This is a genomic window from Gluconobacter sp. ESL1110 (assembly GCF_058107395.1).
In genome coordinates this window covers 57,192-113,640 of record NZ_JBYLUK010000001.1, presented here as the reverse complement: position 1 = coordinate 113,640, position 56,449 = coordinate 57,192, and the positions used below count along the sequence as shown (strand labels likewise).

Below are 56,449 nucleotides of genomic sequence, written 5' to 3'. Positions count from 1 at the left end.
CCTGCACGGACCTCTTTGCCTACGATCTGGCAATCTGTCTGAACGCCTGGTGTTTCCGGGACGAAAAGGTTTTCGAGCCGTCTTTCGCTCAGGCCATGATTGAGGGCTATGAGACGGTCCGTTCTCTCGAAGCTGCGGAAAAAGCTGCTCTGCCCATTCTTTGTCAGGGCGCTTCGATCCGCTTTTTGCTGACGCGGCTCTATGACTGGATCAATACGCCCGCTGATGCGCTGGTAACCCGCAAGGACCCCCTCGCTTATCTTGGACGTCTTCGGCATTTCGCAGGGCAAGCTGATGTCTGAGACGGAAAGCCTGCTGGTTGAAATCTGGACGGATGGTGGCTGTAAGCCCAATCCCGGTCCGGGAGGGTGGGGCGTTCTTCTGTGCTGCAAAGGCAAGGAGAAGGAAATGTGGGGCGGTCATCCGGAAACGACCAATAACCGGATGGAACTGACCGCCGCCGCTGAGGCTCTGGAAGCGCTCAAGCGTCCCTGTCAGGTCAAACTCCACACAGATAGCGAATACCTGAAGAATGGCATTACCCGTTGGCATACGGGATGGGTTCGTCGGAACTGGCGTAATGCGGCCGGAGATCCGGTGGCCAACATGGATCTGTGGCAGCGCATTCTGGACGCAGCCAAACCGCATGAGATCGAATGGCTCTGGGTTCGGGGCCATTCCGGCGACGTGAACAACGAACGGGTGGATGTTCTGGCCACGCGGGGGCGGGAAGAGCTCTGAATAAAGTCATGTTTTCTGCATCTTACTGAGGAAAGTTCAGAAAAATGCAGAAAGTTGAAAAAAGGGGCTTTACCGACCCCGTCGGTTGGACTACATACCTCCTCACCGGTCCCGAATAGCTCAGTTGGTAGAGCAAGCGACTGTTAATCGCTGGGTCGTAGGTTCGAGTCCTACTTCGGGAGCCACTTTTCTTCTTGAAAAACTGGCCACGGTACAAAGAAAAAGCCCCTCACGGGGCTTTTTTCATTTGTGCTGTATTTGTCGTTGACCACCAGTCCTTTCGGATGCTGGTGGCCTGCACGGCGTTCAGAGAATTTCTGGCCTTACATCCTCAAGGCGGTCCAGAGACCATAATTTCGGAAAAAGACGGATCCAGACAAGGGCGACCAGAATGGTGCCTACGCCGCCTGCAATGACCGCAGCTTCCGGTCCAATGGCCGCGCCTAGTGTGCCGCTCTCAAATTCTCCTAATTGATTGCTGGAGCCGATAAACAGGGAGTTTACGGCTGAAACGCGCCCTCGCATGGAATCGGGGGTGGCAAGCTGGATCAGAGATGACCGGATGACGACGCTGATCACGTCTGCGGCGCCCAGAATCATGAGCGCAAGAACGGAAATCCATGTGATGTGAGAAGCGCCGAAAACAATGGTCGCGACACCGAAGACGACAACTGAAATGAACATGGTCACGCCTGCGCGCCTGCCCAGAGGATGTCTGGACAGCCAGACAGATGTGACCAGCGCGCCTATGGCAGGAGCAGCGCGGAGGAAGCCGAGACCAATCGGCCCAACATGCAGGATGCTATCCGCGTAGACCGGCAAAAGTGCGGTGGCTCCCCCAAGAAGAACCGCAAAAAGATCCAGAGAGATAGCTCCGAGAAGATCCCGGCGTCTGTTCAGAAAGCCAAGCCCCGCAAAAACGGAGGCAAATGTTACAGGTTCTTTTGCCGGAACCGTATGGTGAAGGCGCAGAGCCAGCGTCCCGGAAAAGGCGAGTGCGAATCCAAGGGTGGCAAGGCTGTAGCAGGTTACGGCACCCAGCCCGTACAGCAGGCCACCCAGACTTGGTCCGACAATGGATGCGGTCATGAACAGGGACGATAGAAGCGCTTGAGCACGTGGAAGCAATTCAGGCGGTGCGATGGCCGGCAGAAAGGCCTGCTGGCAGGGCATCTCAAAGCTGCGAAGCGTGCCATAAAAAGCTGCGAACGTATAAACGAGGGCAGGTGTCAAAATCTGCATTGCTGCCGCTGCTGCGAGAGCGCCAGTACTGAGAATCTCCAAAATCTGACAGGTCAGAACAATGTTCCGGCGATTGAACCGGTCTGCCACATGCCCAGAAATGAATGTCAGCGGCACCATGGGCAGGAACTGCGCCAATCCCAGATAGCCAAGCGACGCTACACTGTGAGTCAGGGCATAGATCTGCCAGCCTATGGCGATGGTCATGGTGGTGGCGGAGAGCTGCGAACAGATTCGGCTTATAATCAGGGGGCGAAGGCCGGGAAGGGCCCGCAATGCTGGGTCAATCATCCTGCCACCTTAGGCATTTCCGCTCCTCAAGTTTATTGCAAAATTCCGAGACGGAAGGCAGATGAAGAACATGACTGCCACACAGACACCCAAACCCATAACGTATGCGACCGTCACCTGGGACCAACTCCACCGTGACGCCCGTACCCTCGCCACAACGCTCATGGAAAAGCACGGACCGTTTCGCGGTATCGTTGCGATCACGCGTGGCGGCCTCATTCCTGCCGCCATTCTGGGCCGCGAGATGGGCTGTCGCCTGATCGAAAGCGTTTCTGTCATCAGCTATGCTGGTGAAGAAGGCACCCAGCATGAGCCAAAGGTCGTGAAAGCTCCGACCGCCGCAGGTGATGGGGAAGGCTTCCTGATCGTCGATGATCTGGTCGATTCCGGCGTTACGGCGAAGTACGTTCGTGAAATGCTGCCCAAGGCTGTTTTCGCGTGCCTCTATGCAAAACCCGACGGCAAACCGCACACCGATCACTACGTGACGGAAGTCGCACAGGACACATGGGTGCTGTTTCCGTGGGATACGGCACCGCTTTTCGTGCCGCCGCTCGTAAGAAATGAAAAAGAGTGAAAAAACCCTATTGCTTCTGAAACTTACTGCCCCTATGTTCCGCTTCGGTTCGGGGCGTGGCGCAGCCTGGTAGCGCGCCTGTTTTGGGTACAGGAGGCCCCCGGTTCGAGTCCGGGCGCCCCGACCAGTTTCAAGATTTCTCTACTGCGCCCTTAGCTCAGTTGGATAGAGCAACAGCCTTCTAAGCTGTGGGTCGCTGGTTCGAATCCAGCAGGGCGCGCCACCCAGCGCGCCTGTCCCCCTTCTTTTAAATATTTCAGAATAGGGGCAGAGGAAACGCTAAACACCGTTTCCTAAGAGTTTCCTTTAGCTGCGACAATTTTTCGTAAAGCCGCAGCTTCGAAACTACTTTTTCTCACAATCTACAATTTTAATCTGAGCGTACCGAATCGATAAGGTTGCTGGTCAGCTTAGCGACACGCCGATTCTTTTTGGCGTTAATGCAGCCTCAAATATCCGGATACTCTCTGGCGGCCAGATCTTCACCATACCGTTTCAAAACAAAGCTCTCATGCTGCGGCTCTGTTTTGAAACACTTCACGGCTGCGATTCTCTCAAGTGAGTGTTGCAAGGCCTTCCAAGAGGCGTGCTATGGCTTCGGCGCCCGGATCCGGAATGTCTTTTAACTGCGCTTGCGGCACATACGCTGCGCGACCGGCTCGAGCAGGCATCGAACGTGTCGAATCTGCGCCTTTCCGAGCAGCAATTGCCGCATCATGCAGGGGGCCTGTCTGGAGTGCTGCTATGGCGGGGAAGAGGGCATCCAGCATGGTCCGATCGCCGGGCGAGGCTCCTCCATAGCTCTGCATGCGCTGCAAGCCGGCTTCCAACCCGGATACCCAGTTGTCCTGCTGTCCGGCTGTCGAGAACATGATCGAAAGCAGAACACCGCTCGAACCTCCTGCATTTCTGGCCAGAAGTCGCCCGATTGTCGCACAGAGCTTCTGTGGAGACGCGAGGGGGAGCCGCTCAATATCCTTCACGATCACACGCCCAGCTTCCGCAAAAGTTGACCCGGCGTCTCCGTCACCAATCAGGGCATCCAGTGCGTTGAGATCCTTCTCGTTGGCGATAAGGATTTTCGCCCCTTCCCGGATAAGCTTTTCGAGCAGGTTATGAGGCGATGCTTCAAACGCAAATGTCTCCGGCAACGTCGGCGTGGGTTTTGTCTGAACATTCTTAAAGGCGGCAATCCCTGGCCACGCCCACGGCTCTACGGGAGCGGACAGGGCATCAATGAAAGCATCTTTTGCAGGAATGGCGGACAAGGAAAATCCGTACATATCCAGAGACGTCATTAACGGGGCCGGCCCGATGATAAATGCGGTACGTTCGGCCAGAGATGTCCGGGCCAGAGCGTCCACAATGGCCTGTGCTTCCAGAACGGGTACGGCTCCCAGCATATTCACCATGACGGCCTGTTTTTCATCCGTCAGATGGTTGATCAGTGTGTCTGCGGCCCGAGCCACCAAAGCATCCAGTTTCTCTACAGCGATACGCTCCGCTCCCGGCTCTCCGTGAATACCAAGGCCCAGTTCGGCTTCATGGTCGTCAAGCCGCGTTTCATGTTGCGGGTCGTAGACATTCACATCCGTCAGAGCCAGACCAATGGAGGCCGTAGACTTGATGGCGTTTAGAGCCGCCTGTTTGACGTCTGCCAGACTGGCGCCCGACTCTGCTGCATATCCTGCGATTTTCTGAACAAGCACTGTTCCGGCAATGCCACGGGCATTGGTTCCCTGACCAAGCGCAATGTCATCTGCCACAATGACCAGTTCAACATGTTTTCCCAAGGCCCGGGCCTGTTCTGCTGCCAGCCCGAAATTCAGACGGTCGCCAGTGTAATTCTTGACGATCAGAAGGCAGCCAGCTTCACCGGTTACTTCCAGAATTGCGGCGAGAATGGCATCGACATTCGGGGAGGCAAAAAGAGCGCCACATACAGCGGCTGTCAGCATGCCTTGGCCGACAAACCCGGCATGGGCTGGCTCGTGTCCGGAACCGCCACCCGAAACGATAGCAACTTTTGCTTTGTCCCAGTCGCGCCTTAGAACAACATGGATATTCTCATGTCCTGATAGGCGGCAGAGATGGCGCCCAGCAGAGGATCTCAGAAGTCCGTCAATGCCTTCAGTAACAAGAGTATCGCGGTGATTGTAAAAGCGCTTCATCGTATTCTGGATCCTCTACGGATTGATACCGAAGAGAACACCTCAACCTGACGAATGGACCAATCACCTTCCCGCGACCCTTGGTGGGCGATAATCAGTCTGGCGGATTATTTTTGTTATAGGCGTCTCTCAGAGCTTTCTCGATTTCAGGAGATGGTGATCCAAGAATGGTCTGTTTCAGGGCATTGTTTGCCTTGATGGAGAGAAGCCCCCAGGAGCCTGAGTGGTCAGTGGCCAGAACCAGTTCCAACTGTTGAGCGGCACAGTCATGGGGTTTGCACATGTGACCGAGTGCATATTTTTTCCCATTTTGCGTAAAGTATTCTACCGGTGTGGACGTGCCTTTACCGGAAACAACCCAGGCCGGAAGCGTAATCATAGCTTTATAAGCTTCTTTGAATCCTGATGTCTCCAACAGATCCTGCGTCGTAGGAGGCGCGGCTGTCGCAGTGCCACAGAGCAGGGAAGAGGCGAGCGTCAAAATTGTAAGGCGCTGTTTCATAAAGCGTCCTTCTTTCGGATCAGATGTTTTTTATCAGACCGACACCCTGTGTTTGCAGGTCATGAAGGAGTGGAGCCTGATCGCTCGTAATTCCTCGGCACGCCTCAAGAGCAATGTCGGTCCTGAAGCCACAGCGCATGGCGTCCCGGGTGGTTGCAGCAACACAGAAATCGAGTGCCAGTCCGCAGACAACAACGTGTGAGACCTTTAGTCCGTGGAGCAAATGGTCCAATCCGGTGGACGTCTCATGATCATTGTCAAAGAAAGCGGAGTAGCTGTCGCGATCCTGAGCCATGCCTTTATGAATAATATGACTTACCGGGCGCAGGTGCAGGGCTGATGGAAAATCAGCACCCGTCGAAGCTGCAATGCAGTGGACCGGCCAGGGACCGTCCTGTGTAGTGAAGGAACAATGATCCGCCGGGTGCCAATCCTGCGTTGCAATAACAGCAGCAAATCCCATTCCAGAGAGGATATTAACGGGGGCGATGACCTCATTTCCGTCCGGAACAGCAAGAGCGCCGCCCGGCAGGAAATCATTTTGGACGTCCACAATAATCAGTGCGGACTGCTGAAAATCTGGCACGGAGCGGTCTTTCGGGGCTGAGTGAGAACACAATGCTGGTGATCTTAATCAGTCCCGGGCCACCTAAGAAAGGCAGCTTTTCAGAGACGGGTGACGAGAAGCTGGTTGATACGGAAGCCCTCAACGTCCACGACTTCAAAACGAAAGCCAGACGACTCAACGCTGTCAGCTTTTCGGGCCATGCGGCGAAGTCTGTTCATCACGAAACCGCCGACCGTATCGAAGTTCTGCGCATCGTCGAACAGTGGAATATCCAGTTCCCGGATAACATCCCCAATGGGCGCTGCGCCGTCGATAAGCCAGGAATTTGCATCTCGCCGAACAATAGCCTGTTCTTCAAACGGGCTGACCAATCCATCCATCAAAGCACCCATGATGTCTTTGTAGGTAATCAGACCGACGACCAGGCCATATTCATTCACAATCAATGCAAAGCCTGCGGAGTGGGCATCGAATTGAGCCAGTGTTTCCCAGAGATTCAGGGTATCAGGCAGGGAAAGAACATCCCGGCGCATTTTGAAAATCTGGCTGGCAACCGGTGTCAGACTTTCTTTTGGCTGCGGCTCGTCAACGACGGCGACCAGCACGTCTTCTGCGCGAATGGACCCAATGACGCGATCCAGACCGCCATCGCACAGCGGGTATCGGGAGTAGGGACGGACACGAACCTTGTCCCGCTGGCTTTCGGGTGTTTCCTGAACGTCCAGAAACACGATTTCATCACGCGGTGTCATGGCCGACGTAACGGAACGATCCTGCAGGCCCAGAACATTCTGGATCATCTGATGTTCCTGCTCCAGCAGGATACCCGAAGCCGTACCGGCTGCGAGAATGGCGCGAAGATCTTCGGGCGTGACAGGTTCGACCGTTGCGGCTGCCGGGATTTTCATGACGCGTAGGAGGACATCCGAAATGCGTGAAAAAACCCAGACCGCAGGATAAAGCACCTTGAGGGCGAGGGCCGGGAACCAGCCGACCTTGAGCGCGATCCGATCCGGCGCATTCATGGCAATCCGCTTGGGAAGCAGATCGGCAAACAGAACGAACAGGCCGGTAATCAGGATGAAGGAGCAGGTAGAACCTGTATTCGAGGCCAGAACAGGCGAGAAGCCGATCCACTCGAGACCTGCCGCTATTGGCTCACTCAGCATTGATTCGCTGATGATGCCACCAAGAACGCCAACAGCGTTCAGGCAGATCTGCAGGACGGTAATGACCTGTCCGCTATTGCGCCGCAACTTGAGGAAAGCGACAGCCCGAGGGTCGCCAGCTTCTGCTTTTGAGCGAAGTCGGACGTCCCGGGCAGCGGCAAAGGAGATCTCGGAGAGGGAGATCAATACGGAGACCGCGATCAGAACGATGGTCGCGACGAGCCCCAGCAGGAGAAGAATAATCATGTGCTGGGTAGGAGATGATACTGACATGCGGGCCACATCATACCCCGAAGAACAGAAACAATGCCAATTATCTTCGGATGGCAGCCATGCAGACCAATAATGTCATGGAACTGTCAAAGACCGGCCAATGTTCTCCAGCCGGCCTCATCAACAGTTTCAAGTCCAAGATCAGCAGCTTTCTTTGCTTTCGAACCTGCCTTTTCTCCAAGAACAACCAGAGACGTTTTTTTGGAAACGCTGTCCGTCACCTGCGCGCCCAAACGCTCGGCGATGGCTTTGGCTTCAGGGCGTGTCATGGTTGTCAGTGTGCCGGTAAATACAATGGTCTTGCCGGAGAGGTGCCCATCTGAAGGCGCGGCTTCTGTCTCGATCGTGTGCAGTTCGGAGCGCAGGTCATTCAGCGTGGCGACGTTGTGCTCTTCGGAGAAGAAGGCCACCAGCTCATCCGCAATAGCGCCTCCAACCCCCATGATGGACCCAAGAGCTTCTCGTTCTTCTGTGCCGCTCTGGGCGGCAACCATGGCATCACGCCAGTTTTCGAAAGTGCCGTAATGGCGAGCCAGAAGTTGTGCGTTGCGTTCTCCGATACGTCGGATACCCAGGCCGAAAATGAGGCGGGCGAGAGAAATGGTTCGGCGCTCTTCAGTGGCACGAAGCAGGTTCTCGACCGAAAGCTGACCCCAGCCATCCCGCTTCAACAGCGCATCCTGATGGTTTTTTAGGCGGAAAATATCCCCAGGCTTGAGGATGTAACCCGCAGCATGAAATTCCCGAATGCTCCGTTCGCCTAGTCCATCAATATCGAAAGCCGCACGCGATACCATATGGATCAGGCGTTCAACGACCTGCGCTTCACAGGTCAGGCCACCTGTGCACCGGCGTACGGCTTCTCCATGCACGCGTTCCGCCAGAGATCCGCAGACAGGACAATGATCCGGGAAAACATAGCGCGGACCGCGAGGCTCATCACTCTCGACCACCCCTAGTATCTGTGGAATCACATCTCCGGCGCGTTGCAGCCGCACCAGATCGCCGTCACGTACGTCTTTGCGTTCGATCTCGTCTTCATTGTGTAGAGTTGCACGCGAGACGATCACGCCGCCCACATTGACCGGCTCCAGATGTGCGACAGGTGTAAGCGCTCCCGTTCGGCCCACCTGAATTTCAATCTTAAGCAAACGTGTCATCGCCTGCTCGGCCGGAAATTTCCAGGCAATCGCCCAACGGGGCGCGCGGCCTGCAAATCCTAAGCGATCTTGAAGGGAAAGATCGTTTAATTTGAAAACGATACCGTCGATATCGTAATCTAGACCTGAACGCTCCCGCGCGATCTTTTCCACATAGGCCGGAATGTCCCGGGCGTGTTCGATGCGTTCAGACAGTGGGTTAACAGTGAAGCCCCAACGCCGAAGGGTCTCCAGATATTCCCAGTGTGTCTCGCTGACAGAGGAAGACGAGTATCCCTGCGCATAGGCGAAGAGCGAGAGTGGCCGATTGCGCGTGATTTCAGGATCGAGTTGGCGAAGGGAGCCAGCAGCGGCGTTGCGTGGATTGGCGAAGGGTTTGATGCCGCGTTTTTCCTGCTGTTCATTCAGCTCAAGGAAGTTCTTTTTTGACAGAAAAACTTCTCCGCGGATTTCCAGAATATCCGGGGCATCATTCGGGAGCGTGGCAGGAACATCCTTCAATGTCAGAAGGTTGGCAGTGACATCTTCTCCTTCAATCCCATTCCCGCGCGTGGTGCCACGAACAAATTTACGGTCTTCGTAGGTCAGGCTGATGGAAAGCCCGTCAATCTTCGGCTCGGCAACAAACTGAAGGGCCTGAAGACCATCTTCCGTCAACCCGAGAAACCGGCCAACGCGAGATACAAAACCATCAAACCCTTCGGCACCAAAAACATTATCCAACGACAGCATGGGCACGAGGTGGCGGTGTTTGCCGAACGCGGAATCCGGCATGGTACCCACACGATCGCTGGCGCCGCCTTCTCGTTTTAGTTCCGGGTGAGCCTCTTCAAGTTGTAACAGTTCTTGACGGGCCGCATCATATTCCGCATCGGAAACTTCCGGATCATCCTTGCCATGATAAGCCTCGTCCCAGCGGGCAAGAAGGGCTTCAAGTTCGGCGTGACGATCGGCAGGAATCATGCGGTCTGTCCTAAAAGGCTGTCAGCGGCGCCGCGAGCCGCATCGGTAATAACGTCACCCGCGAGCATACGCGCGATTTCTTCGCGTCGGGCTTCGCGGGAAAGAGGCTCGGCGAGCGTTTCAGTGCGCTCATTGCGAATACGTTTGGCGATACGAAGATGCTGATCGCCGCGTGCCGCAACCTGGGGGCTATGTGTGACCACCAGGACCTGAACATCCTGCGCCACTTTGTGAAGGCGGTCGCCGATGGAGGACGCCGTTGCGCCCCCGACACCAGAATCTACTTCATCAAAGACAAGAGTGCCAATGTCGGAACGCTGTGCCAGCACAACTTTGAGGGCCAGCATCAGGCGAGACAATTCGCCGCCGGACGCAACCTTGGCCAGTGGCCCAGGAGGCTGACCAGGATTAGCAGCGATCAGAAAGGAAGACTGCTCCATGCCTCTGCTGTTCCACTGATCCGGCGATAAAGGGAGCAGAGAGACAATGAAGCGGGCCCGTTCCAGCTTGACGGGCTTCAACTCGCGCGTGACAGCCTGTTCCAGCTTTTGAGCAGACTGTTTGCGGGCCTCAGAAAGTTGTCTTGCGGCATCTTCATAGGCAAGCCGGGCTTCCGTCAAAGCCGTTTCCAGCCGTGCCAGTTCTGCGTTTCCTGAATCAAGGGCTGTGAGGCGCGCTTTTAGGGAGGCGAGGAAAGAGGGAAGCTCCGCAACCGCAACATTATGTTTTCTTGCTTCTGCCCGAAGCGCGAAAAGGCGTTCTTCCGTTTCTTCCAGAAGGCGAGGGTCACCCTCTGTATCGGCAGCAAGGCGGGTGAGAAGCATTTCTGCGTCTGCCAAAGCTTCTTCGGCCTTTTCCAAAGCATCCAAAGCTTCCTGGGCCTGTCCCTGATGCGCGGAAGATCCGTTTTCACCTTCCGTACTGGAAGGCAGGAGGCGCACCAGCGCCCGGCTGGCTGAGCGTAATGCTGCGGCGGGGCTGGAGGAGCGCCGGTCACGCGGTGTTAGTTCTGCAAGAGCGGCCGCGACAGCTTCACCGCGCTTTTCATCCTGTTGCAGACTGACGCGCAGGGCGGCCAGTGAGTCTTCCTCACCCTCCTGAGGGGCGAGGGTTGAAAGATCGTCAACCGTTGCACGGAGCCATTCTTCTTCCCGGGCTGCGGCTTCCATATCGCTACGGGCCGTTTCGAGGGCGGTGCGTGCGTTGGCCCATTGGCGAAAGGCTATGGAGGTCTGTGTCAGCAGCGCCGGCTTCACGCCAAACGCATCGAGAAGATCCAGATGTGTACTTTGATCTGCCAGCCCCATCTGTTCGTGCTGGCCCTGAATTTCAACAAGCTGGGACGCAATGCGCCGTAGTAATGTGATCCCGACTGGCTGATCGGACACATAAGCGCGTGACCGTCCATCCTGCGTGACGATGCGACGTAGCACCAGAGGCTCTGACGGATCCTCCAGAGCGATGCCCTGTTCGCTGAGAAGAGCAAAAACAGGGTGTTTGAGTGGAACTTCGAAAATGGCGGCAACACTGGCTTGCGTCGCCCCGGATCGAATCAGACCTGCATTGGCGCGGTCGCCAAGAGCAAGCCCCAGACTATCCAGCAGAATGGATTTACCGGCTCCGGTCTCACCGGTCAGAACGGTGAGACCTGAAGCCAGGGCCAGATCGAGTTTTTCGATCAGAACTACGTCACGGATCGAGAGATGGGTCAGCATGACGGGAATGTTGTGTGTAGGGAGGCGTGTTTCAAACGCCTCACATCAGAAGACGCTGTGCCAGGCGCGCGAGAAGAAGCCGCGCGGCTTGCTGGTTGGCTTCTGGGTTGCGGGCTGCTTGAAATCTTCAGACAGAAGCTTGTTGTCCCGCAGGTTTGCGTAAGCATAGCGGTACCACTGGCTGTCCGGATAGTTGTAACCAAGAACAGACGCCGTTTGCCGTGCTTCATTTTTCAGGCCCAGAGCCAGATAGACTTCGACCAGACGTTCCAGCGCCTCAGCAACATGGTTGGTTGTCTGATAGTCCTGAACCACACGCTGATAGCGTGTCATGGCGGCTTCATAATTGCGCTGCTGTTGATACCAGCGACCAACAAGCATTTCCTTACCGGCCAGATGGTCACGGCAAAGATCAATCTTCAGCTGAGCGTCACGAGCATAAGACGTCTGGGGAAAGCGCGTAATGACTTCTTCCAAAGCATTCAGCGCTTCAACAGTGCCCTGCTGATCGCGCTGAACATCGGCAATTTGCTCATAATAGCAGAGGGCACGCAGATAGAAGGCGTAAGCTGCATCAGGGCTGGTCGGGTGAAGCTGCAGGTAACGCTCAAGCTGCTGCACGGACAAGGCATATTCGCCCTGCAGATAATACGAGTATCCTTCCATCAGCTCCGCGTTTCCGGTGAAACCGGAATACGGGTAATTCTGCTGAAGAAGCTCGAACTCGCCCCCCGCCAGCTCATAACGACCGGAGCGCAGGGCGTCGATGCCGTAATTATAAAGAGTCTCTGCATCCGCTGTCTTGGGAATAACAGGCTTCTCATGCTTGTGAGAAAACAGAGAACACCCTGACAGAAGCAGAAGCCCGCTGACGGCCGTAGCCTTCAGAATCAGACTCCGCCCGTTGGAGGACACTTCAAGATGACGTTGTGTGCTGCTTGGCATACCTGCTCTTCCCGTGATGCCCGTCTTATATCACGGGAATGCGGCGGCGAAAGACCCGCCAGTCATCCTCATGCCGCCACGCGCGTGCGTCGGTTGTTTCGAACGGGTGTGACGTCCGCGTCCGGCTCAAAACGCCAGTTGCGCCGATCCGAAAAAACGGCGTGAAGAAGCTCGTTGTTGATCTTGTGCCCGGACTTATGACCAATAAAACCGGCCTTCAGGCGGTGACCACAGCAATAAAGGTCTCCGATGGCGTCCAGAAGCTTGTGGCGGGCAAATTCCCGCTCAATTTTCAGACCCGCAGGATTAAGGATATTTTCTCCGTCCACAACAACGGCGTTATCCAGAGAGCCGCCGCGGGCAAGGCCAATGCTCTGGAGATATTCAATATCCCTGCGGTTTACAAAGGTTCTGCAGAACGAGACTTCTTCAAGGAAACGCTGCGGATCAAGCTGCATGGCATAACGCTGGTTACCGATTGCCGTAGCTTCGAAACTTAATGAAATAGCAAGGGAAAGACCACGTTGTGCAGGGCGGAGTTCGGCAAAAGCACCGTTGTCGCCTTCCGCACGAATATTGCGGAGAATTTCGATGACGCGCCGCGGCTTTTCGAGAATCTTTATTCCAGCGCACTGGATAAGAAAGGCAAAGGCATCCGCCGAGCCATCCAGAACCGGCAGTTCCGGCCCGCTGACACGGATCAGGGCGTTATCAATCTCCAGAGCATGCAGGGCAGCCATAAGATGCTCGATGGTTGCAACCCGAAGAGATGGCTCGTCTTCACAGGCAACGACAGTCGAAAGCTTCGTATCAACAATCCGGTCGTAACGAGCCGGAAAAGACGGTGAACCTGGATAGTCGCTTCTCTGGAAGCGAATGCCTGTGTCGGCTTTGGCCGGAAGCATCTCAAGATCAACGTTCACTCCGCTATGGAGCGCAATTCCGCGACAGGAAATAGGTGAGGAAAGGGTAGTTTGCAGGGTCTTCAAATCGGGGCGCCCGGAAGAGGAGTGTAGCTGACTGGTGTCAGATACGCTGGAAAGGATCTGCCGGATCTGACGATCCGTTGATGCAGACTTTCCGTGTTGCGCTGGCTTGGCCTGCATGAAACCCCCGATGATTTGGACTGCTTTAATAAAACCCAGTCATCGGGGGAGTTCCACTCAATGATTGTTGCCGGATATTACCCGGCTGCTTCCGCGAAGCAGGAGATCGCGGAAGGACTGAGCCGCTGTTAGCGACGCAGATAGGTTGGAATATCTAGCGTCGAATCGTCAGATCCGTCAGTCGGTGCCTGATGATGACGTTGATCCTGCGTTCCATGCTGGTCGGAAGGGTAGTCACGCGCGTGCGGCTCCGACCGCGGCGCCGATTGCGTAGGCTGCTGAGGTGCCGGGCGGTTACGGAAAGCTCCTGTCATTAGACCAAAGAGGCTGCGAGGCGCTTCAGGAGCAGGATTCCGGGGTGGTTCAGAGAAGAGGCCTGCCCGCGGAGAACGCTGGGACATATCGTCCTGCGGAGCCTGAACGTGCTGTTGCGGCGCAACATGGGCGGGCGGTGCTACAGGGCTCTCTGCTGCAGGGGCTGGCTGGGACTGCTGGGGCTGAGCGTTGGGGTCCAGACTGAAATTCGGACGTGCAGGGCCACCGGCGTAGGTTGAGCCGGGTTGGAAATTCTGCGGAGCCGAACGAGGCTGGGACGTATTGTCACGTGGTGCAGAGGACGGTGAAGAAGCCTGTGGCTGAACTGGCGGCTGAGCAGAAATGGTCTCTGGACCCTGCGGGCCATTCTTGGATTGTGTATCAATGCCCGTTGCAACAACGGAGACACGGATCCGACCGTTCATGTTTTCATCAATGAGCGCACCGAAGATGATGTTGGCTTCTTCAGCCACTTCCTCACGGATACGATCTGCAGCCGCATTCACTTCGTAGAGTGTAAGATCTTCACCACCAGTGATGTTGATCAGCAGGCCACGAGCCCCTGCCATGGAGGCATCTTCCAGCAGCGGATTGGAAATGGCGCGTTCGGCAGCAGCAACCGCACGGTCTTCGCCATCTTCTTCGCTGCTGGCTTCGCCGGTGCCCATCATGGCCTTGCCCATCTCTTCCATCACGGCCTTGACGTCCGCAAAGTCGAGATTGATGAGACCTGGAGAAACCATCAGGTCCGTGATGCCCCGAACGCCCATGTTCAGGACGTTGTCAGCCATCTTGAAGGCTTCACGGAAGGTCGTGTTCTGATTGGCCGAATTGAACAGGTTCTGGTTCGGGATGACGATGAGAGTATCGACGTGCTTCTGAAGCTCGGCAATGCCGGACTCGGCAGCCAGCGTACGGCGACGTCCTTCAAAGTTGAACGGCTTGGAAACAACGCCGACTGTCAGAACGCCACGTTCACGCGCCATGCGTGCAATGACAGGAGCCGCGCCTGTACCGGTACCACCGCCCATGCCAGCCGTGATGAAAACCAGATTTGCCCCTTCGAGTTGACGCTCGATTTCCTGTGCCGCTTCTTCAGCAGCTTCCCGGCCGATTTCCGGCTTGGCACCGGCGCCAAGGCCGCGCGTCAGATGGGGGCCAAGCTGGACGCGGCGTTCTGCCTTGGAATGGGCAAGCTGCTGCGCATCCGTGTTGGCCACAACGAACTCAACACCCTTGAGCTCCGAATCGATCATGTTGTTGACGGCATTGGTGCCGCCGCCGCCAACGCCTACGACGGTAATGCGTGGCGCGAGTTCAACGTGAGAGTTCGGGGTCGGGGTAAGGTTCAAAGTCATGATCAGGTCCGGAACTGCGAGAAGGCAAAGTAAAAAAGAGCGTTGATTCTATGTAGCTCATCCACGATCGCGGATGAAGCCTACGAAACGCTTCAGAAGGCCACCAGATCGAGGTTCAGGAGCAGAAATGTCTCCAAAATCGCGATCGGCACCCGCTGCCCAGGCCAGAAGCCCCGCAGCGGTGGAGAAACCGGCCGAAGCTGCTGCAGTCTCCGGCAGGCCATGAACGTTCAGCGGTTTGCCCATGCGAACCGGCCGAGCGAGAATACGTGTTGCGACAGGCACAATCCCTTCCATCAGGGATGCGCCACCCGTCAGAACGACGCGCCCGTTGGCGAGCCGTCCCAGGCCAGCATTGTCGAGAGCATGACGCACAAGTTCAAGCGTCTCTTCAACGCGAGGCTGAATAACGGAAATCACTTTTGAGCGCGGAATACGGGCCAGACGGTCACGCCCTTCACCGATCAGGGGAACTGACAAAATCTCACGCTGGTCGTCAGAGCCAAGTTGTGCCGCGCCATACATGGTTTTCAGGCGCTCGGCTGTTTCCAGAGACGTGGAAAGTACGCCAGCAATATCGCGCGTAACATGCAGACCGCCGACAGGAATTTGTGCTGTGTGGATCAGTTTGCCTTCACAGAACACGGCCAGAGACGTTGTTCCGCCGCCCATTTCAACAACTGTAACGCCCAGATCCCGCTCTTCGTCGGCCAGTACAGCAACACCGGACGCAAACGGACTTGAAACCAGACCATCCAGTTTCAGTTCGGAATGCTGAAGAACTGTGTCTAGCGTACGCAAGGCACTGGAGTTCATATCCACGACATGCAGCTTGGTGGCGAGTTGCTCGCACTGATGTCCCCGCGGATCAACAATGCCTGACATGGAGTCCACGACATACCCGATCGGTAAGGTATGAATGACATCCCGCCCTTCCGACCAGGCGCGTGCCTGCCCGTCTGCAATCAGCCGCTGAACGTCTCCATCTGTAACTTCCCGGCCACCAATTGGCAGTTGTGCGTCAATCAGGCGACTGCGGGGATGCCCGCAGGAAAGATTGACAACCAGCGAGTCCATACGACGTTCAGCGGCTTCTTCTGCCTGCCCAACGGTTGCACGGATCGCAGCTTCGGCTTCACGGATGTCGACAATTGACCCCGATCGGATACCGTGCGAGCGACGCCAGCCATAGCCCAGCACCTGAATAGAGCCGTCAGGCTCACCTTTTCCAATCAGGCACGTCATTTTGGTCGTGCCGATATCAAGCGCACCGAAAACTCCATTGCGCCAGACGCGCGGTTTGGACGTTTCTTCCGGCGGAAGTGGCAGAATCTCTCGTGGTGTTCGGTTCAGCGCAACATCACGCTCCCCACCCACGGGAATCAGGGACCGGCCCCGCAGACCGCGCCGGCGACGGAAAGCCGGAAGATCGGACGTTGGTGTGAGATCGGTCATGGCTGTTGTGTCGTCTGCTTACTGTCAGAAGGAGGGGCGGAGGGAACAGCGTTGGATTTTGCTGGATCAGACTTGGCTGTGTCAGCCGTTGCGGTATCAGGCGGGGGAGAAGGGGCCGGAACCTGATGAATCACCATTCTGTCAGGCAAGCGCATGTCAATCGAGACAACGGGCCGGTCCAGGAGTTGCATGGATCCCTGATAGCGGGCGAGGCGGGCGAATGCTGCGGCTTCCTCACCTTCTGGCAGGAAGACGGTCGTTCCGTCTTTCAGTGTGACGTTCCAGCGGCGGTCCCCGACACGGATCAGTGCTGTAACACGGGATTTGACATCCGGCTGTTTGGCCAGAGCATCAATCACATTTGCTGCGGCCTTGTTGGCGCCTTCACCAACAACCAATGGAAGCTGAAGAAAAGCCTGAGCATTTTTCCCTGTCAGGCCCTGATCCGGAACTTCCTCGCCCGCACGGTTGATCAGGGTGAAGTGACCATGGGTCTGCCAGACGGCAATCGGGGTCCGTTCCGTCAGATTGATGACGATCGTATCGGGCATCCGACGTTCGACTGTGGCGTGATCGACAAAAGGCAGGTCGTCAATCCGTTTGCGAGCAGCTTCCACGGAAAAGCCGAAAATGGGTCGGCCGAGATTTGTACCCAGTGCGTCATAAAGTGCCTCTTCACTGGTCATGCCACGGCCATTGATGATGACGTGCCTGATGGGCAAAGGCTCCATGGCGACAAGTTTCTCGCGCAAGGGACCGAAACGCTCCTCGGAGGCCGCATCGTAAAGAAGACGGGCACCCACAACGCCTATTCCCATGACCACCAGCAGCACAATTCCTGGCCGGATCAGACGCCTCTGACGACGCCAGAAGAGCTTTGCGCGTGATGGCCTGTCCTCGTAAGGGGGCATAACCGCCGGGCGGTTACCCCGAAAAGAGGGATCACGGTGGAAATCGGGTTCCTGAGGGCGGCCGTCCCTGCGCATCAGCGGTTCAGTGCCTCCTGAACCATCCAGTCACACAGGTCCGGATAAGAAATGCCACAATAAGCAGCCTGTTCCGGCAACAGGGATGTTGGGGTCATACCGGGCTGTGTGTTGACTTCAAGAATGATGAGCGTGTCAGTCTCGTCGTCGTAGCGGAAGTCCGTCCGGCTGGCCCCGGCGCAGCCGAGTGTCTGATGGGCGCGCAGAGCGTAATCAAGCGCGCGTTCTGTGACATCCGCAGGCAGGTCAGCGGGCACGACATGACGGGAGCCCCCAGCCTTGTACTTAGCCTCGAAATCGTAAAATGCAGCAGTTTCGGCTGGTAGGATATCGGTTACCGCAAGTGCCCGATCCCCCATGACACCCGCCGTCAGTTCACGTCCGGGGATAAAGCTTTCCGCAAGGGCTTCTTTTCCGAAACGCCATGTCCGCGCAATTTCGGCACGACGGTTATCGCCCGCACGGATGATCTCAACGCCAACGGAAGACCCTTCCGCAACAGGCTTGATGACATACGGGACGGGAAGGGGATCAGCCTCTGCCAGTTCGGCAACCGTGATGACGCGACCTTCCGCAACAGGCAGGCCCGCTGCGGCAAGAAGGATACGTGTTGCCCCCTTGTCCATGGCGACGGCGGACGCCCGGATGCCAGAATGCGTATAGGGCAGGTTCAGCCATTCCAGAACGCCCTGAATGGCCCCGTCTTCACCTTTGGGGCCATGCAACGCGTTGAACACGACATCTGGAGCAACAGCCCTCAGGGCTTGAATTGTAATAGCAAGATCGGGTCCGACGTCCACAGGCGTAACATCATGGCCTTTCTCGCGCAGGGCCGAGATGGCGGCCTCGCCGCTGACAAGGCTGACAGGTCGCTCGCTGGACGTACCGCCATAAAGAACTGCGACCTTCATACCGTCTTCTCTCCTGTCGTTCTGCGACCAATGCGTCTGATTTCCCAGTGCAGGTCAATACCACTCTGCTCCAGAACTTTTTGGCGAACGGTCTCACCGAGTGTTTCAAGCTGTTCGCTTGTCGCTTCACCGAGGTTAAGCAGGAAATTGCAGTGCTTCTCACTGACCTGCGCCCCACCGAGCATCATCCCGCGACAGCCTGCTTCATCAACCAGCGCCCAGGCCTTGTGACCTTCTGGATTGCGGAATGTTGATCCACCCGTACGAGCACGAACGGGCTGAGAAGCTTCACGAGAGGCCCGGATTTCTGCAAGGCGTTCACGAATGCCCTCTGGCTTATCAGGTGTACCACGCAGGCGGGCGCGGACAACAATAGCCCCATCAGGCAATTCGGAATGGCGATAGTCGAAGCCGAGTTTTTCGCAGGACAGGCGACGCAGCTCACCCTCAGATGTCAGGATTTCCGCCCAGTCGAGAACGGCCTTGATATCGGAGCCATAGGCGCCAGCATTCATGCGAACCGCACCGCCGATAGACCCCGGAATACCAACCAGAAATTCCAGCCCCGCCAGTCCTGCCGCAGCGCTATGTTCTGCCACTGTGACATCCAAAGCGGCCGCGCCTGCGATAATGCCGTCTGCCTCAACCTGAATATCTGAAAACCCACGGGCAAGACGCACGACGACGCCCTCAATACCACCATCACGGATAATGACGTTCGAGCACGCTCCAAGAACGGTGAGTGGCAGATCGGTCGGGCGGTTACGCAGAAGATCGGCCAGATCTTCCACATCTTCCGGAACGAACAGCCAGTCCGCAGGGCCGCCGGTGCGGAACCAGGCCCGCGCACCCAGAGGCGCATTGGCCGTCAGACGTCCGCGCAGTCCTTTAACGGGGAAAGCCTCGGTCATACTGCGCTTTCCGTTGTCGGCTTCTTGGCGTTCAGGGCTTCGAGATCATGTGGGAGTGTCTGAGCCCATTGTGTGATCGTTCCCGCGCCGAGGCAGACAACATAATCGCCCGGCTTGGCGATGGCGTTGATCATTTCAGGCAGAAGTTCAGGTGAAGGCAGCGGCACAACTGAGCGATGGCCACGATCACGCAGTCCCTCAACCAGAGCGTCCCGGTCGGCCCCTTCAATCGGGCTTTCGCCGGCCGCATAGACGTCTGCCACGATCACGGTATCTGCATCATTCATGCAGGTGCAGAATTCGCCAAATAGCCCCTTAAGACGGGAATAACGGTGAGGCTGCACAACGGCGATGACGTTCTTCGCACCAGCCTGACGGGCCGCTTTCAGAACGGCCGCGATTTCAACCGGATGATGGCCGTAGTCATCAATGATCGCCACGCCATTATATTCGCCCGTGCGGGTAAAGCGGCGCTTCACACCCTTGAACGATGCAAGGCCAGACGCGATCACGGAATCACTGATTTCCATTTCCAGCGCCACGGCAATGGCAGCCAGCGAGTTCAGGACGTTATGGTGCCCCAGCATCGGCAGGCGGAAAGGCCCAGCCCGGCGTGTCCGGTTATGGGCACGATTTGTAACCACAACCTCGAATGTCGCACCGCGCTTGTCCATCATAACCTTTTCGGCGCGAACATCGGCTTGCGGGCTGAAGCCATAGGTAATGATGCGATGATCGGACAGGCGTGGGATCATCTGCTGAACCTGCGGATGGTCGACGCAAAGCACAGCAAATCCATAGAACGGAATGTTGGATACGAACTGGTCATAGCCCGCCTGCATGGCTTCTTCTGTTCCCCAGTGATCGAGATGCTCGGGGTCCATGTTCGTGATGACCGCAATGACGGCTGGAAGGCGCAGGAAGGAACCATCGCTCTCATCGGCCTCTACGACCATCCAGTCTCCGGAGCCCATGCGCGTATTGGTGCCGTAAGCCTCGATAATACCGCCGTTGATAACGGTCGGGTCCAGCTTGGCGTGTTCCAGAACACAGGCCACGAGGCTCGTCGTGGTCGTCTTGCCGTGCGTGCCGCCAATGGCGACGGACCAGCGCAGACGCATCAGTTCCGCCAGCATTTCCGCACGGCGCACGACCGGGATCAGTTTGGCGCGCGCGGCAACAACTTCCGGATTGTCTTTCTTGACAGCCGTGGACGTCACCACAACCTGAGCGTCACCTAAATTGGCAGCATCGTGTCCGATATGGATCTGGATGCCCGCCTGACGAAGACGCTGCACATTCGAGCTTTCCGCGATATCCGAACCCTGAACCCGGTAGCCCAGCATATGCAGAACTTCCGCAATGCCGGACATTCCGATACCGCCGATACCGACGAAATGAATGGTTCCGATGTTCAGGGGCAGGGCGCGCATGGGGCAGGTACTCTTGAGGTAATAGGACAAAAGGAAAAGATCAGGACTTGAGGACTGATTCGATCAGGTCGGCTACCTTTGCGGCAGCATGAGGGCGAGCAAAGTGTCGGGCGGCTTCCGCAGCGGCCGCGAGACGTTCCGGATGGGTCAGCAGATCAGCAACCAGGGCTGTAACGGCGGCAGATGTAAAGTCCGGCTGACGGATCATCCACGCTGCACCCGCATCCTGAAGAGCTTTGCCGTTGGCACCCTGCTCGTCCGAGGCTGCGATGGGCAGCGGAACCAGAATGGACGGCAGACCCGCCATGGCCAGTTCGGCCACAGAAGATCCGCCTGCGCGGCCGATTACGAGATGAGCAGATTTCAGACGGTCCGGTACGTCATTGAAGAAGGGCTCAGCGTCAACATCAATGCCCGCTTCTTCGTAGATGGCGCGAACACGGTCTGTATCCTCGGCGCGAACCTGCTGTGTCACATGCAGACGCGTGCGGAACCCTATCGGTAAAGCCGCCAAAGCCTGCGGGACAACATCCGAGAACACACGCGCACCAAGAGATCCGCCCCAGACAAGGATGCGAACGGTTTCAGTTGGCGCGCCATAGGGCTGTCCAAAGAGTGCTTCAATTCCTGCCCGAACGGGCATACCCGTCAAGATCACGTGAGAACCCTGCGGCAGGCGAGCCACGTTCTCATAGGATGTGGCAATCTGCGGAGAAAACCGGGACAGGAACGCATTGGCCTGACCCAGAACGGCATTGCCTTCATGGATCACCATTTCCGGCCGAGTGGCTTTCGGCAACGTCCGGGACGCCAGCAGAGGCGGAATGGACGGATACCCGCCGAAACCAACAACGGCTGCCGCATCCAGTGTCTTCAGAATCTTGCGGGCTTCCAGCATCCCGCGCAGCAGAGCCGTCACACCACGCAGTTTGCCGCCAATGCCCTTGCCCGCCACGCCAGCACCGTCCAGCACATATTGCGGGCGATCCTTGAACAGACCCGTCTCACGGCGCCCATGTCGGGCATCCGTCATGAGAACAAGATCATGACCACGTTCCGCCAGAACTGTCGCAACAGCTTCAGCCGGGAAGAAATGTCCTCCCGTTCCGCCGGCAGCAATGACAATCGGGCGCTTCATGGTGTGTGTCTTTCAAGCAGAGAACCGGGGGTGTAGGGCGTCGCGACGCGCTGGGCAATCCTGCCAGGGCCAACATGATGGCGCGTCAGGGCCAGAACCATGCCCATCGTCATTGCCACGGACATGGCCGAACTGCCGCCATAAGAAATGAACGGGAGGGTCATGCCTTTCGTCGGAATGAGATGGAGCGTTGATCCCATATTGACGAAGGCCTGCAACCCAAAACCTGTGACCAGACCGGCAGCAGAGACGATCACAAACGGGTCTTCTTCCCGCATCAGCTTCAGCAATGTGCGAAGAACGATAATCCCGAAAACGATGATGATGCCAAAGCAGAGCAACAGCCCATATTCTTCGCCTGCAACTGCAAATACAAAGTCAGCATGGGCGTCAGGCAGCAGATCCTTGACGCGTCCTTCGCCCGGGCCACGGCCCAGAAGGCCACCATTGCCGAACGCGCGCAGAGCCGTGTCGATCTGATAGTGATCGCCGACATCCGGATGTAGAAAGCGCTCAACACGGGAACGGACATGCGGGAACATGACAAACGCCATACCGAATGCGCCAATCATGCCCGCAACGCAGAGCCCGACCCAATAAAGCGGCAGACCGTCCACGAAAAGCTGCGTCATGAAGACCATCGTAATGACGGACAACATGCCGATGTCGGGCTGGGATTTCAGCAGCGCCAGAATGACGCCAAAACAGGTGAAGGCGAGGATCATACCGGGAAACGCAATATTTCCACGCAGTACGACGGTACGCCGGGCAGACAGCAGCCACCCCGTCACTACGGCGAAACAGGGTTTTAAAAACTCGGACGGCTGAACGGACATCATGGGGAGCGCAATCCATCGCCGCGCGCCTTTGATTTCCATGCCATGAACAAGCGTCATGGCCGTGGCGGCAAGTGCAATGATTCCGCCAATGAAGGCCAGTTTCTTCACGCCTTCGCGGGACAGATACGAAACACCCAGCACGATCGCTCCGGCAAGAGCCAGAAAGATGACCTGCTTGAGAATGAACATGTTGCGGGACGCGCCGATGCGCGATGCAACGGCCGGGCTGGCTGCAAGCATCAGAACGTAGCCAAGGCCAATCAGGATGCCAACGCAGGCGAGCGTGACCCGGTCGGTATTGCGCCACCAGCGGGCGACTGCCGATGAATCGACACGGGAGGTACCCGCCATGACCGTCACCCTTCCTGTTCTGTTGTGAGCATTTCGCCCGAATAGCCTGATTTCACAATATTATCGCAAATCTGGAGAAAGTGTGACCCACGATCCTCAAAACTGCGAAACTGGTCAAAACTTGCGCAGGCTGGGGAGAGCAAAACGGTTTTCACGCCTTCCGCCAAAGCTGCCTCAAACGCTGCAGGGACGGCACGATCCAGCGTTTCGCAAAGCGTAAAGGGTACGTTATGGGTCTTGAGCGTTTCCGCCAGAATGGCTGCATCCCGACCGATCAGGAATGCCTGCGCAATCCGGCCAAACCACGGAACCAGCATGTCGATGCCGCCTGCTTTGGCTGTTCCGCCTGCAATCCACATGACGCGCTCATAAGATCCGAGCGCCTTGGACGCAGCCTCTGCGTTGGTGGCCTTGCTGTCATTGATGAAAGCGACACCATCCCGTTCGGCGATTTTCTGAAGTCTGTGTTCGAGGCCAGGGAAGGATGCCAGCCCTTTGCGAATATCATCATCGCTCAGCCCAAGATGGCGCGCCATGGCCCAGGCTGCTGCAACGTTTTGAAGATTGTGTCGGCCCGGCAGTGCGTCCCCCACAAATTCAGGTACCGCATCAGGGTCAAGGAACGTGACTGTCACGTCTTGAGTCGCGACATCGTCTGCAATTCTCTGGCACCAAGGATCATCCTGCCCGATGGTAGCCAGATCATCTGACGTCATATTGTCAAAGACATGAGCTTTAGCGGCGGCATACCCGTCCATATCGCCATGACGATCCAGATGGTCTGGCGTGATGTTTAGCAGGCAGGCTGTGGAGGCATGGAAGCTGTCGAGCCGTTCCAGCATGTAGGACGACATCTCGATAACATAGACGCCCTGATCAGAAAGTAGAGGAAGGGCCAGGGATGCCGTTCCCAGATTACCACCCGCTGCGCAAGGCACCCCGCCGGACTGAAGCAAATGAGCCAGAAGTGCTGTCGTTGTGGATTTGCCGTTAGTGCCGGTGATGGCGGCAAAACGCGCCTGTGATCCTGCTTTTCTGACTGCGCGATAGAGCAGTTCGGCATCGGAGAGGATCTGAATACCCTGCGCACGGGCCAGTTCGGCAACGGGATGCGGGGTCGGGAGAAGATGGGGAATACCCGGTGACAGCACAAGGGCTGTCATGCCCGACAGATCCGTCAGGGGAGCGAGTGTCAGGCGGTCATGAGGCGGAAGGACAGGATTGCGATCATCCCATACCTGAACCTCGGCCCCCATTCTCAGAAGCGCATCAACCACGGCTGCACCATTACGGCCGAGACCGCAGACAGCGTAGCGCTCACCTGCAAGAAGATCTGTCGGAAATCCGCTCATCTCAGTTTCAGCGTGGCCAGACCACACAGCCCCAGAACAATGGAGACAATCCAGAACCGTACGACGATCTTCGGCTCCTGCCAGCCCTTCTTTTCGAAGTGATGATGCAGCGGAGCCATCAGAAACACGCGGCGTCCGGTGCGCTTGTACCAGAACACCTGAATGACGACGGACAGTGTCTCCGCCACGAACAGGCCACCAACGATGCACAGAACAAGCTCATGCTTGACGGCCACAGCAACAGCACCCAGTGCGCCACCCAGCGAAAGGGAACCTGTATCGCCCATGAAAACGGCTGCTGGTGGCGCATTGAACCATAGGAATCCAAGCCCGGCCCCAATCAGTGCCGCACAGAACACAGCCAGTTCGCCGGTCCCGGGAACCGGATGAAGCTGAAGGTAATCCGCGAAGACATGGTTGCCGACCAGATAGGCGATCAGCGCAAAAACCAGAGCAGCGATCACAACCGGAACAATGGCCAGACCATCCAGGCCATCTGTGAAGTTCACGGCATTGCCAAAACCCGTAATCGTAATCATGGCAAAGAGCGGGAAGGCATAACCCAGCGGCAGGAGGATATCCTTTACAAAGGGAAAGGCCACAGCGTTGCGAATTTCCGGTGGCGTGAGATGCTGGAGCCAGATGCCTGCAATCAGAGAGGCGGCAAACTCACACCCCAGACGCATCCGCTTTGAAACGCCCTGTGTGTTGCGCTTGGAAAGCTTCAGGTAATCGTCTGCAAACCCGACTGCTCCGAAAGCCGCAGTTGTCAACATGACCGCCCAGACGAAGCCGTTTGTCAGATCCGCCCAGAGAAGTGTGGCTGAAAACAGGGCAATCAGGATCAGCATCCCGCCCATGGTCGGCGTGCCCGCCTTTTCCAGAATATGACGTTCCGGCCCGAGTGCACGGATGGGCTGGCCTTCACGCTGGATCCGCTTGAGTTGCGCGATGAACGGATTGCCGAGCGCAAGCGAGATCACCAGTGCCGTCAGGCAGGCACATCCGGAACGGAATGTCAGATAATGGAAAAGGTTGAAGAAGCCACCATGCGACGAGGCATGTGAGGCAACAAGATTGAAGAGCATCAGGCAGAAACCGGGTTGGAAGCGTTATCGAGAGCGGCGATGACATCGCGCATCCGGCTACCCAGGCTGCCTTTAACAAGCAGAAGATCGCCGGGCCGGAGAGCGTTGAGAAGGAGAGGGGCGAGCGAACGTGAGTCTGGCGCGTAAGCCCCGCGCAGAGCTTCAGGCAGAGCGTCGTAGAGGGCGCGCATATGCTCGCCACAGCAGAAAGCGATCGCGTTCGCAGCAACCACAGCATCTGCCAAAGAACGATGCTCGGCATCTGCAAACGCACCAAGTTCGCGGATGTCACCTAAGGCAGCCACGCGACGTTTCGCTGGCAGAAGGGCAAGCGTTTCGAGCGTCGAACGGATACTGGTTGTGGAGGCGTTGTAGCTCTCATCAAGCAACTGAACACCATTCAGCACTGCACGCATCTGACCGCGCCCGGCACCCGGAACAAAGTCTGTCAGCGCATGAGCCGCTTTGGAAACATCTTCCCCAAGCGCAGCGATGGCCCCCAGAGCGAGTGCTGCATTGCGAGCAAGATGGCGACCCGGTGCACTCAAATGCACGCTCAGGTCTCCGACTTCCGGAAGCGTCAGGACAAAGTCACTTCCGTCTGCTGTGCAGACAAGACCAGTCAGCCGGATTTCAGAATTAACGGAAAGACCACTGTGCCAGAGCTTCGCATGGGCCGGGAGTGCCGCACGGAACAAATCCTGTCCGATTGCGTCGTCAGGAACGACGGCCGTGCCATCCGCAGTCAAAGCACCAAAGAGCGTAGCTTTTTCGCGTGCAATTTCTTCAACGCTGCCCATATGGCCGAGATGCGCCGTCCCAATCGTGGTGATGATTGTCACATCCGGCCCCACCTGCGTCGCCAATGGCGCAATTTCACCGACATGGTTCATGCCAACTTCACTGACGCAGAACCGTGCGTCCCGTGGCAGACGAGCGAGCGTCAGAGGGACACCCCAGTGGTTGTTGTAGGACGCGACGGCCGCATGTGTCGGACCAAGAGCCGACAGAGCCGTACGCAGCATATCTTTCGTGGTGGTCTTTCCCACACTGCCCGTAACGGCAATGACCTTTCCGTCAAAACGGTCACGCGCGTAACGCCCGAGTGCTTCAAGGCCACGCATCGTATCCGCGACGATCAGTAGACGAGGGTCTGTCGAGCCCCGCGTGTCATGCACCATGACGCACGCCGCGCCGGCTTCGAGAGCCTGCGCAATATGGCCATGTCCGTCGCTGGTTTCGCCCTTGAGGGCAATGAACAGATCGCCGGGCTTCAGAGTGCGTGTATCAATGGAAATACCCGTCACACTGACATCAGCGGCAAGTGTGCCCTGTGTAGCGTCACAAAGTTCCTGAGTGGTCCAGAGAGCGCTCATGCGGCACCTGCCAGTTCACGGATCACGCTGCGATCATCAAATGGGAGAACCGTCTGGCCAACAATCTGCCCCTGTTCATGGCCTTTACCTGCGACGACCAGAATGTCACCGGGCTTCAGTGCCTCCAGACCCGCCGCGATGGCAGACCGGCGATCACCGATTTCCAGTGCATCAGGGCAGGCTGCATGAATGGCAGCGCGAATGCTCTGCGGTTCTTCCGTGCGTGGGTTGTCGTCCGTAACAATCGCCACATCGGCCATGCGAGCTGCAACTTCGCCCATGAGCGGACGCTTGCCACGATCCCGATCGCCACCGGCCCCAAAGACCACAACCAGACGGCCTTCTGTATGCGGGCGAAGGCTTGCCAGAACGCGTTCCAAAGCATCAGGCGTATGGGCGTAATCTACATACGCTGCGGCCCCATTGGATAGTTCAACGGCACGCTCGCAGCGTCCTCGTACTCCGGTCAACTGCGGCAGCAGATTCACAAGACTGCGTGCGTCATCTTCTGTCTGCCAGCACATTGCTGCTGCCAGCATCGCATTGTCGGCCTGGAACAGTCCCGGCAAACCAAGCGTCATTTCCGGTAAATCTTCACCATAAAGAGACAGGCGGACAATCTGGCCCGTCGGGGTAGGACGTGTCTCCAGAAGGCGGAGGGTCTGTCCCGTTTTGCCTGTCGTCCGAAGGGCCATGCCCCGTTGTGCTGCGATAGCGTGCAGAGCGTTCAGCGTATCCGCGTCCATATCGGCATTGACGGCCGCAATCCCGTTGGCAGGCAGAAGGTCTTCGAAAAGACGCAGTTTCGCGGCACGATAGGCTTCAAGAGTGCCGTGATAATCCAGATGGTCTCGCGTCAGGTTTGAGAACCCGGCGGCATTGAGATGCACACCATCCAGCCGGTGCTGCTCCAGACCATGAGACGACGCTTCAAGGGCGACATGATCCACCCCATGCTGGGCCAGAGACGCCAGCGTGGCTGCCAGTGAGACCGGATCGGGTGTTGTCAGGGAAGGGGGAGGCGGAACATCGACATTCGCAATCAGTCCCAGCGTGCCGAGGCTTGCAGCCTTGAGTCCCTGAAGCGTCCAGAGCTGACGCAGAAACTCAGCCGTGCTGCTCTTGCCGTTCGTTCCGGTGACGGCTGCAATGCAGGAGGGCTGCGGCCCCGCAAGTGTTGCCGCCATCAGCGCAAGCAGATGCTTGGCGTCCGGCGTCAGGAGAACCGGGATGTCTGCTTCAGCGGGATGATCCGCAATGATGGCGACGGCACCCTTTGCGACAGCCTGAGGAATAAATGCTGCTCCGTCCTGTTTCGCGCCACACAGAGCGAAAAACAGTGTGCCCGGCTGAACCTGTCTGCTGTCTGCCGTGACAGTCAGGATTTCAGGGTCGACGGAAGGCGACAGAACGGAACCATTCTGCCGGAGAAGTTCAGAGAGACGCATGGGCAGGCTCAGTGCTGTGTCTTGGGAGAATGCGCCTGATTGCGCGGATCACCGGGATCGTTTCCGGGACCCAGGGCACGATAGCCCGCTGGCACAGACGGATTCATGGGAATGGCGAGAGACGCTTCAATCGCGTCCTTGTTGGCTGTGTCCGGGAACTGGTTCAGGATTGGTCCAACACGTGAAATGATCTTTTTCACGGTTGGCGCGGCGTTCCAGGCAGCTGTGGTCCAGCCGTGGGTTGCCGCTGTACCCTGCGGACTGTCGAGCATGACATAAACCGCATAATGCGGATTGTTCATCGGGAAGACACTGGTGAAGGCCGAAACGTTGACGTGTTTCAGGTATCCGCCATGGGCACCGATTTTTTCCGCCGTACCTGTCTTACCACCAACATAGTACCCCGGAACCTCAGCTGATTTGCCGCTGCCGACCGTGACGTCGAGGCGCAACAGTTTGCGAAGCAGGGCAGACGTCTTTTCTGACAGAACCCGCGTTCCAACGGGCGTTTGTGCGCCGATATCATCGCCATTATCGGTCTCATCCGGCTTGTACGCAACGGGCCGGACCTTGGCGTCTGGTGTCTGGGCTTCATCCTGCTGGTCGCGTGCTACAAGCGTCGGCTTGAGCAGGATCCCACCATTCACAGTCGCTGCGGTGCCACGGACAATGGCCAGAGGAGGCTCAGCTACGCCATGGCCAAAGCCCACGGTCATAACCGTTGAAAGCCCCCAGTTCTTTGACGCTGGCACCAGAGGGCGTCCGGCTTCGGGCAACTCAACCGGAACACGGTTGAAAAACCCCATACTGCGTAGCCAGTCCTGCTGACGCTGGGCGCCAACATCCAGAGCGATGTGTGCCGCCGCCGGGTTGGACGAGTAGGCCAGAACCCCTGGCAAAGACAACCAGGGCGCAAAATGATCGGTCTTCATGTCACGGATGGTGAAGCGCCCGACCCGGATAGGAATGGTCGAGAACCGATCCCAGATATGCACAACGCCGAGCTGGAGACCCATTGCGGCGGTCTGGAGCTTGAACGTCGAACCCGGTTCGTACATGCCTGTCACAGCACGGTTAAAACGGGCATCATTTGGCGCATGGTTGAAATCGTTAGCGTCATAGTCAGGCAGACTGACCATGGCGAGGATCTCGCCCGTCCGCACATCCATGACGATTGCTGAGGCACCAATGGCCGAAAACTCATCCTTGGCAGCCGCAAGTTCGTCATGAGCCACGGCCTGCACACGAACATCCAGAGACAGTCGAAGCGGTGTACGATCTGAATTCAGGCGTTGGTCGAAATATCGCTCGACACCAGCAATGCCGTGGTCGTCAATATCCACGCTTCCCATGATCTGGGCAGCCGTCCGTCCAAGAGGATAGTGGCGGCGCTCGCCAGCTTCAAAATAGATACCGGGAATACCTAGATTGTTGATCGCGATTTCCTGCACCGGAGAAATATCGCGGGCAATGTAGACGAACTGCTTTTTCAGGGAGAGGCGACGGACTGTCTCCGCCTCATCCAGTTTTGGTAGAACAGTTTTCAGCTTCTTCGTCGCATCCTCTGGATCAATCAATTCCATCGGATTGGCGTAGACCTGTGCGACCGGAAGAGAGAGAGCCAGCGTCTGACCATTTCGGTCCGTGATGGTCGCGCGTTTGACGGAAGGCAGGACAAAATCGCCCGCCATCTCACCGCGCGGATCACTCTTGGGAATTTCCGGAACCTGGGGCGCGATCTGCCGCTTCTCTGGCTCCATCGGCATGAGAACCGTTGCAAAGGTCGCCTTAAGGGCGACTGCACCATAGATCGCAAGAAAGCCCATGCCTGCCACGAGAAGGCGGCCATGCATCTGGTCAAGGTTCAGACGGCGGGACGAAGGCTTCGGTCCCGCTGCCTGCGAGCCGCGCCGCTCCGCCCGTTTATTCTGGCGTGCTGCGCGACGCGAACCTGATGGGGGTGGCACGTCCTGAGGCATCGTGCGGCGTTGCGTCCTATGTAAGGTGCTCGCCCGAAGCTATCCGGAAAATACTTGACGAGCAGTTAACGAGAGAGGGTCTCAGTTAGCCAACGGAACCGGCGGGGGCAATGCATCTCCATCATTTCCCAGCGCAGAGCTGGCATGATGACGGACGCGCGGACGCTCTTCTTCCGCAACCCGCGTCAGTGACGCTTCACGGACCTGATGAACTGGCTGACTGTGCCAAGCCGTGGCGACCACAGGCGTTGGGCGTGTTCCATGGTAACTCACCAGGCGTACGCTTGGCGTCACATCAGATCGTGCCGCACTCAGATGAGGAACCACAGGGCGCGTCGTTGCCGCAGATGCCAGTTCGGTGTCGGCGCTATGAACAATCCGGTCTGCTCGCGGATGAACAGGATGAGGTATCGCAACGGCCTTGGCTGTCACGATGCGTGGCGTGGCTGGAAGAGGCTGAGGGGCTGCTGCTGCAATAACCGGAGCATGCGTGACCGGTACGACAGGGTGGGTAACAGGTGCTGCCGGAAGCGGCAGATGCGCCTCGGTTGCTGCGCGGTTCACGACTTCATGGAGTCCCTCGCGCGGATCAGCGGGGGTCGGACGGGAGCCAGGAGCGGGCAGGCGGCTTTCCACGCTGGCCATCCGGACGAACTGATCCGGAGCCATCGGGTGGAGATCGGGCACAAACCGTGCTGCCAGAACATTCAGGCGATCCGGCTGATTGAGAAGCGCCCATTCCGTCCGCAGCATGGCTGTCTGCGAGCGGACCTTCTGCGTCTCCTGAACGATCTTGGTAATCTTCTGATCAAGGACCGTCGTCTCATGTTTCTTGGTATAGAGAAACAGGCCGGACCCTGCGGCGAGGACAGCGCAGGCGATGGTGAAAGGCCGGATCATGCTCGGTTTCCTGAGGCGGACGGTTGAGAGGCGGAATTACGAACCAGGGCGCGCAGACGTGCGCTTCTTGCTCTGGGGTTTTCCCGCGCTTCCTCTTCCGTGGCAGGCAGGGGGCGGGAATGGAGAAGGGAAAAAGCTGGCGGCTCTTTCCGGACGGGAGCCGGATCGTAGCGGGACGGGTTGGCTGTGCGGCCAGCCAGTTCCGCCATGGCACGCTTTGCCAGACGATCTTCAAGAGAATGGAACGTCACGACAACGAACACACCACCCGGAGCCAAAAGACGGGGAGCAGCTTCCAGTGCGCGTTCCAGTTCACCCAACTCGTCGTTCACGGCAATCCGAAGGCCCTGAAAGCTGCGGGTGGCCGGATCGATCTTGGAGCGATCTTTGGGAACGCAGGAGCGCACGATATGAGCCAGACGACCTGTTGTCGTGATTGGTTCTTCGGCGCGTGCGATAACAATTGCGCGGGCAATGCGACGGGAGAGCTTCTCTTCGCCGTAGCGATAGAGAATATCCGCCAGATCACTTTCCTTCATGGAATTAACGAGATCTGCAGCGGATGGGCCGTCAGTGCCCATGCGCATGTCCAGCGGCCCGTCATTGCGGAAAGAAAATCCGCGCTCGGCCTGATCGATCTGAAACGAGGAGACGCCCAGATCCAGAACGATCCCGTCAAACGGGCCATCCTGCCCGACCAATTGTTCCATATTCCCGAACGTGCCCTGATGCATGATCAGGCGGCCATTGGCCTGATGGGCCATGGCTTCGCCGCGGGCAATGGCTGTAGGATCACGATCAATGCCGTGCAGGGTGCAATCCGCACTGTTCAGGATGGCACGGGCATAGCCGCCGCCTCCGAAGGTGCCGTCCAGATAGCGACCGCCATCGCGGGGGGAAAGTGCCTCAAGCACTTCCTTCAGCATGACGGGGACATGCCCTTGATGGACGAGAGTAATCGCGTTCATGCCGCAACTCCGTTGGCCGGTCTGCGGCTGCCTGTCAGCTCTTTTGCCCGTGCACGCGCCTGAAGACGACGCTCCGCTGCCGCTTCCGGGTTCCAGATCTGGAAAACGCGACCCAGTCCCATGAACGAGACTTCGTCTATCAGCGAGGCATGCGCGCGCAGAACATCCGGAAGAATGATCCGGCCTTCCTTGTCGCTGTCCAGCGGGTAGGCATCCGCATACAGGCTGGCCGCAAGGTCATCATGATCTTCCGAGAACGGATCGTATTCGTCGAGTGGCTGGGCGAGGGAAGCAAAAGCAGCCGACGTCCAGGCTTCGATGCAGGGATGCAGATGCGATGGACGAAGAATAACCAGAGCTTCACCCGGCTGGGCCTGTGTTCTGAGAGCGGATCGGAAAGGGGCCGGAATGGAAACACGTCCCTTGGCGTCAAAGCGGTTCTGATGTGTGCCGAGGAACATGCTCATTGATGATGTGCCTCCCTTCACTTCAGGACCCGCGCAAGGTGTTCAGGTATTTCTCTGTTCTTTCTTGGGATACCATGGGATTTTATGGGACGTCAAACACATATCTGCGAAAAACGGCAGAAAACTGCGGCTATTTTCAATGCGGGAATTGTGACGCGTTTTTTTGCTATTTATTAGGAATTATCAGGGATAATCGCCGGGCGAGATCTATACCTGCCGCTATTTGTTCCCTTTATGTTCTCTTAATATCTGTTCTGGGAACTATTGGAGAACGGTTTTGATCAGAGGTGCCAGACGGCCTGTAAGCCGGGTTCTGTCCGCCAAAGGCGGGACGATCATTCCTCTGGGACATGCATTGCTGCATGCCTCACGCAACCAACCCGAACGACGGAGTGAGACGCTCCCGGCTGCCTTGCGACAGCCTGCCGTTCCTATTCGGTCTTGCTCCCGGTAGGGTTTACCGTGACCGACGCCGTTGCCGGAATCGCGGTGCGCTTTTACCGCACCGTTTCGCCCTTACCCGCGACATGTTCCAGAAGGAACAGTCCGGCGGGCGGTCTGTTTTCTGTGGCACTGTCCCTAGGGTCGCCCCCGCCGGCTGTTAGCCGGTACCGTTTTCCCATGGAGCCCGGACTTTCCTCCATGACAGGGATCCTCATCCCGGTCACAGCGATCGTCCAGCCGTCTGGCGGGCGGACCTTGCGCCGGGAGCGGTTGCGGGTCAAGGGCAGACTTTCGGTTCATTTGTCGCCATGATGCTGGAATGCAACCGACTTTTGCTCTGCGGATCTTTCTTTTCTGGCTGGAATGGCAAGCTCGTCGTCGCGGAATGGTATCTCGTTCCGTGCCCATTGATGTGGTGCCGGACATCCCAGCGCCTATGCCGTCAGCTACGGCTCTCGCGCATCTTAGGCGGGTGACCGGGAGGCCAAGTTTTCCTCAATGTCTGTCCTCGCTGCGCATTCGCAAATGGATTGAGATCAACGTGCCAGGCGAAGTGGGAGAGCGACCTGCGCGGCTCTATCGTCCCAGAGGGAAAGTCACGGGCATCGTGCTGTTTCTGCACGGTGGAGGATTCGTTCATTGCGACACAACCTCCCACCACGGTATCTGCTGCCGACTGGCTACGACATCGGGTGCCATGGTTCTATCACTTGATTACCGTCTTGCGCCTGAACATCGATTCCCTGCGGGGCTGAGAGACGCACAGGCAGCCCTTAAATGGCTTAGGCAGGTTGCACCCAAGCTTCCGATTGCAGTGGCGGGTGACAGTGCTGGAGGGAATCTTTCAGCCGCGCTTACGCACTGGAGTCGTATCGATCCGAATATTACTCTGGCTGCTCAGCTTCTGTATTACCCGGCCGTCAGTGGTCCGATCATTCCTGCGTCCCGGCAGGCCTATGGCCAAGGCTATATGCTTACTACGGAACTGCTGCACTGGTACTGTGGGCAGACCCTTGCGGCTCCGGAGGATCTGTTTGATCCAGAGTTTTCGCCAGTCTTTGCCGAGACCTTCAAAAATCTTCCACCTGCGATGATCGTAACGGCTGGTTTCGATCCGTTAAGAGGCGAGGGAGAGCTTTATACCCGTCTACTCAGAGATGCAGGTGTTCCGGTTCGATATCGACTCTTCCCGCGCATGATCCACGGCTTCCTGAATGGATATGCTTTGTTTCGGGATGGACGGACGGCGCTGCGGGAAGGAGGCGAGTTTCTGAAGGAAGCTTTCAGGAAGGCCGGGACAGCGTCTTCCTGAAAAGCCAGTTCTGTCAGGGCTGAAGCTGACGAAAGGAACCGGGTGTCCCTGCGTCCGTCTGAAGGGTTCGCTCGCTGCGATCAACTTTCACGCTGAACAGCTTGTCAGCGGAAGGTTTGTCACCCGGGCAACCGTTTCCATGTCGTCCCAGAACGTCAATGATTGGATTATTGTCCGCAGCATTGCCATTGACGACAAATACCAGGCACTTTTTTGGCATATCCGTCAGGCCGTCATTGGTCACGACAAGGCGCAGATGTTCCACAAGGGCTGTGTTGTCGAACCAGCTCAGCTTGTTGAACGTGAACTTGTCATAGGAAAAGTCCAGAAGTCCGGTACGAACGATCACGAACATCAACAGAAACGCCGGCACCACAATCAGGAGCCGGCGCATCAGATGCTGTTTGAGTGTACGAGGCGGACGCCGTGTGCCCCGTGAGAAACGGGGCTTTGCGTTCGCGTTGTCAGTCAAAAGCGTTTACTCCATATCTTCGTGCCACTTGTCGCCCTTGGCGGCGAGCATTTCAGCAGACTTTTCCGGACCGTACGAACCGGCACTGTAAGTCTGCATCGGCACCTTGTTCTCGCTCCAGGCATTGAGAACAGGCTCAGCCCAGCGCCATGCCGCCTCGACCTCGTCACGACGGATGAAGAGAATAGGATTGCCCCGCACCGCGTCAAGGAGAAGACGCTCGTAAGAGTCCGGGAAGGGCAGTCCGCCTTCCATCCGGATCGCTGTGTCCAGATCGGCGGTGCGCAGTGTATAGGCGTCCAGAGCCGGGTTTTTGACGTTCAGCTGAAGCTCGATACCTTCGTTAGGCTGAATGCGAATAACCAGACGGTTTCCCGCCGGTGCTGAACCAAAAAGCGTGGTCGGAGCAGAGCGGAAGCGAATAACGATTTCGCTGACCTTGTGGGCAGACCGCTTTGCGGTGCGGATGTAGAACGGCACACCCTTCCAGCGTGGTGTATCAACCCAGGCCCGGATGGCAGCGTAGGTTTCCGTATTGCTTGGTTGTCCAAGCTCTTCCAGATAGCCCGGAACGCTCTGACCGCCGACCACGCCTGCCGTGTACTGAGCGCGAACTGTTTCAGCCGCTACAGTTTCATCCGTGATAGGACGGAGGGCGTTCAGGACGGCCAGTTTCGCATTGCGAACCGTATCGGCTTCCAGAGAGTCTGGAGCTTCCATGGCGACAAGGCACAGAACCTGAAGAAGATGGTTCTGAATCATATCGCGCATGGCGCCTGACGTGTCGTAGTAGGACGCACGTCCCTCTACGCCAACAGTTTCGGCGGCCGTGATCTGTACGCTCTCAATCTGCTCGCTAGACCAGATTGCATTCATGATCGGATTGGCAAAGCGCAGCGCCAGAACGTTCTGGACGGTCTCTTTTCCAAGATAATGATCGATGCGGTAGATCTGGTTTTCGGGGAAATACTGACCAACACCGTCATTGATGGCGGTAGCTGTAGCCATATCCGTGCCGATCGGCTTCTCCAGCACGACGCGAGAATGGGGCGTTACGAGACCGTGGCTGTGCAGGTTCTCGCAAATGCGACCATAGAGCTGAGGTGCTGTCGCGAAGTAATAAACGCGGATCCGGTCGGCCGGGGCCTGAGAGAGAAGGGAAGATAAATCCCCCCATTCACTGTCTGCCTTTGTGCCATCAAGTGTGACATAGTGTAGAAGGCTGAGAAAACGGTCTACAAGGACCGATGACCGGACATCATCAGGTATGAAGCGTTCCAGCGCCTCTCTGGCGCGGGCAACATAGCCTTCCCGGTCGATATCCGTACGCGCGGTTCCGATGATGCGGGCATCATCAGGAATCTGCCCCATGCGGAGACGGTTATAAAGCGCAGGCAGAAGCTTGCGCATCGTGAGATCGCCGGTGGCGCCAAAGATAACATAGTCGAATGGCTCGACCTGCTGGACGTGTTCCATGAGTGCTCTCTGACCTCTCGAACCCGGATTGTCGGGGAAAAGGGTTTAGGGTTCAGACCTTTGCAGGCACGGTCTAGTTCCGCTCTGGGGGGCTTTCTGTCAAGGGAATGGGCATGCACGACATCGGGAGGTCGCATCACGGAAACGCGTGCGTTCCCTAAATGTGCACATAAACCCGTTGACCTCCCAAGCCCCGGCGCGATAAGCCGCGCGGCTGGTATCGCATCTTTGCGGCACTCTGGACTTATGCCTGAAAAAGGAAATCGAACATGGACGCAGAAAGCAAAATCGAAGGCGCCGCAACGGGTGGCATTGCTGCCGACCGCCTGCGCTCCATCATCGAGCGGGTTGAGCGTCTGGAAGAAGAACGCAAGGCTCTGGCCGGGGATATCAAGGATATTTTCTCCGAAGCGAAGTCTGCCGGTTTTGACGTGAAGGTGATCAAGCAGATCATCAAGCTGCGCAAGCAGGAGCCAGCCGAGGTGGAAGAACAGGAGACGCTGCTCGACATCTATCGTCGTGCCCTGGGTATGTAACTCGGGTATATACTCTGGATTAACGCAGCATCGTCAGACTCCCCTAACATCGCGACCGGAACATGATGTCCGATATTTCATGGCTGCCCGCCTGGGCACTGATGTGTCTTTTGATTGTCGCTGGTCTGTTTGGGCTGGCGTTGCTGTGCATGCCGTTTGCAGTTTTCGGCGTGAAGCCAAGATTGCAGGAACTGGAGTTTCAGATCGCGGAACTGCGGGCAGAGCTGCAATCTCTCACGCTTCGCCTCACGGCTCCTCCGTCGGACAGGACAGTAGCGTCAGGGCAGGGGCTGGAAGGCGGCATGCGTGCGCCTCTGCGGTCTACGCAAGAGAAAGTACGTTCCGTCGAACCTGCATCACCAAAAACGGCAGACTATTTCGAGCCTGTTGCAGTCGTACGTGCGGAAGGTCCGACCTATGAGGACGGACCAATGGCGGCTGAACCGGAGATCCTGCGTCGTGCTGTCAGACGGCAGGAGCCTGTAAAAAGCTGGTCCCGCGCTCCCTGGGAAGATGAGCGCTCGCAAGCGGGCAGCCGTGAGCGTGAAGAACTTGCACCGCGTTCTGTTGCCACGCGAAATGACGATGAGGAAACATTTCGTCGGCGTGCTGAGCCGAAACTCCGCTGGCCTCCAAGAGACTGACGCGTTTTGTTGGAATCAGTGCTGGTCCAAAGCGAGGTCGTCGCGGTGGATGAGTACGTCCCGGCCTCTGTACCCGAGAAGCTGTTCCATCTCTGCTGAGCGATGGCCAATCAGCTTCCCGCATTCATCGGCGCTGTAGGAAGATAAACCCCGCCCGATGATGCTGCCACTCTCGTCCTTGATGAGGACGAGATCACCACGCTCGAAATACCCATCAATGGCTGTAACACCGGCAGGGAGCAGGGAAGCGCCGACGATGAGGGCCTGTCGGGCGCCACTATCCACAATCAGCGCACCTTTGGGATGCAGGCTGCTGCCGATCCAGCGTTTGCGTGCTGATCCGGTATCCGTCTGCGGCAGGAACCAGGTGCACAGACCACCATCCAGAAGTCTCTGAAGAGGGTTCTGTGTCTGGCCCGCCGCAATCACCATGGCTGCACCGGCACGATTGGCAATGCGCGCTGCCATAAGTTTGGTGCGCATCCCACCTGAGGAATATCCGGGAGGAGGTTCGCCGCCCATCGCCATAATCTCGTCTGTGACCTGTTCGATCACCGGAATATGACGTGCATTAGGGTTTGTACGCGGGTCAGCAGTATAGAGACCATCAATATCGGACAGAAGAACCAGGCAGTCTGCCTCAATCATCTGTGCAACACGCGCGCCCAGACGATCATTGTCGCCAAACCGAATTTCAGACGTGGCAATTGCGTCGTTTTCATTGATGACCGGAATACATCCCAGATCAAGCAACGTCTGGAGGGTCGCGCGGGCATTAAGATGCCGTTCACGGCTCTCAGTGTCATCCGGGGTCAGAAGAAGCTGTCCGGCAACGAGGCCGTACTCGGCCAGTGCCGTGCTCCACCCTTGCGCCAGTCCGATCTGGCCGACTGTGGCAAGGGCCTGCTTTTCGTCGAGCCGAAGTCGACGGTTCATTAGACCTAATTGGTGCCGGGCTAGCGAAATCGCCCCCGAGGAAACAACGACAACTTCTGTGCCCGCTTTTCGGAGATTAGCAATGTCTTCGCAAACACTGCGGAGCCAGTCCGTCCGCAGCGCTGCCTGTGCGCTATCAACCAGCAGAGCGCTACCAATCTTGATGACAATCCGGCGCGACTGCGCCAGGTGAGGGGCAGCGGCCGGGGATGTCATGCCTGTTTGCTTTCCTTCGCAGCGTTGACGCGATCCTGAAGTAGCCGGAGTAGTTCGGGAAGCCCCTCTCCAGTTACGCCGGAAAGAGTCAGGACTTCTGCACCGGATGCTTTGGCCAGTGCGCGCTTCTTGGCAGATTTCTGTTCCGCCGTGAGAGAGTCGCACTTGTTGAGCACAATGATTTCGGGCTTCGCGGCAAGACCTGGATCATAAGCTTCAAGTTCATGCCGGATCAGGCGCCAATGCTTCACGATCTGGGACTCTGTTCCATCAATCAGATGAAGCAGCGTTGCGCATCGTTCGACGTGACCCAGAAAGCGATCGCCCAGACCGGCGCCTTCACTGGCACCCTCGATCAGGCCAGGAATATCCGCGATGACAAATTCTTCAGTCGTGTTCAGGCGCACGACACCCAGTTGAGGATGAAGTGTTGTAAACGGATAATCTGCAATCTTCGGACGTGCACGGGAGGCAACAGACAGTAGTGTGGATTTGCCTGCATTCGGGAGGCCTACAAGGCCAACATCCGCAATGAGCTTCAGGCGTAGCCAGACCCAGCGCTCTTCGCCTGGCCAGCCTTTGTCGGCACGGCGTGGGGCACGGTTGGTGCTGGTTTTGTAATGGGCATTACCACGCCCACCGTCACCGCCGCGGCACAGGAGAATTTCCTTACCGGCTTCATCGAGATCTGCGAGGAGGGTTTCCCGGTCCTCATCGAAAATCTGCGTCCCAACAGGAACATCAATGATGACGTTATCTGCAGCAGCGCCGGTTCGATCAGAACCCGCGCCATTTCCGCCCTTTCGAGCTTTGAAATGCTGGGTGTACCGGAAATCAATCAGCGTATTGAGGGCAGGGACGGCGCGAAAAAGAACATCGCCACCACGTCCGCCATTGCCACCATCGGGGCCGCCGAACTCGATGTACTTTTCCCGACGGAAGGCGATCACGCCGTCACCGCCATCGCCGGAACGTACATAGATCTTGGCCTGGTCGAGAAATTTCATCGTATTATCCGCAACATATGAAAAAGGCCGGCCCTGAGGAGGACCGGCCCTTCCGCTCGCGCTTGAGGGCGCGGTGACTTATTCGGCGGCTTCCGGCAGCGCCACGGAAACGTGGACGCGGCCTTCGGCGCGACGCTGGAACTTCACATGTCCGTCCACAAGGGCGAACAGGGTGTGATCGCGACCAACGCCGACATTGCTGCCAGCCTTCATCTTGGTTCCACGCTGACGGACAATGATGTTGCCTGCCAGAACGCTTTCGCCGCCGAACTTCTTGACGCCGAGACGGCGACCGGCGCTATCGCGCCCGTTACGACTGGAACCGCCTGCCTTTTTTTGTGCCATGGCTGTTTATCCTTCCTGGTGCGGGCTATCAGGCCGCGTTGATCGCGTCGATGCGCAGCACGGTAACGTGCTGGCGGTGGCCGTTCTTGCGACGGCTGTTCTGACGGCGACGCTTCTTGAAGATGATCACCTTGGCCAGACGATCCTGTGCGACCACGGTGGCCGTCACGGTTGCGCCTGCAACTAGAGGGGCGCCAACAGTGACACTGCCTTCGCTGCCGACCATCAGGACGTCGGAGAAGGTGATGGTGCTGCCGGCTTCCGCCTCAAGCTTTTCAACCTTCAGGATGCTCTCGGGAGCAACACGATACTGTTTTCCGCCCGTGCGGATGACTGCAAACATTCTGGAAACTCTCGCTGTTCCGATCTCGTGGCTGCTTTTGCCGGGGTATTCCCGATCTGGCGCAACCCAGTCGCTTCTTATCGTTGGTTCCCATCCTAATCTACGAAAGACGGACAGAACAGGCGGGTCGATACAGCGCGATGTCCTCTACGTCAATAAAAAACAGCACGGTCAAAGGTTGTGGTTGTACTTTTTTCAAGGGGTATGGTCGTGCCCTCTTGCAATCTCAGAAAAACCTCGCCATAAGCCGCTCCATCGATCAGGTCTGCTCATCCAGACCGTACGGAGAGGTGCCAGAGTGGTCGATTGGGGCGGTCTCGAAAACCGTTGTGCCTTCGCGGGTACCGTGGGTTCGAATCCCACCCTCTCCGCCAGATAAATCAAAAAAAATATCGTTTGATTGATGTTCTCTTCAATCGGACTCATCTGATTTTACGTGCGGTCTTTCGTAGTGTTGGTCCCAGCTTTGAAGCAATGGCTGTTGTCTCACAAAGCAATTACTGGACAGCATCCTGAAGTTTCAAATGGCTGCGCTCGCCCTTGAAAGGGCGGCTTGCGTCAAGAAAGTCCGCATTGGTTTGCATTGTATAGGCAATCACGACGAGATAGGTGATGGCACGGGTCATTTCCAACCGTGTCACAAGATCGGTTTCATGCTCATCAAGGGCACGTAAACGTCTGACTGCGGCGTTTGCAACGCGGGCTGCCTTATCATGCCGCTTTGTGGACTGCTCAACATAATGAAGCACCAACTGAATGGGGCGTCGCGCGCTATCCGGCAAATATTCCCGATCGAGAAGTGTGCGAAGACGGATGATGTTCAGCCCTAATGTCAGCGTTGCAAGCGTTCCAAGAATACACGCTTCAATCAGTGGGGCAGGGGTTGGTCCGGCGTGCCGGATGAGGCGTGCAAAACGATCCGTGTTGCGTCCGATCCAAACACTGATCTGGGGCGTGTAGTTCGGATCTGCCAGATGACGGAGTTCCGTCAACATGATGCGACGCAGACGAAATCGCTCATCTGAACTGCTGAACGGCAGAACGGTACGAAAAACCAGAACACTGATACCAACAGCCATCACGACGGCCATGTTGCTGTTGTAGAACGCCACTTCATTCATGACATGATGGTTTTCCAGTCCCAGCATGGCAGGGAGCAGCAGACCGTATGCTGCGGCACCACCTGCGGTGGAGGGGTTCCCTTTCGCCAACCCACCGAGAAACATTGCAGGCCCCAGAAAGAGCGTCAGTGTTTCGAAGGTTGTGACTTTCGGCATCAAGACAAAAACCAAGATCCACGCGACGACATAGGCTGCGAGTGCGCCTTTCAGAAATTCCATGGTCCCAAGAACGGGATTTTCCTTGGTTGCGAATAGGCCGCAAACCAGAGTCGTAATCGCAATAAAACCAAGCCCACTGGGCCAGGCGGTAATTTCATAGATCAGGGCCGTTACCAGGACGGCGCATGCTCCCCGAAGTCCGTTATGGACGGCCTCACGGGTATCCCGATGGGTTTGTCGTTGAAAATGAAAATGATCGCCGGGAATGGAGTGTGTACTGGCTTCATATTCCTTGATCGCAAGCTCAAGGTCCCCAAGTAGTTCGCCCAGAGACATGAACAGGACGCGCTCATCCAGATGGGCTTCCGTATCCTGCTCATTGAGTCTGAGATCGAAAGGATCATTACCCGGAACAGGTTCATTGCTGTTCTGAAGATCCGTCTCTCGATGCGGTGCAGCATACAGGCGGCACACGTCTCGAAGATGCTGGAGTTCTGCAAGCAGATCGGGAACGGTTGATGTGCTGGCGATCCGCTTCGGAAAATCTCTTAGGAAGGACAGAATCTCATCTGCGGCCTGCGTAAATGCAGGATGTTCATGATTAAGGAGCTGCAGCCGCATGGCCATGCCGAACCCGCGCGACAGCAGAGCAGACACAGAGGCCAGAGCAGCGCGGGCGTGATCGCCTTCATGACCATGCGGCCCCATTTCCACTTCAGCAAATTCGATCTGATCGTTGATGCTGAGGATGGTGCCGAACTGTCGGCGTGCGGCATTCAGGGCTCCGCGTTCTTCACCAAGGATGCTGCATAAGGTCCCGGTTACGAGAACGAGTGCGGATTCCAGCTTCTGGCGCAATTGCGCGCGCGCCTGTCGTTCCTGGGTCGTTGCGAAGATCAGGCCCATGAACGCTTCGCACAGCACGCCTAGAATAATGTAAGTGGTGCGGGAGACGGCGACTGTGAAAATATTGTCAGGATCGGATGCTGCGTCCATGCAGATGATCGAACAGGTATATCCTGCAAGAACAAGGGCATAGGAGCGAAAGTTACTGACAAATGTCGCCAGTCCGCTGCACATGCCAATCCAAATGGCAATCATGGGAAAGAACAGCCATGGAGCTTGAGGAGCCGCAGCCATCAGGGCAATGGACGCAACGGCTCCAGTTATGGTCCCGATAATACGCCATTTGGCTTTTGACTGACTTTCCCCGCGCGTTGCCTGTGCAACGGCCCAGACGGTCATCGCAGCCCAGGCAGGGCTATCGAGTTCCATCCAGAATGCGATGCCGATCGCGAGGCATGCGGCAAAAGTATTTCTGAGTGCGAAGGTGAGTGTTGCCGTCGAGGGAGCGTAGACCCAGGACAAGGGGAGTTTGATCCGCGGGCGCAAGGCTGCTGACGCACTTGCACCGGAGGGGGGATTGTTCGGAGTCGGACGTCCTGCTGACGTAGTGCTACCACTCATTGCAGGGCTTTCTTAGCCCCGATGGTTCCCGTTAGGCGAGAGCCGAAATGGCCATTCTCAGATCTGCGACGAATTTTATGTATTCGCGTGTCTTTGCATCCTCATCCGGCAGGCGCAGCAGATAAGAGGGGTGTACTGTCACAAGACCAAGGCTCCCATCTTCAAGTCTGAAAAGCCGGGAACGCTCACGGGAAACCGTAACGGGGCGCCCGAGAAGAGCGCTGGCTCCTGTCACGCCCAGCATGACTGTTACCTTGGGCTGTAGAAGCCGACGTTCTGCCGAAATCCAGGGTGAGCAGGCATTTATCTCCACTGATCCCGGTTTCTGGTGAATGCGCCGGTTTCCTTTCTGGACAAATTTGAAGTGTTTGACGGCATTACTGACCCACGCTTCATGACGCTGTCCCTGTGCTTCCTCAAAAGCCTTGTCAAAAAGCTGTCCGGCTGGCCCCACAAAAGGACGACCTTGAAGATCTTCCTGATCCCCAGGTTGTTCCCCAACAAATAGAAGGTCCGCGTTCTGGGGGCCTTCACCAAAGACGGTTCGCGTAGCGTGATGACACAGATCACAAAGCGAGCAGTCTGTAGCAAGTGCCCGCAGGGCGGTGAGGGAAGGAGACTGCTCAATGTCTGCGCTTGTAGGTGTTACGTGCACTGTGCCTAAACCCTGCCAATAAGCATTGGCGCGGGTTGCTGTCGCGATTTGTAAGGCCTGAGGAAGCAGGTCTGTACCGGAGGTGGCCATGATATCCGGCAGTGCTGGACCCATACGATAGTCCTGACCATCCCAGCAAAGCGTCCTGCTGTCTGACAGAAGAGCCCATGGTGCAGTCCGTAATCGGCCAAGTGGCCCAATCTGGCTATCAATTAATTGTGGGTCATAGTCTGTTTTGATGACCTGCCAGTCCTTAATGCGATTTTCCGGGAATGCGCTTCTCAGTGCGAGAATTTGGGCGCGGACATTCTCGGCAATCTGCTCGAAATCCTGCAGGTCGGCCTTGGAAGGCTCTCCAGAGTGCTGAATATGTACCAACGCGCGGTAGAGTCGATCGAACCGGTCGGGAGTGGAGGAAGCAAACACCGAAGACATTAATCGACCGAAAGAACGAGGTATTTTCAGTGAAGATGGAGCATTCGGAAGAATACGCTTGCTCTGAGGGGCGTATAATGAGTCTGTTTCCTGTATGGACCAATAAATCGCGCTTGCCGCAACCTGCCGGTTCAGGAAATCACGGCTGAGAGAGCGCCATCCCATGAAATCACTTGGGGAGCAGAGTATGGCAGTGATGGATTGCATAAGGCTCACAAAGGAACTTTGGTGGATTTCAAAAGGGACAATAAGATAATTACTTCTTTTTTAGGCTGCATATTCTAGAAATTTTGTTAAAAATGATTCGCTATCTGCGTGGTGGTGATCGTATATTCTGTGGTCATAACAGGCAGAATGTTTTCATGCCGTAAATGGCTAAAAATATTACCCCTTAGGGAAGGTAAAATATTATGTCGGAGAACACATCCTCCCATCCAGATCTGCTGGAACTGACTGCGCAGATCGTTGCTGCTCAGGTTTCCAAAGGAAGTGTGGATGCGGAAACTCTTCCGGCATTGATTCGGCAGGTCTACGAAGCCCTTGCCAATGCCGGTGTTCCACAACAGGAGCCTGAACCAGAGCGTCCGCAGCCTGCTGTTCCCATCAAGCGGTCTGTATTCCCGGACTATATTGTTTGCCTCGAAGACGGCAAGAAGCTGAAAATGCTCAAGCGTCATCTTCAAAGCGCCTATAACATGACTCCTGAGCAGTACCGTGAGCGTTGGGGTCTGCCTTCTGATTACCCGCTGGTTGCTCCTAATTATGCCCAGCGCCGCTCTGCTCTCGCTCGCGAAATCGGTCTTGGTCGTAAGATCAGTGCGACGGGAGAGGGCAAGAAAGAAGGTGGCCGTACGCGCCAGCCTAAGAAGCAAGGCTAAAGTCTTTGGTTCTCCAGTATAAAAATCGCTGGGGAAATTGACATTGTCGGTCGGGCCGGAGACTACTGTTTCATGAGTTCTGAAGCAGAAATCCTTCTCCGGACCCAGACTGAGAAACGGCGGCTTCTCCGATGGAGAATAGCCGCTATTTTGTTTTTTCTGACAGCTCTTGTCGTGGCTGTCGGTAAAGGCCACCCCGTCGCGGTTGACTTGGGAGGGCGGCCTCATATTGCTCGTGTCGTCATTAAGGGGGTCATTGGAAACGATGTCTCGCGGATCACGACAGCACTGAAAAAAGCCCAGAATTCTCCTGCCGTGACTGGACTTCTCGTTGTCGTGGACAGCCCGGGTGGCGGTGTAACAGGCGGCGAGCGTCTGCATGATGCGATCGAACAGTTCGCTTCCAACAAACCTGTTGTCGTCACAATGGGGGATATGGGCGCATCAGCCGCCTATATGCTTTCTGTGCCCGCACAGCATATCGTGGCGCTCCCATCTACGCTGACAGGCTCAATCGGCGTCATTCTGCAACGTCCTGATGTTTCACCTTTGCTTGGGCGCGTGGGAATCGATGTGGCGGCCATTACGTCAGGCGCCATGAAGGACCAAACAGATCCGACCAGCCATTTGACTCCTGAGGGCAAAGCCATGCTGCAGGGGCTGGTAAATGATCTTTTTGATCAGTTTGTTGGGATGGTGTCCAAAGGGCGTCATCTGTCGGAAGAAAAAGTCCGTAGTCTTGCTGATGGACGGGCCTATACAGGGCGTCAGGCGATTGGTCTGGGTCTTATAGATGAGCTGGGGGATGAAGATGCCGCTCGACTGTGGCTTCGCAAGCAGTTGAAAATCGGCAATGCTCAATACCCTGTCATGCCTTTGCTCTCTGAAACATCACGGCACTGGTATGATTTTCCGCACCGTCGAGCTATCCTCGAGGGTGTGTTCGGAACGGGCATTATGGAAAAAATGGATAGGCAGTTGGCAATCAGCAGTCTTGACGGGGCCGTTGCGATCTTGCAACCCTGAAACCCGTTTCATGGGCGGAGGCAGATAGGCTGCAATCATGACCAGATCGGAACTCATTGCCGAGCTTTCTGCGCAATATCCCCACCTTCTGGCCCGGGATATTGAACGGATCGTTCATACGATTTTTGACGAAATTGGAGCTGCGCTCTCACGCGGAGATCGTGTCGAGCTAAGAGGCTTTGGCGCATTTATTCCTCGTCAGCGTGATGCCCGGACAGGGCGCAATCCTCGAACGGGCGACACTGTCTCTGTAGACGAGAAAAGTGTTCCGTTTTTCAAAGTTGGGAAGGAACTGCGTGAGCGGGTTAATCATAGCGCAGTCTCTTCTGCGCGTGAGGATTAACGCGCTGCTGCGTTTCCCTGAGCCATTCTGTATTGTGCTGTCTGTACATCAGGCAGTGGAAGAATGTGAAAAACCCCCTGCATTTGGGCACAATCCTGCCTCAAAATGCAGTAGTCTTTCCACTGTAGGGGGAGGGGCTTTCTTGAATTTTATAGTGATTCCTGTCTGTTTTGTGCTTGGTTGGATTGCTCTCATGCAATCATGCCTTGCGGCGACACCTTCCAATATGCACAGGTCTGTCTCAACTGGTGCCAGGCATGTTTCACAACGGAATATTTTACAGAAAACGGCAGAGGTCCCCTGTTATCAGTCTCAGGCTGGGCTGATCTTCCTCAAGGCTCCTCCCGGGAAAAGCCATATGGGTCATTCTAATAATTTTGCCCCTATTGGAGAGGCTGTATTCCGGTCCTCGACCAGTCAGCATGCCTGCGTTGCGGGGCGCGGACGCCGCGGTTGAATCACGACATCCGTGGAATAACTAGTCCTGTCCTTTGAGGCAGCTGATTTCAGCCAAAAGAAAATCCCTGAAAACAGATATTCTCTTGGATGTGCGGAGCTCTTCGGGATAGACAAAGTAAGCCTCCACCAATGGAACAGGCTGATCTGGTAGCACTCGTACCAGATTGGAATATGACGCTGCAGTGTAAAGCGGTAGCGACCCGATCCCCGTGCCGGCTGAAATAGCATTGGCGACGGCTGCAATGTTATTGATAGCCAAACGACTGCCACGATGAGCAAGTCCTTCGTGCCTCAGCAGGTCCAGGAGCCAGTTGACATTGGGTAAGGGCAGGTTACGCCCCGCAAATCCGATGATCTGATGTTCTGCCAGTTCCCGCAGGTTGGTTGGCGTGCCGTAACGTTCCAGATAATCGGGGCTTGCGTAGATAGGCATCGGGAAATTGGCGAGATGGCGCTGAACAAGGTCGGGCTGTGTGGGCGGGTGCAGACGAATAGCCACATCCGCTTCACGCATTCCAAGATCCAGATCCGCATCTTCCAGTAGAAGCGTAACTTCAATATCGGGATGCAATTCCAGAAACCGATGCAGCCTCGGGGACAGCCAGCACAGGCCAAAGCCGGTCGTGGTTGTAATCTTGATCTTGCCAGCCGCGCGCTCTTTGCTCTCGCTCAGAAAAGCCTGAGTCAGAGCCAGCTTCGAGAAAACTTCCCGTACGGTCCGGTTCAGTACTTCACCCTGTTCCGTCAGAATAAGACCACGGGCATGCCGATGGAACAGTGGCACCCGCAGAACTTCTTCCAGTGCGGAAATCTGACGCGAGACGGCAGACTGGCTGAGGTTCAGTCTGTCGCCCGCATGGGTAAAGGATCCGGCTTCAGCAACTGCGTGAAAAATACGCAGCTTGTCCCAGTCCATGTGGTGATCTCCCCGATCGCTGGCGCGTCGGTCTTCGTCCTTCTTACCCATGTCACCTGGCGTTATTTCTGCGGTGTGTCGTTGAAGGGACGAAACTGTCTCAAGCCGAGGCGAGGGTCAAGTTTTTGTCATAGCAGGTATGCCAGAAAGGTAGCGTTCGGCTTCCAGAGCTGCCATACATCCTGTGCCGGCGGCCGTGACAGCCTGTCTGTAAATACGATCCTGAATATCACCCGCGGCAAAAACACCTTCCACTGATGTAGCGGTCCCGCCTGCTTCGGTCAGGATATATCCGTCTTCATCGCAGCGCACTTCATGGCGGAAAGGTCCCGTATTCGGTGTGTGGCCAATCGCCACGAAGACCCCGTCAACTGGCAGTGTGGTGAACTCGCCCGTTTGTGTGTTCCGAAGTTTCACCCCGCAGACGACTTCCGGAGAGCCTGCGCCAAGAACTTCTTCCACTGCCTGATTCCAGTGGAGCTCAATTTTCGGATTCGCGAAAAGACGCTCTTGGAGAATCCGTTCCGCTCTCAGTCCATCGCGGCGATGAATGAGATGAACCTTGTCAGCGTGATGGGTCAGGTACAGGGCTTCTTCGACTGCTGTATTGCCACCGCCAACAACGGCTACGGTTTTGCCCCGATAGAAAAATCCGTCGCAGGTTGCACAGGCGGACACGCCCCCAGCCTGCAAACGCTTTTCCGACTCGAGACCCAGCCATTTGGCCTGAGCGCCTGTTGCGATCACGACCGTGCGGGCATGATACTCGTCACCGGAATCGCCCTTGAGGCGGAAATATCCATCAGATGCCGGTCCATTTTTAAGATCCGCTTCCATGATCAGATCGTAGATCAGGCGTGTCCCGACGTGTTCTGCCTGCTCGCGCATCTGTTCCATGAGCCATGGTCCCTGCACCGGTGCAGCAAATCCGGGATAATTCTCGACATCCGTTGTGATGGTCAGTTGTCCCCCCGGCTGAAGGCCGGTCACGAGAATCGGTTTCAGGCTGGCGCGTGCGGCGTAGATGGCTGCAGTGTAACCAGCGGGGCCCGCGCCTACGACCAGAAGGTCTGTATGGTGGATTTCAGGCATGATTGATCCTCGTCCGTGTTTCGATCCCTCATATAAAGGTTTCAGAGGCATGTGCCATCTTTGCGGACGTCGCCTCCTGCCATATACCTCAGAGTCAAATGAACGCTTCTCTTTCTCCCATCCCCGTCGAACTGGATGCCATTGACCGGCAAATTATCGCCGAGCTTCAGGCAGACGGCCGCATGACCAACGTGGAGCTGGCCAGACGGGCTGGCATTTCTGCACCTCCCTGCCTGAGGCGTGTCAGGCGCCTTGAAGAGCTGGGGATCATCAAGGGCTACCATGCCGAAGTTGATGCGCCTCTGCTGGGATGGTCTCTGAATTTCTATGCCCTGATAGGGCTGGACAGCCAGAAAGGCAGTGTTCTCGAGGCTTTCGAGGCGCAGGTTGGTGCCTGGCCTGAAACCCGTGAGTGTCACATGATACGTGGTGGGGGCGACTTCCTGGTCCGTCTTGTTGCGCGTGATGCTGCCCACCAGAACGTTCTGACCCGCCGCCTGACAGACAGTGTGCATGTTGTCCGCGTCCAGACCCTCCAGACTATTCATACTAGTCGGGATCTGGCCGGGGTTCCTATCTGATGACTTTGAGATCTGAGGAAGATCTCCTTTTGCCCGCACGGTTGAGCATTATCGTTCCCTGCTACAACGAAGCAGAGAACGTGGCTCCCATGGTTGCGGCTCTCAGCCGTGCCCTTGCAGGAGAATACTGGGAAGTCATTTTCGTTGATGACAACTCTCCTGATGGCACGTCAGCCCGCGTTTCAGGCATTGCCAAGAATGATCCGCGTGTTCGTGTTGTGCGGCGTGTCGGGCGGCGAGGGTTATCTTCTGCCGTTATAGAAGGGTTTCTGTCATCCAGCGCGACATATGTGGCGGTCATGGATGGAGACCTCCAACATGATGAGTCCGTACTCCATGCCATGGTTGCGGCGCTTGATGCCGGATCACAGATGGTTGTCGGTAGCCGGCATGTCGAAGGTGGCGATAATGCCGGTCTTGCCGGACACTGGCGGCACCTGTTGTCAGACACCGGTATCCGTGCCGCTCAAGCCGTTCTGCCCCATCCTCTGACGGATCCGATGAGTGGCTTCTTTGCCATGAGGCGTGATCTTTTTACGGCGACGCTCCCAAAGCTGTCTGGCACGGGGTTCAAAATCCTGCTGGATCTTGTCATGTCTGCGCCCAAAGAGACGAAGATTACCGAAGTCCCTTTTGTTTTTCGCCCAAGAGTCGCTGGGGAAAGCAAGTTGGATGTCGTCGTGCTTTTGCAGTTCGCGACGATGCTACTCGACAAACTCACGCATGGCTGGCTGCCGACACGGTTTCTGGCGTTTGCGCTGGTCGGGCTGGTTGGCGTTATCGTGAATGTTGCAGTCATGCAGTTGGCCCGCGTGTCGGGCATGGATTTTTCCCAGTCCCAGCTTGTCGGTACGGCCGTCGCTATTCTCACGAATTTTCTGCTGAACAACCGTCTGACCTATCACGACCGGCGCCTTAAAGGGGCAAGGATGTGGCGGGGGTTCGCACTCTTCGCAGCGGTATGCTCCGTCGGTGTCTTCGCCAATATCGGTGTCGCGCGAATGGTTCTGCACGATTTGGGTCATGGCCATTGGGACCGCGCCTCTGCTGCAGGAGCTGTCATTGGTGTTGTGTGGAATTATGCGGTGTCCTCAACGCTGATCTGGCGCTGACATGCAGACCGACACGGTTCGTACCCTCGGAATGTTCTGGGGCTTTCTCGGTCTGCTGACAGTATTGCGCCTTACATTGGCGGCTCTTCTACCTTTGACACCGGATGAAGCTTATTACTGGGTCTGGTCCCGCCATTTGCAGATGGGATATTTTGACCATCCGTTTATGGTGGCTCTCTGGATACGGATCGGCACGTGGCTTGCTGGAGACACACCTCTGGGTGTGCGTCTTCTGGGGCCTCTTTCGGTGTTGCCCGGCAGCTGGGCCCTGTTTCATGCCGCCCGGCTGTTGTTGCCGTCTCGATCCTGGCCGCTCTCCGGCTTTCAGGCTGTTCTTCTCTTGAACGCGACCCTGATGCTGGGGCTGGGCGCTGCGACCATGACGCCTGATACACCACTGGTATTTTTCGTTTCGGTGGCCCTGTACGCTATCGGCCAAGCGGTCACTCTGCCTGCCAACAAGGCACTCGGATGGTGGTTGCTGGCCGGTCTGCTGCTGGGGTTGGCATTTGATTCGAAATATACGGCCGTTCTGATCGGGTTTGGGCTTGGTGGCGCGGTTGTGTTTTCTCCCACATGGAGAAAACAACCGGGTCCATGGCTCGCCATTCCGGTGCTGTTAGCGGCAACATCGCCCGTCCTTTACTGGAATGCGACGCATCATTGGGCGAGCTTGCTCAAGCAAGGAGGGCGAGCAGGAGACTGGCATCCTGCCCGGGCAATCCAGTTCCAGTCAGAACTTTTTGGAGGGCAGATCGGCCTCGCTACGCCCCTGATTTTCGGGCTGTTCGTAATAGGGCTGTGGGCCTGTTTCAAGCGCAACACACTTCTGGTTTGGCTGGGAGCTCTTCCGTTGGCCGTGTTCATTTTTCACGCCTTCGGAGACCGCGTTCAGGCGAATTGGCCGGCTGTTGTGTACCCTGTCCTTGCCTTGGCGGCCGTAGAAGCAGAGCGGCGGGTCCGTTGGGCGGCGACCAGTGGTTTTCTGATGACTGTTCTGGTTTGTTTGCAGGCAGCGTTCGCTTTTCTCCCGATACCTCCTGCGAAAGACCCGGTTCAACGCCAGACTGCTGGCTGGCCGGAGTTCGACCAGAAACTGGAACGGCAGGCAGTGGCTCAAGGGGCTACGGTTCTCATGGCAGAAGATTACGGTCTCGCCTCACAACTGGCTTTTAATCAAGCGAACTCTGGTCTGAGCGTATTCGGGACAGATCGTCGCTGGGAACTGTTTCGTCTTCCTGCCGCAAGGGGAGAGAAAGGGCTCCGTGTTGAGGAAATTCATCATATTCCGAGCTCTTTGCCGATGGATGTTCTCTGTCGGGAAAGTCAGGGGCGGACAGTCCGCTGCTATCAGATGACCGTGGTCGAAAATCCCCTTGGCGTGCAGTTGCCACCTCACTCTTAAAGCTCTCCTTAACCTTTGACTGCCATACTTGAGGTCTCTCAGGAGGTGGAATGTCGAAAGCAGGTGGCAAGGACGAGCGCAAGATCATTATCAAGCGCTTTGAAGTGGTGGAGGGCGGCCATCACGGTGGTAGTTGGAAGATCGCTTATGCAGATTTTGTAACAGCCATGATGGCGTTCTTTCTCGTGATGTGGCTCATCAACGCCACAACGGAAGAGCAGCGCAGGGGCATCGCCAATTTCTTCAACCCCATGGCGATCCAGCAGGATATTCCGCCTCCGGCTGAGAATGTCATCCATCTGGTCCCGGACCCGGTTGCCTCATCCCAGAAACCTGCGGCCATTCATCCTGGAGACCCTGCAGGCGCGCATCCGGATAACGGGGAACCAGGTAAGGATCATCTCCTGAACAAGGATGCAGGGGATCGCAGTACCCAGATTGTGGTTCTTCATGATCGACAGGTTCAACCCGGTATGCCTCCTGCAGCGCCTCATGGACAAGACGCTCAGAAGGGTGAATTGCGGCGTGCGGCTACTGAAATCAGCAAAGCGCTGGATGGGGCACCGCAACTGGCAGACGTGCGCTCTCAGGTGTCGGTCAGTCTGGGAGATGACGGTTTACACGTCGAAATTGCAGATTCCGACCATCAGGCCATGTTCGCACTGGGCTCCGCCGTTCCAACACGCCATGCTTCTGATCTTCTGAAACTGATTGCGCCGTATCTGGAAAAGCTGCCCGGCCGTCTGTCCGTCAGTGGTTATACAGATGCCGCACCCTATCGTCCCGGTCTTCCAGGAAACTGGAGCCTGTCGAGCGACCGTGCTGTGGCGGCACGGGATATTCTTGTGAACAGCGGCTTTCCCGACAGACGATTGAAAGCTGTCACGGGCTACGCTGACCGGAACCTGTTCGACCCCGCCAATCCTCTCAGCGCCCGGAATAGACGTGTTGTTCTCGTCCTCTCCCCGGATCAGCCGTAATTCTTCGCCAGTCAGGAAAATTTTGAATGTTTATTCTTATTGGTCTGGGCGTTGTCCTTGCGTGCGTTTTTGGGTCGTTCGTGGCATCCGGAGGAGCCATCGGGCCACTGCTCGCTTCAATGCCTTTTGAGCTTCTGACCATTCTCGGAGCTGCTGTCGGTACTTTCGTGATGGCCAATTCCATTGGCGCGGTGAAACACCTGCCTGCTGGAATTAAAAAGGCCATGAAAGGCTCCCAGTACACACGTCAGGATTATCTGGAACTCCTCGGACTTCTGTTTCACATGACCAGGCTCGCGGCCGCGAAGGGAATGATGGCGATTGAAAGCCATATCGAGGATCCCCAAGGCAGCACAGTCTTCGGAGCTTTTCCCAAGATCCGGGACAATACGCATGTCTGCTCGTTTATTTGCGATTATCTCCGTATGGCAGGCATGAACGCGACAGACCCGTTTCAGATGGATGACGTCATGGGGCGTGAACTGAAGAAAAATCTGCGTGAGGAAATGCATCTCCCACATGCTCTTCAGTCGGTCTCAGATGCTCTGCCAGCCTTGGGGATCGTGGCGGCAGTGCTGGGCGTCATCAAGACGATGGCCTCCATCAGCAAGCCACCTATCGTCCTGGGTGAGATGATTGCCGGGGCCCTTGTAGGAACCTTCCTCGGTATTCTTCTGGCTTACGGTATCGTTGCACCCATCGCCGGGCGGCTCGGAGGTGTGGTGGAAGAGGAGGCTTCGTATCTTGATCTCGTCCGCTCCGTTATCGTGGCGCACCTTCAGGGCAATGCTCCGCAGGTTAGCGTAGAGATCGGGCGTAAGAGCATTCCGTCAGATCTCATGCCGACCTTTCAGGAAGTCGAAGAATCCCTCAGTGCCGTGGCCGTAAACTGAGGTTGTTTTCCTGAGTGTGACCTTTACGATGCCGTCATCATCCTAAATGGCGGCCGAAAGGATCTGGCATGCGCCCCTCCGCACTGCGGGCTCTCTGTCTCTTACTTCCTCTTTTCCCTCTGGCGTCTTCTGCGCACGCAGGCACCCAAAACTCTCCGCAGGTCCCGCCCCGCGCGGAGCTTGAACAGGTTGATGGCCCGACTGCCCTGCACTGGGTCAAAGCGGAAAATGCCACAACCCAACAGGCTCTTGCATCGGATCCACGATACAAGCCGCTCTATGAGCGTATCCTTGCTGCTCAACAGTCTCCAGACCGTCTTGCAACACCAACCCAGATGGCAGGAGCGATCTGGAATTTCTGGCAGGATAAGGCCCATACCCGTGGCATATGGAGAAGCACGTCCATAGCGGATTTCCAGTCAGGACATCCGGTCTGGAAAACACGTTTCGATCTGGATGTGCTTTCCAAGTCGGAACATGCCAACTGGGTCATGGAAGGTCTGAACTGCCTTGAGCCGGAAGACCGGCGTTGTCTGATGGGATTGTCCAACGCCGGTGAGGACGCGCACGAACTGCGGGAGTATGATACCTCTACCGATCGTTTTGTCTCGCAAGGCTTTGCTTTGCCGAATGGCAAGCAGGCCGTGGCATGGCTCGATCAGGATACGCTTCTGGTATCCCGGGACTGGGGCACTCAGGACGCTGGTCTGACGACTTCTGGTTACCCTTATGTTGTCCGTGCCCTGAAGCGGGGTCAGTCACTCCTGCAGGCACAGGAAGTTTTCAGGGGGACGGCGAGCGACATGGAAGTCACTCCCATGGTTCTGCGGGACGGGCAGGGGCACCAGCTTCTTCTGATCGATCGACACAAAGATTTTTTCCATAGTGATGTGGAAAAAGTTGATCCGAAAACTCTTCATATCAGCCAGCTTCCCATGCCGGAGAAGTACGATGGCCTGAGCTATCAGGATGGCCAGCTGGTTTTCCACCTTCTGCAGGAGTGGAAGACGGCACATGGCCGTATTTCGGCTGACAGTGTCGTCGCAATCAATCCTGAGCATCCGGGAGAGCCAGAAGTCATCGTGTCTCCGACATCTCGTCAGACGATTGGAGACGGGATGGAGGGTGCAATAGCGACGACCAAAGACGGGTTGATTGTCGTGCTGTACGATAATGTGCAGCCAAAGCTGATGCTTTATCGCCGGAGCGCCAGCGGGCATTGGGCCGGACGAACCATAGAGCTTCCGCAAAATATGGCTGCGACGATTGTTTCGTCAGATCCCAGAAGTTCGAACGCATACCTTCAGTTGGAAGGATTCATTCAGCCACCACAGATCTGGAGCGTCGATACGGCCCAGCAGACCACGCGCCTGCTTTACAGTCAGCCACATCTCTTCGATGCGTCCAAACTGACTGTCGAACAACAGTTCGCGACCAGTACGGATGGCACGCAGGTTCCTTATTTTATCGTTCATGCCAAAGACTGGACGAAGAACAGCCTCAATCCGACACTGATGACAGCTTATGGCGGTTTTGGCCTGTCCTACCTGCCTGTCTACCATCCTGATCTCGGAATCACGTGGTTCGAGCGCGGTGGTGTGTATGTGATGGCCAATATCCGCGGCGGTGGCGAGTTCGGTCCGGCCTGGCACGAAGCAGCCCGCTATGCCGGGCGTCAGCATGCGTATGACGATTTTGCGTCCGTTGCTCGTGATCTGTTTGCCAGAAACATCACGTCGCCTAAACGACTGGGAATCCGTGGTCGCTCCAACGGTGGTCTGTTGATGGGGGTTGAGTTTACGCAGCACCCTGAACTGTGGAATGCGACCATCATCGGCGTCCCGCTTCTGGATATGCTCAACTACGAACATATGGCGGCTGGTGCCTCATGGGCTGCAGAATACGGCAGTGTCTCGACGGCCGAAGGAAAGGGTTTCTGGGAGAAAACCTCACCTTTACAGGCGCTCAAGGCGGATGTGCATTATCCGGTGCCGTTCATCTTTACCTCTACGCGTGATGACCGCGTTGGGCCTGTGCATGCTCGCCTGTTCGCCGCGAAGCTTCAGGATCTGCATGTACCGTTCTTCTATTACGAGGATACGGAAGGCGGGCACGCCGGTACCGTCAATGCGGCCGAGGTTGCCCATGAGAGGGCGCTGGAGGCCATCTACCTCAGTAAGCGATTGATGGACCCTCGCTGACCTGAGCATCACCCATGCTCTTGCCCGATGAGGCAAGAGCATGGGTGCAACGGATGTTGCATAATCTCAAAGAACAATAAAAAAGCCGCTCCCTGAAGGGTAGCGGCTTTTCTCGTCCGTTCAGATGACGGGAAGGGCTTTAGAAGCCTTCACGCTCCAGACGCTTGCGCTCCATCTTGCGGGCACGACGAACAGCTTCTGCTGCTTCGCGGGCGCGACGCTCGGAGGGCTTCTCGAAGTGGCGACGCAGCTTCATCTCGCGAAAAACGCCTTCGCGCTGCATCTTCTTCTTGAGCG

The 56,449-nt window shown here is 56.6% G+C and carries 51 protein-coding genes, 4 tRNA genes and 1 other RNA gene (2 of these 56 only partly in view); 19 read left to right on the top strand and 37 right to left on the bottom strand.

Features of this window, described 5'->3' with window-relative positions; translation table 11 throughout:
- The 3 genes from AC3B6F_RS00540 to AC3B6F_RS00530 all read left to right on the top strand — a co-directional run.
- Positions 1 to 302, top strand: partial view of a homoserine kinase gene (locus tag AC3B6F_RS00540; protein WP_211568603.1) — the end only. It extends 649 nt beyond the left edge of the window; the window shows 302 of its 951 coding nt (coding positions 650–951); its start codon lies off the left edge, out of view; its stop codon occupies positions 300 to 302.
- On the top strand, positions 295 to 741 hold the full coding sequence (rnhA, locus tag AC3B6F_RS00535) for a ribonuclease HI (RefSeq protein ID WP_010503976.1): 447 nt from the start codon (positions 295 to 297) through the stop codon (positions 739 to 741). Before AC3B6F_RS00540 ends, rnhA begins: the two co-directional genes overlap by 8 nt.
- A gap of 109 nt (positions 742 to 850) precedes the next feature.
- Positions 851 to 926, top strand: a tRNA-Asn gene (locus AC3B6F_RS00530).
- A gap of 121 nt (positions 927 to 1,047) precedes the next feature.
- Here the strand turns inward: AC3B6F_RS00530 and AC3B6F_RS00525 are convergent.
- The gene (locus AC3B6F_RS00525; protein WP_489822989.1) at positions 1,048 to 2,274 is read right to left on the bottom strand and encodes an MFS transporter; all 1,227 of its coding nucleotides are present in this window, start codon (positions 2,272 to 2,274) and stop codon (positions 1,048 to 1,050) included.
- A gap of 61 nt (positions 2,275 to 2,335) precedes the next feature.
- Here AC3B6F_RS00525 and gpt point away from each other — a divergent pair, with 61 nt between their 5' ends.
- The 3 genes from gpt (at position 2,336) to AC3B6F_RS00510 (ending at position 3,074) form a co-directional block, all read left to right on the top strand.
- Positions 2,336 to 2,851: a xanthine phosphoribosyltransferase gene (gpt, locus tag AC3B6F_RS00520; RefSeq protein ID WP_010503974.1), complete on the top strand. Its 516-nt coding sequence runs from the start codon at positions 2,336 to 2,338 to the stop codon at positions 2,849 to 2,851.
- 50 nt (positions 2,852 to 2,901) lie between these two features.
- A tRNA-Pro gene (locus AC3B6F_RS00515) sits at positions 2,902 to 2,978 on the top strand.
- Between the two features lie 19 nt (positions 2,979 to 2,997).
- Positions 2,998 to 3,074 (top strand) — tRNA-Arg (locus AC3B6F_RS00510).
- Positions 3,075 to 3,405: 331 nt separating this feature from the next.
- Here the strand turns inward: AC3B6F_RS00510 and AC3B6F_RS00505 are convergent.
- The 25 genes from AC3B6F_RS00505 to rnpB all read right to left on the bottom strand — a co-directional run bounded on the left by AC3B6F_RS00505 (position 3,406) and on the right by rnpB (position 33,387).
- The gene (locus AC3B6F_RS00505) at positions 3,406 to 5,022 is read right to left on the bottom strand and encodes a dihydroxyacetone kinase subunit DhaK (RefSeq protein ID WP_489822988.1); all 1,617 of its coding nucleotides are present in this window, start codon (positions 5,020 to 5,022) and stop codon (positions 3,406 to 3,408) included.
- Positions 5,023 to 5,116: 94 nt separating this feature from the next.
- Complete coding sequence (locus tag AC3B6F_RS00500) at positions 5,117 to 5,524, bottom strand: Ivy family c-type lysozyme inhibitor (RefSeq protein ID WP_489822987.1); 408 nt, start codon at positions 5,522 to 5,524, stop codon at positions 5,117 to 5,119.
- A gap of 19 nt (positions 5,525 to 5,543) precedes the next feature.
- Positions 5,544 to 6,110: an isochorismatase family protein gene (locus AC3B6F_RS00495; RefSeq protein ID WP_489822986.1), complete on the bottom strand. Its 567-nt coding sequence runs from the start codon at positions 6,108 to 6,110 to the stop codon at positions 5,544 to 5,546.
- An 80-nt stretch (positions 6,111 to 6,190) separates the two neighbouring features.
- Positions 6,191 to 7,534, bottom strand: a complete 1,344-nt coding sequence (locus tag AC3B6F_RS00490; protein ID WP_010503970.1) for a hemolysin family protein — start codon at positions 7,532 to 7,534, stop codon at positions 6,191 to 6,193.
- An 86-nt stretch (positions 7,535 to 7,620) separates the two neighbouring features.
- Positions 7,621 to 9,657 carry an NAD-dependent DNA ligase LigA gene (gene ligA / locus AC3B6F_RS00485; protein ID WP_489822985.1) on the bottom strand — a complete coding sequence of 679 codons (2,037 nt, stop codon included), beginning with the start codon at positions 9,655 to 9,657 and terminating at the stop codon, positions 7,621 to 7,623.
- Positions 9,654 to 11,372, bottom strand: a complete 1,719-nt coding sequence (recN, locus tag AC3B6F_RS00480; RefSeq protein ID WP_489822984.1) for a DNA repair protein RecN — start codon at positions 11,370 to 11,372, stop codon at positions 9,654 to 9,656. Before recN ends, ligA begins: the two co-directional genes overlap by 4 nt.
- Before the next feature lie 45 nt (positions 11,373 to 11,417).
- Positions 11,418 to 12,317, bottom strand: coding sequence for an outer membrane protein assembly factor BamD (locus AC3B6F_RS00475; RefSeq protein WP_010503966.1), 900 nt, complete (start codon positions 12,315 to 12,317; stop codon positions 11,418 to 11,420).
- A gap of 68 nt (positions 12,318 to 12,385) precedes the next feature.
- Entirely contained in the window at positions 12,386 to 13,423 is a 1,038-nt protein-coding gene (gene lpxC, locus AC3B6F_RS00470; protein WP_489822983.1) for a UDP-3-O-acyl-N-acetylglucosamine deacetylase, read from the bottom strand.
- A 128-nt stretch (positions 13,424 to 13,551) separates the two neighbouring features.
- The gene (gene ftsZ / locus AC3B6F_RS00465) at positions 13,552 to 15,096 is read right to left on the bottom strand and encodes a cell division protein FtsZ (protein ID WP_489822982.1); all 1,545 of its coding nucleotides are present in this window, start codon (positions 15,094 to 15,096) and stop codon (positions 13,552 to 13,554) included.
- A 57-nt stretch (positions 15,097 to 15,153) separates the two neighbouring features.
- On the bottom strand, positions 15,154 to 16,551 hold the full coding sequence (ftsA, locus tag AC3B6F_RS00460; RefSeq protein ID WP_010503963.1) for a cell division protein FtsA: 1,398 nt from the start codon (positions 16,549 to 16,551) through the stop codon (positions 15,154 to 15,156).
- Positions 16,548 to 17,537 (bottom strand): cell division protein FtsQ/DivIB, encoded by a 990-nt coding sequence (locus tag AC3B6F_RS00455; protein ID WP_062015824.1) that lies wholly within the window; start codon positions 17,535 to 17,537, stop codon positions 16,548 to 16,550. Before AC3B6F_RS00455 ends, ftsA begins: the two co-directional genes overlap by 4 nt.
- Positions 17,537 to 18,448 (bottom strand): D-alanine--D-alanine ligase, encoded by a 912-nt coding sequence (locus AC3B6F_RS00450; RefSeq protein ID WP_489822981.1) that lies wholly within the window; start codon positions 18,446 to 18,448, stop codon positions 17,537 to 17,539. The genes AC3B6F_RS00455 and AC3B6F_RS00450 overlap by 1 nt, the downstream gene beginning before the upstream one ends.
- The gene (murB, locus tag AC3B6F_RS00445; RefSeq protein WP_489822980.1) at positions 18,445 to 19,359 is read right to left on the bottom strand and encodes a UDP-N-acetylmuramate dehydrogenase; all 915 of its coding nucleotides are present in this window, start codon (positions 19,357 to 19,359) and stop codon (positions 18,445 to 18,447) included. Before murB ends, AC3B6F_RS00450 begins: the two co-directional genes overlap by 4 nt.
- A complete protein-coding gene (gene murC, locus AC3B6F_RS00440) occupies positions 19,356 to 20,792 on the bottom strand; it encodes a UDP-N-acetylmuramate--L-alanine ligase (RefSeq protein ID WP_023942836.1) in 1,437 nt (478 codons plus the stop codon). Before murC ends, murB begins: the two co-directional genes overlap by 4 nt.
- A gap of 40 nt (positions 20,793 to 20,832) precedes the next feature.
- Positions 20,833 to 21,930, bottom strand: coding sequence for an undecaprenyldiphospho-muramoylpentapeptide beta-N-acetylglucosaminyltransferase (murG, locus tag AC3B6F_RS00435; RefSeq protein ID WP_489822979.1), 1,098 nt, complete (start codon positions 21,928 to 21,930; stop codon positions 20,833 to 20,835).
- Positions 21,927 to 23,120 (bottom strand): FtsW/RodA/SpoVE family cell cycle protein, encoded by a 1,194-nt coding sequence (locus tag AC3B6F_RS00430; RefSeq protein WP_489822978.1) that lies wholly within the window; start codon positions 23,118 to 23,120, stop codon positions 21,927 to 21,929. The genes murG and AC3B6F_RS00430 overlap by 4 nt, the downstream gene beginning before the upstream one ends.
- Before the next feature lie 5 nt (positions 23,121 to 23,125).
- Entirely contained in the window at positions 23,126 to 24,472 is a 1,347-nt protein-coding gene (gene murD, locus AC3B6F_RS00425) for a UDP-N-acetylmuramoyl-L-alanine--D-glutamate ligase (RefSeq protein WP_489822977.1), read from the bottom strand.
- Positions 24,469 to 25,560 (bottom strand): phospho-N-acetylmuramoyl-pentapeptide-transferase, encoded by a 1,092-nt coding sequence (gene mraY / locus AC3B6F_RS00420; RefSeq protein ID WP_010503952.1) that lies wholly within the window; start codon positions 25,558 to 25,560, stop codon positions 24,469 to 24,471. The genes murD and mraY overlap by 4 nt, the downstream gene beginning before the upstream one ends.
- Entirely contained in the window at positions 25,560 to 26,936 is a 1,377-nt protein-coding gene (locus tag AC3B6F_RS00415; RefSeq protein WP_489822975.1) for a UDP-N-acetylmuramoyl-tripeptide--D-alanyl-D-alanine ligase, read from the bottom strand. Before AC3B6F_RS00415 ends, mraY begins: the two co-directional genes overlap by 1 nt.
- Positions 26,933 to 28,384, bottom strand: a complete 1,452-nt coding sequence (locus AC3B6F_RS00410) for a UDP-N-acetylmuramoyl-L-alanyl-D-glutamate--2,6-diaminopimelate ligase (protein ID WP_489822974.1) — start codon at positions 28,382 to 28,384, stop codon at positions 26,933 to 26,935. Before AC3B6F_RS00410 ends, AC3B6F_RS00415 begins: the two co-directional genes overlap by 4 nt.
- An 8-nt stretch (positions 28,385 to 28,392) precedes the next feature.
- Positions 28,393 to 30,363, bottom strand: a complete 1,971-nt coding sequence (locus tag AC3B6F_RS00405; protein WP_489822973.1) for a peptidoglycan D,D-transpeptidase FtsI family protein — start codon at positions 30,361 to 30,363, stop codon at positions 28,393 to 28,395.
- 81 nt (positions 30,364 to 30,444) lie between these two features.
- The gene (ftsL, locus tag AC3B6F_RS00400; protein WP_489822972.1) at positions 30,445 to 31,263 is read right to left on the bottom strand and encodes a cell division protein FtsL; all 819 of its coding nucleotides are present in this window, start codon (positions 31,261 to 31,263) and stop codon (positions 30,445 to 30,447) included.
- Positions 31,260 to 32,231 carry a 16S rRNA (cytosine(1402)-N(4))-methyltransferase RsmH gene (gene rsmH, locus AC3B6F_RS00395; protein WP_489822971.1) on the bottom strand — a complete coding sequence of 324 codons (972 nt, stop codon included), beginning with the start codon at positions 32,229 to 32,231 and terminating at the stop codon, positions 31,260 to 31,262. Before rsmH ends, ftsL begins: the two co-directional genes overlap by 4 nt.
- On the bottom strand, positions 32,228 to 32,698 hold the full coding sequence (mraZ, locus tag AC3B6F_RS00390) for a division/cell wall cluster transcriptional repressor MraZ (RefSeq protein WP_489822970.1): 471 nt from the start codon (positions 32,696 to 32,698) through the stop codon (positions 32,228 to 32,230). The genes rsmH and mraZ overlap by 4 nt, the downstream gene beginning before the upstream one ends.
- A gap of 286 nt (positions 32,699 to 32,984) precedes the next feature.
- Positions 32,985 to 33,387, bottom strand: an RNA gene (gene rnpB / locus AC3B6F_RS00385) — RNase P RNA component class A.
- A 74-nt stretch (positions 33,388 to 33,461) separates the two neighbouring features.
- Between rnpB and AC3B6F_RS00380 the strand changes: the two genes are divergently transcribed.
- Entirely contained in the window at positions 33,462 to 34,454 is a 993-nt protein-coding gene (locus AC3B6F_RS00380) for an alpha/beta hydrolase (RefSeq protein ID WP_489822969.1), read from the top strand.
- A gap of 13 nt (positions 34,455 to 34,467) precedes the next feature.
- Here AC3B6F_RS00380 and AC3B6F_RS00375 read toward each other — a convergent pair whose 3' ends face one another.
- Positions 34,468 to 34,926: a hypothetical protein gene (locus AC3B6F_RS00375; RefSeq protein ID WP_010503944.1), complete on the bottom strand. Its 459-nt coding sequence runs from the start codon at positions 34,924 to 34,926 to the stop codon at positions 34,468 to 34,470.
- Between the two features lie 6 nt (positions 34,927 to 34,932).
- The gene (gene zwf / locus AC3B6F_RS00370; protein WP_489822967.1) at positions 34,933 to 36,402 is read right to left on the bottom strand and encodes a glucose-6-phosphate dehydrogenase; all 1,470 of its coding nucleotides are present in this window, start codon (positions 36,400 to 36,402) and stop codon (positions 34,933 to 34,935) included.
- A gap of 269 nt (positions 36,403 to 36,671) precedes the next feature.
- On the opposite strand from zwf, the gene AC3B6F_RS00365 reads away from it, so the two are divergent.
- Positions 36,672 to 36,938, top strand: coding sequence for a DUF2312 domain-containing protein (locus AC3B6F_RS00365; RefSeq protein ID WP_007283547.1), 267 nt, complete (start codon positions 36,672 to 36,674; stop codon positions 36,936 to 36,938).
- A gap of 62 nt (positions 36,939 to 37,000) precedes the next feature.
- Complete coding sequence (locus tag AC3B6F_RS00360; protein WP_489822966.1) at positions 37,001 to 37,582, top strand: hypothetical protein; 582 nt, start codon at positions 37,001 to 37,003, stop codon at positions 37,580 to 37,582.
- A gap of 15 nt (positions 37,583 to 37,597) precedes the next feature.
- On the opposite strand, the gene proB is transcribed toward AC3B6F_RS00360, so the two are convergent.
- The 4 genes from proB to rplU all read right to left on the bottom strand — a co-directional run bounded on the left by proB (position 37,598) and on the right by rplU (position 40,429).
- Positions 37,598 to 38,734 (bottom strand): glutamate 5-kinase, encoded by a 1,137-nt coding sequence (gene proB, locus AC3B6F_RS00355; RefSeq protein WP_010503939.1) that lies wholly within the window; start codon positions 38,732 to 38,734, stop codon positions 37,598 to 37,600.
- The gene (gene obgE / locus AC3B6F_RS00350; RefSeq protein WP_023942804.1) at positions 38,731 to 39,741 is read right to left on the bottom strand and encodes a GTPase ObgE; all 1,011 of its coding nucleotides are present in this window, start codon (positions 39,739 to 39,741) and stop codon (positions 38,731 to 38,733) included. The genes proB and obgE overlap by 4 nt, the downstream gene beginning before the upstream one ends.
- Positions 39,742 to 39,819: 78 nt before the next feature.
- Positions 39,820 to 40,086, bottom strand: a complete 267-nt coding sequence (gene rpmA, locus AC3B6F_RS00345) for a 50S ribosomal protein L27 (RefSeq protein ID WP_007283551.1) — start codon at positions 40,084 to 40,086, stop codon at positions 39,820 to 39,822.
- Positions 40,087 to 40,114: 28 nt separating this feature from the next.
- Positions 40,115 to 40,429, bottom strand: coding sequence for a 50S ribosomal protein L21 (rplU, locus tag AC3B6F_RS00340; RefSeq protein WP_023942800.1), 315 nt, complete (start codon positions 40,427 to 40,429; stop codon positions 40,115 to 40,117).
- 284 nt (positions 40,430 to 40,713) lie between these two features.
- Here rplU and AC3B6F_RS00335 point away from each other — a divergent pair.
- Positions 40,714 to 40,803 (top strand) — tRNA-Ser (locus AC3B6F_RS00335).
- A gap of 123 nt (positions 40,804 to 40,926) precedes the next feature.
- On the opposite strand, the gene AC3B6F_RS00330 is transcribed toward AC3B6F_RS00335, so the two are convergent.
- Together AC3B6F_RS00330 and AC3B6F_RS00325 are read right to left on the bottom strand one after the other, a co-directional pair.
- Entirely contained in the window at positions 40,927 to 43,176 is a 2,250-nt protein-coding gene (locus AC3B6F_RS00330) for an FUSC family protein (protein ID WP_211568625.1), read from the bottom strand.
- A 31-nt stretch (positions 43,177 to 43,207) separates the two neighbouring features.
- Complete coding sequence (locus AC3B6F_RS00325; protein WP_489822965.1) at positions 43,208 to 44,473, bottom strand: UdgX family uracil-DNA binding protein; 1,266 nt, start codon at positions 44,471 to 44,473, stop codon at positions 43,208 to 43,210.
- Between the two features lie 203 nt (positions 44,474 to 44,676).
- Between AC3B6F_RS00325 and AC3B6F_RS00320 the strand changes: the two genes are divergently transcribed.
- From AC3B6F_RS00320 to AC3B6F_RS00310, 3 genes are all read left to right on the top strand, one after another.
- Entirely contained in the window at positions 44,677 to 45,144 is a 468-nt protein-coding gene (locus AC3B6F_RS00320) for a Ros/MucR family transcriptional regulator (protein ID WP_282860435.1), read from the top strand.
- 72 nt (positions 45,145 to 45,216) lie between these two features.
- A complete protein-coding gene (gene sppA / locus AC3B6F_RS00315; protein WP_489822964.1) occupies positions 45,217 to 46,170 on the top strand; it encodes a signal peptide peptidase SppA in 954 nt (317 codons plus the stop codon).
- Between the two features lie 37 nt (positions 46,171 to 46,207).
- Entirely contained in the window at positions 46,208 to 46,513 is a 306-nt protein-coding gene (locus tag AC3B6F_RS00310; RefSeq protein WP_023942788.1) for an integration host factor subunit beta, read from the top strand.
- 478 nt (positions 46,514 to 46,991) lie between these two features.
- Here AC3B6F_RS00310 and AC3B6F_RS00305 read toward each other — a convergent pair whose 3' ends face one another.
- Both AC3B6F_RS00305 and trxB read right to left on the bottom strand, forming a co-directional pair.
- Positions 46,992 to 47,888: a LysR family transcriptional regulator gene (locus tag AC3B6F_RS00305; protein ID WP_034881448.1), complete on the bottom strand. Its 897-nt coding sequence runs from the start codon at positions 47,886 to 47,888 to the stop codon at positions 46,992 to 46,994.
- A 117-nt stretch (positions 47,889 to 48,005) separates the two neighbouring features.
- Complete coding sequence (gene trxB, locus AC3B6F_RS00300) at positions 48,006 to 48,980, bottom strand: thioredoxin-disulfide reductase (protein WP_489822963.1); 975 nt, start codon at positions 48,978 to 48,980, stop codon at positions 48,006 to 48,008.
- Positions 48,981 to 49,078: 98 nt separating this feature from the next.
- Between trxB and AC3B6F_RS00295 the strand changes: the two genes are divergently transcribed.
- The 6 genes from AC3B6F_RS00295 to AC3B6F_RS00270 all read left to right on the top strand — a co-directional run bounded on the left by AC3B6F_RS00295 (position 49,079) and on the right by AC3B6F_RS00270 (position 56,152).
- Complete coding sequence (locus AC3B6F_RS00295; RefSeq protein WP_062015250.1) at positions 49,079 to 49,561, top strand: Lrp/AsnC family transcriptional regulator; 483 nt, start codon at positions 49,079 to 49,081, stop codon at positions 49,559 to 49,561.
- The gene (locus tag AC3B6F_RS00290) at positions 49,561 to 50,673 is read left to right on the top strand and encodes a glycosyltransferase (RefSeq protein ID WP_489822962.1); all 1,113 of its coding nucleotides are present in this window, start codon (positions 49,561 to 49,563) and stop codon (positions 50,671 to 50,673) included. Before AC3B6F_RS00295 ends, AC3B6F_RS00290 begins: the two co-directional genes overlap by 1 nt.
- A 1-nt stretch (position 50,674) precedes the next feature.
- On the top strand, positions 50,675 to 52,078 hold the full coding sequence (locus AC3B6F_RS00285; protein ID WP_489822961.1) for a glycosyltransferase family 39 protein: 1,404 nt from the start codon (positions 50,675 to 50,677) through the stop codon (positions 52,076 to 52,078).
- A 50-nt stretch (positions 52,079 to 52,128) separates the two neighbouring features.
- Positions 52,129 to 53,058 (top strand): flagellar motor protein MotB, encoded by a 930-nt coding sequence (locus AC3B6F_RS00280; protein WP_489822960.1) that lies wholly within the window; start codon positions 52,129 to 52,131, stop codon positions 53,056 to 53,058.
- 26 nt (positions 53,059 to 53,084) lie between these two features.
- Positions 53,085 to 53,951, top strand: coding sequence for a flagellar motor stator protein MotA (motA, locus tag AC3B6F_RS00275; RefSeq protein ID WP_010503921.1), 867 nt, complete (start codon positions 53,085 to 53,087; stop codon positions 53,949 to 53,951).
- Positions 53,952 to 54,019: 68 nt separating this feature from the next.
- Positions 54,020 to 56,152, top strand: a complete 2,133-nt coding sequence (locus tag AC3B6F_RS00270) for a prolyl oligopeptidase family serine peptidase (protein WP_489822959.1) — start codon at positions 54,020 to 54,022, stop codon at positions 56,150 to 56,152.
- Positions 56,153 to 56,291: 139 nt separating this feature from the next.
- Here the strand turns inward: AC3B6F_RS00270 and rpsU are convergent, their stop codons facing one another.
- Positions 56,292 to 56,449, bottom strand: the 3' portion of a protein-coding gene (gene rpsU, locus AC3B6F_RS00265) for a 30S ribosomal protein S21 (RefSeq protein WP_007283570.1). The gene runs 46 nt beyond the window's last position; the window shows 158 of its 204 coding nt (coding positions 47–204); the start codon falls outside the window, past its right edge; it ends in the stop codon at positions 56,292 to 56,294.

Excerpts from the sequence above, each read along its gene's own strand:
- rpmA (WP_007283551.1), bottom strand. The coding sequence starts at position 40,086 with ATGGCACAAAAAAAGGCAGGCGGTTCCAGTCGTAACGGGCGCGATAGC.
- ligA (WP_489822985.1), bottom strand. The coding sequence starts at position 9,657 with ATGATTCCTGCCGATCGTCACGCCGAACTTGAAGCCCTTCTTGCCCGC.
- ftsZ (WP_489822982.1), bottom strand. The coding sequence starts at position 15,096 with ATGACTTTGAACCTTACCCCGACCCCGAACTCTCACGTTGAACTCGCG.
- ftsA (WP_010503963.1), bottom strand. The coding sequence starts at position 16,551 with ATGACCGATCTCACACCAACGTCCGATCTTCCGGCTTTCCGTCGCCGG.
- murC (WP_023942836.1), bottom strand. The coding sequence starts at position 20,792 with ATGCGCGCCCTGCCCCTGAACATCGGAACCATTCATTTCGTCGGTATC.
- AC3B6F_RS00295 (WP_062015250.1), top strand. The coding sequence starts at position 49,079 with ATGAACGCTTCTCTTTCTCCCATCCCCGTCGAACTGGATGCCATTGAC.
- zwf (WP_489822967.1), bottom strand. The coding sequence starts at position 36,402 with ATGGAACACGTCCAGCAGGTCGAGCCATTCGACTATGTTATCTTTGGC.
- AC3B6F_RS00360 (WP_489822966.1), top strand. The coding sequence starts at position 37,001 with ATGATGTCCGATATTTCATGGCTGCCCGCCTGGGCACTGATGTGTCTT.
- AC3B6F_RS00290 (WP_489822962.1), top strand. The coding sequence starts at position 49,561 with ATGACTTTGAGATCTGAGGAAGATCTCCTTTTGCCCGCACGGTTGAGC.
- rnhA (WP_010503976.1), top strand. The coding sequence starts at position 295 with ATGTCTGAGACGGAAAGCCTGCTGGTTGAAATCTGGACGGATGGTGGC.
- AC3B6F_RS00505 (WP_489822988.1), bottom strand. The coding sequence starts at position 5,022 with ATGAAGCGCTTTTACAATCACCGCGATACTCTTGTTACTGAAGGCATT.
- motA (WP_010503921.1), top strand. The coding sequence starts at position 53,085 with ATGTTTATTCTTATTGGTCTGGGCGTTGTCCTTGCGTGCGTTTTTGGG.
- sppA (WP_489822964.1), top strand. The coding sequence starts at position 45,217 with ATGAGTTCTGAAGCAGAAATCCTTCTCCGGACCCAGACTGAGAAACGG.
- AC3B6F_RS00500 (WP_489822987.1), bottom strand. The coding sequence starts at position 5,524 with ATGAAACAGCGCCTTACAATTTTGACGCTCGCCTCTTCCCTGCTCTGT.
- gpt (WP_010503974.1), top strand. The coding sequence starts at position 2,336 with ATGAAGAACATGACTGCCACACAGACACCCAAACCCATAACGTATGCG.
- AC3B6F_RS00320 (WP_282860435.1), top strand. The coding sequence starts at position 44,677 with ATGTCGGAGAACACATCCTCCCATCCAGATCTGCTGGAACTGACTGCG.
- AC3B6F_RS00430 (WP_489822978.1), bottom strand. The coding sequence starts at position 23,120 with ATGGCGGGTACCTCCCGTGTCGATTCATCGGCAGTCGCCCGCTGGTGG.
- AC3B6F_RS00365 (WP_007283547.1), top strand. The coding sequence starts at position 36,672 with ATGGACGCAGAAAGCAAAATCGAAGGCGCCGCAACGGGTGGCATTGCT.
- murB (WP_489822980.1), bottom strand. The coding sequence starts at position 19,359 with ATGACCGAGGCTTTCCCCGTTAAAGGACTGCGCGGACGTCTGACGGCC.
- AC3B6F_RS00310 (WP_023942788.1), top strand. The coding sequence starts at position 46,208 with ATGACCAGATCGGAACTCATTGCCGAGCTTTCTGCGCAATATCCCCAC.
- AC3B6F_RS00285 (WP_489822961.1), top strand. The coding sequence starts at position 50,675 with ATGCAGACCGACACGGTTCGTACCCTCGGAATGTTCTGGGGCTTTCTC.
- AC3B6F_RS00405 (WP_489822973.1), bottom strand. The coding sequence starts at position 30,363 with ATGCCTCAGGACGTGCCACCCCCATCAGGTTCGCGTCGCGCAGCACGC.
- AC3B6F_RS00410 (WP_489822974.1), bottom strand. The coding sequence starts at position 28,384 with ATGCGTCTCTCTGAACTTCTCCGGCAGAATGGTTCCGTTCTGTCGCCT.
- mraZ (WP_489822970.1), bottom strand. The coding sequence starts at position 32,698 with ATGAGCATGTTCCTCGGCACACATCAGAACCGCTTTGACGCCAAGGGA.
- AC3B6F_RS00490 (WP_010503970.1), bottom strand. The coding sequence starts at position 7,534 with ATGTCAGTATCATCTCCTACCCAGCACATGATTATTCTTCTCCTGCTG.
- murG (WP_489822979.1), bottom strand. The coding sequence starts at position 21,930 with ATGAAGCGCCCGATTGTCATTGCTGCCGGCGGAACGGGAGGACATTTC.
- trxB (WP_489822963.1), bottom strand. The coding sequence starts at position 48,980 with ATGCCTGAAATCCACCATACAGACCTTCTGGTCGTAGGCGCGGGCCCC.
- AC3B6F_RS00450 (WP_489822981.1), bottom strand. The coding sequence starts at position 18,448 with ATGAAGGTCGCAGTTCTTTATGGCGGTACGTCCAGCGAGCGACCTGTC.
- AC3B6F_RS00305 (WP_034881448.1), bottom strand. The coding sequence starts at position 47,888 with ATGGACTGGGACAAGCTGCGTATTTTTCACGCAGTTGCTGAAGCCGGA.
- AC3B6F_RS00380 (WP_489822969.1), top strand. The coding sequence starts at position 33,462 with ATGCAACCGACTTTTGCTCTGCGGATCTTTCTTTTCTGGCTGGAATGG.
- murD (WP_489822977.1), bottom strand. The coding sequence starts at position 24,472 with ATGAGCGGATTTCCGACAGATCTTCTTGCAGGTGAGCGCTACGCTGTC.
- mraY (WP_010503952.1), bottom strand. The coding sequence starts at position 25,560 with ATGCTCTTCAATCTTGTTGCCTCACATGCCTCGTCGCATGGTGGCTTC.
- AC3B6F_RS00525 (WP_489822989.1), bottom strand. The coding sequence starts at position 2,274 with ATGATTGACCCAGCATTGCGGGCCCTTCCCGGCCTTCGCCCCCTGATT.
- AC3B6F_RS00325 (WP_489822965.1), bottom strand. The coding sequence starts at position 44,473 with ATGCAATCCATCACTGCCATACTCTGCTCCCCAAGTGATTTCATGGGA.
- rplU (WP_023942800.1), bottom strand. The coding sequence starts at position 40,429 with ATGTTTGCAGTCATCCGCACGGGCGGAAAACAGTATCGTGTTGCTCCC.
- AC3B6F_RS00455 (WP_062015824.1), bottom strand. The coding sequence starts at position 17,537 with ATGCGCAGGGACGGCCGCCCTCAGGAACCCGATTTCCACCGTGATCCC.
- proB (WP_010503939.1), bottom strand. The coding sequence starts at position 38,734 with ATGACATCCCCGGCCGCTGCCCCTCACCTGGCGCAGTCGCGCCGGATT.
- AC3B6F_RS00415 (WP_489822975.1), bottom strand. The coding sequence starts at position 26,936 with ATGAGCGCTCTCTGGACCACTCAGGAACTTTGTGACGCTACACAGGGC.
- obgE (WP_023942804.1), bottom strand. The coding sequence starts at position 39,741 with ATGAAATTTCTCGACCAGGCCAAGATCTATGTACGTTCCGGCGATGGC.
- AC3B6F_RS00475 (WP_010503966.1), bottom strand. The coding sequence starts at position 12,317 with ATGCCAAGCAGCACACAACGTCATCTTGAAGTGTCCTCCAACGGGCGG.
- rsmH (WP_489822971.1), bottom strand. The coding sequence starts at position 32,231 with ATGAACGCGATTACTCTCGTCCATCAAGGGCATGTCCCCGTCATGCTG.
- AC3B6F_RS00330 (WP_211568625.1), bottom strand. The coding sequence starts at position 43,176 with ATGAGTGGTAGCACTACGTCAGCAGGACGTCCGACTCCGAACAATCCC.
- AC3B6F_RS00280 (WP_489822960.1), top strand. The coding sequence starts at position 52,129 with ATGTCGAAAGCAGGTGGCAAGGACGAGCGCAAGATCATTATCAAGCGC.
- AC3B6F_RS00270 (WP_489822959.1), top strand. The coding sequence starts at position 54,020 with ATGCGCCCCTCCGCACTGCGGGCTCTCTGTCTCTTACTTCCTCTTTTC.
- lpxC (WP_489822983.1), bottom strand. The coding sequence starts at position 13,423 with ATGCAGGCCAAGCCAGCGCAACACGGAAAGTCTGCATCAACGGATCGT.
- ftsL (WP_489822972.1), bottom strand. The coding sequence starts at position 31,263 with ATGATCCGGCCTTTCACCATCGCCTGCGCTGTCCTCGCCGCAGGGTCC.
- recN (WP_489822984.1), bottom strand. The coding sequence starts at position 11,372 with ATGCTGACCCATCTCTCGATCCGTGACGTAGTTCTGATCGAAAAACTC.